Raw genomic sequence first — 57671 nt, 5'->3', positions numbered from 1 at the left:
CGCTTACCGGCCTCTTTTCGAACTTAATACCCTATCCGGTAAGTATCCGAGACTAAAAAACCCGTCTGCCCACCAGAAACATCTGACGGGAAGACGGGTTTTGAAGAGCTAAATCATGAGCCGATCAGCTGTAGAAGATCTTAGCCTTCGAAGACCTGCTTGAGCAGAGCCTCAGCCTCAGCTGCGTGCAGCTTACCGGTACCGGCAGCCGGGGAAGCAGCTGCGGAGCGGGAAGCCAGGCGCATACGGCGGTCGATCAGCGGCTGCAGGTTGAGAGCCATGAACGGCCACTGACCCTGGTTAGCAGGCTCGTCCTGAGCCCACACAACGTCGGTAGCGTTCGAGTACAGAGCCAGCTGCTCCTTGATCTCCTGCTCGGGCAGCGGGTACAGCTGCTCCACCGAGACAATAGCGGTCTTGGTGTCGCCGCGGCGCTCGCGCTCAGCTTCCAGATCGTAGTAGAGACGACCGGATACGAAGACCACACGCTCAACCTGAGCCGGGTTAATACCCGAACGGTCACCAATCACCGGCTGGAACGAACCCTCGGTGAAGTCCTCGATGGAGGACGCAGCAGCCTTCAGACGCAGCAGCTGCTTGGGGCTGATCACCACGAGCGGCTTGTACGGACGGTGCTGAGAGTGGCGACGCAGCAGGTGGAAGTGCGAAGCCGGAGTCGAGGGGCAAGCAACAGTCATGTTGTTCTCAGCGCACAGCTGCAGGTAACGCTCAACACGAGCCGAGGAGTGGTCAGGACCCTGACCCTCGTAGCCGTGAGGAAGCAGCATAACCAGCGAGGAACGCTGGCCCCACTTCTGCTCGGAGGAAGACACGAACTCATCAATGATGGTCTGAGCGCCGTTTGCGAAGTCACCGAACTGAGCCTCCCACACCACGAGCGAGTCGGGGCGCTCCACCGAGTAGCCGTACTCGAAGCCGAGAACGCCGTACTCAGAGAGGAAGGAGTTGTAGATACGGAACTTGCCCTGGTCCTCAGAGAGGTGCTCCAGCGGCGACCACTCTTCATCAGTGATGTGGTCGTGCAGAACAGCGTGACGCTGAACGAAGGTACCGCGCTGAACATCCTGACCGCTCATACGAACGTCGGTGCCCTCCATCAGCAGCGAACCGAAGGCGAGCAGTTCACCCATACCCCAGTTCACGTTGCCGGTGCGGCCCATCTCAACGCGCTGCTCCATGAGCTTCTTCAGCTTCTTGTGGACGGTGAAGCCCTCGGGAGCCTTACCGAACGCGTCAGCGATGTGCTGCAGAGTCTCACGGGAGATTGCAGTCTTACCGCCGTGAACGACCTCGGTGTTCTGCTGAGCAGCAGGCAGTTCCAGACCGGAAACGTGCGCGCCAGCAGGAGCCGGTGCCGAAGACTGAGTCTCGACGAAGATAGCGTCCAGCTTCGAGTGGTAGGAGTCCAGAACTTCGTCTGCCTCTTCCTGAGAGACATCGCCGCGACCGACCAGGTCCTGTGCGTACAGGGTGCGGGTCGAGGGCAGGACGTCAATATCCTGGTACATCTTCGGCTGGGTCATCGACGGATCATCAGCCTCGTTGTGACCGCGACGGCGGTAGCAAATCAGGTCAATGACAACGTCGCGACCGAAGCGCTCACGGTACTCGAATGCCAGGCGTGCGGCGCGAACCACTGCATCCGGGTCATCAGCGTTGACGTGGAAGACCGGAGCCTTGGTCATACGCGCAATGTCGGAGGCGTGGGTTGCGGTGCGGCCGTCGTTCGGCAGGGTGGTGAAGCCAATCTGGTTGTTCACCACAACGTGCACGGTGCCGCCGGTGGTGTACGCCTTCAGGTCAGCCATCTGCAGGGTCTCCATGACGATACCCTGGCCAGCGAACGCTGCGTCACCGTGAATCAGGATCGGCAGGACCGGGTGGCCCTCAACGCCCTGCTCGCGGTAGACGTCCTGCTTAGCGCGGACGATACCCTCGAGCACGGTGTTTGCAGCCTCAAGGTGCGAGGGGTTAGCAGCCACGTACACCTGGGTCTGCTTACCGGAATCGGAGGTGAAGACGCCCTCGGTGCCGAGGTGGTACTTCACGTCACCGGAGCCACCCTCGTAAGGTGCTGCGGTGCCGGAGAACTCACGGAAAATCTGAGCGTAGGACTTACCAGCAATGTTGGTCAGCACGTTCAGGCGACCGCGGTGTGCCATACCAATGGCAACGCCCTTCAGGTCCTTGTTAGCGGCCTTGTCCAGAACAGCGTCCAGCAGCGGAATCAGGGACTCGCCGCCCTCCAGGGAGAAGCGCTTCTGACCCAGGTACTTGGTCTGCAGGAAGTTCTCGAATGCCTCAGCCTCAACCAGCTTGGAGAGAACACGCAGCTGCTCCTCGCGGGTCGGCTTAGCAACGCCGCGCTCCAGGCGCTCCTGGAACCATGCGCGAACCTCGGGGTCCTCAGAGTACATGTACTCAACGGACAGAGAGCCGGAGTATGCCTCGTGCAGACGCTCCAGGATGGTGCGCAGCGGCAGACGCTCGGAACCGCCGAAGCCACCGGTCGGGTAGACGCGGTCCAAATCCCACAGGGTCAGGCCGTAGTTCTCCAGCTTCAGGTCCGGGTGCGAACGCATCTTGTAACCAACGGGGTTGGTTGCTGCGGTCAGGTGGCCGTGCACGCGGTACGCGTGAATCAGCTGCTGGATACGTGCAACCTTGGAAATCTCGTGAGCGTCATCGACGTGGTTGTCGCGTGCCCAACGAACCGGCTCGAAAGGAACCTTCAGGTCGCGGAAGATTGCGTCGTAGAAGTCGTCGCCGCCGAGCAGGTAGTGCTCAACCAGCTTCAGGAACTCACCGGAACCTGCACCCTGAATGACGCGGTGGTCGTAGGTGCTGGTCAGGGTGATGATCTTGGACAGACCCTGCTGAGTGATGAGCTTCTCGGACAGGCCGCGGAACTCAGCCGGGTACTCCAGCGCACCCACACCGATGATGGCTGCCTGGCCCTTGGAGAGGCGGGGCACCGAGTGGACGGTACCAATACCACCGGGGTTGGTCAGCGAAACAGTGGTGCCGCGGAAGTCCTCAATGGTCAGCGCGCCGTTACGGCCACGCTTAACGATGTCGTTGTATGCATCCCAGAACTCGCGGAAGCTCAGCTGCTCAGCACCCTTGAGGTTCGGAACGACCAGGTTACGGGAACCATCGGGGCGGGGCAGGTCAATAGCCAGACCAAAGTTCACGTGTGCGTTGTGGATTGCAACGGGCTTGCCCTTCTCGTCCACACCGTAGGTTACGTTCATCGAAGGCATCGCTGCCACTGCGCGAATCACAGCGTAACCAATGATGTGGGTGAAGGAGACCTTGCCGCCGCGGGTGCTTGCCAGGTACTTGTTGATGGCAGCACGGTTCTCAATGAGCAGCTTTGCGGGGACCGCACGAACGGTGGTTGCGGTGGGGACAGTCAGCGACTCTTCCATGGTCGTGACAACTGCCTTAGCAGGGCCGCGGAGGGGGACAATCTTGTCTTCAACAGGTTCCACAGGTTCAGCCTTCTTGGTAGCAGCGGGAGGGGTGGGGTTAGCAGGCGCAGCCGCAGGCTTCGGTGCCGCGGGGGCGGGAGTTGCTACAGGTGCGGCAGGTGCAGCCGGTGCGGCGGGTGCCGCAGCAGGAGCTGCACTAGCGGTACCGGCGCCTCCCAGCGCCTTGTCGATGGTCTCAAAAATGGGCCACCATGAAGGGTCCACGAGGTTCTTGTCCTTCTGGTAACGCTCGTACTGTTCTTCAACGAACCATTCGTTACCGGCAAATTCCTCAGGCACCAGATGTTCTGGCAGATTGGGCACGTTAAACGCCTCTTCCAATTAGTGTGAATTTATCCGTCGCGTCCGGGACTCACCCCGGCATAGACGACCCGCGTCTTCGAGGGGCGAATCATCACGCTGAGCATGTGCGCATCGCCTAAGATGGTGGCCGTATGTGCGGGGTGTGCACCGTACAAACCTGCCTAGCGTGCCGTGAACGTCGGGGTTCATCCGCTTGCATGGCGGCACACTCATGCTCCTATGTATAAGTGTAAAGAGAAGCACGGTGAACTTTCCAGCTCATCGCGCTATATCCGCAATGCAATTTTTCACTCTTAGGGATTAGCAATGAGCCGCGTGCGCAACAAGTGCTGTCTTGCGCTTGTGAGCAGGCACTCTACAGCACCGGGAAGAGACGAAACCTTCGCTAAAATATGGGGTATGGATGACCCTTTGAGTAAGACTCTGACTACTAGCCAGCGCAGAATACTGCCCGCGTACTCTGCGCAACACGGCACTGTAACACCCAAAAACACCACCTCCGATGCTCAGCATCTGGACAGCCTGGTTGCGGGGCTACCCCGCCACGCCCAAGGCACCGCACACCAGTCGATGGAGGCGGTGGCTGAGTGGATCTGATTCTCCTACTCATCGGCCTGCTCCTCATCCTGGGTACCGGCTTCTTCGTCGCCGTAGAGTTCTCCCTCGTAGCACTCGAAACCGCGACCGTACAGCAGGCAAAGGACTCCGGCGATAAAGCCGCCGACGCCGTCCTGCGCTGCCTCAAGACGCTCTCTACTCAGCTCTCCAGCTGCCAGATCGGCATCACCATCACCACGCTGCTGACCGGTTACACCCTCGACGCCGCCATCAAGGCGCTCACCACCGGCGCCATCAGCAGCTTGGGTCTGCCCACCAGCGTGACCGACGTATTCACCCTGGTGTTGGCGATGCTCATCGCAACCCTGCTCTCCATGGTCGTCGGCGAACTGCTGCCCAAGGGCCTCGCCATCGCCGAACCCTACGATGTGGCGCGTCGAGTCGCCCCCGCGCAGCTCGCCTTCACCCGCGTCATGTCCCCGCTCGTGCGCATCATGAACGGCTCCGCCAACTGGATTCTCGGACGCTTCGGCATGGAAGCCAAGGAAGAACTCTCCGCGGCACGCACCCCCGAAGAGCTCTCCTCCATGGTGCGTCGTTCCGCAGAAGAAGGCACCCTCGACTCCGACGCGGCACGCTTCGTGGACCGCACCCTGCGCTTCTCCGAGCTGACCGCCTCCGAAGTCATGACCCCGCGCGGCCAGGTCGCCATGCTCGAAGACACCGCCCCCGTTGCCGAAGTCATCAAGCTGGCACGCTCCACCGGCCACTCCCGATTCCCCCTCTACAAGGGTGACCACGACAACATCGTGGGTGTCGTACACGTGAAGAAGGCGGTCGGCGTGCCCCCGGAGGTGCGCGAAACCCTCGAAGCCGGTGCCCTCGCAGAAGACGTGCTGCAGGTCCCCGAAACCCTGCACCTGGACGCGCTACTCACCCAGCTACGCCAGGGTGCCCTGCAGCTCGCCGTGGTCCTCGACGAATACGGCGGCACCGCGGGCATTGCAACCCTCGAAGACCTCGTCGAAGAAATCGTCGGCGAAGTCTCCGACGAACACGACCGCGGCCGCACCGAACGCCCCCTACGCTACGGCAACGGCGACTGGGTGTTCTCCGGCCTGCGCCGCCCCGATGAAATCAACACCCTCATCCCCGGACTCGAGGTTGAGGAAAGCCCCGAATACGAAACCGTCGGCGGCTTCATGATGGAACGCCTCGGCCGCATCCCCGAAGTGGGCGACAGCGTCCCCGTACCCGGCGGCACCCTGCGCGTCGACACCCTCGAAGGCCGCCGCGTGGACCGCATCCGATTCACCCCCGCACCTAGCGCACAGGAACAGACCGAGAAGGGAGGCAACGCATGAACGACTGGGTAGCCATCGCACTGCTCGTCATCCTGCTCGCCGGAAACGCCTTCTTCGTCGCCGGTGAATTCGCCATCATGTCCACCCGACGAGCACAAATCGAACCGCTCGCCGAAGAAGGCAATAAGCGAGCGCAGACCGTCATCTACGCGCTAGAGAACGTCTCGCTCATGCTCGCCACCTGCCAGCTGGGCATCACCATCTGCTCGCTGCTGATCCTGAACGTTTCAGAACCGGCGCTGCACCACATGCTGGAGGTGCCCCTGCACCTGGTCGGCCTGCCCCACGCGATCGTGGACGTAATCGCTTTCGGTATCACCCTGATCCTGGTCACCTACTTGCACGTGATCTTCGGCGAGATGGTTCCCAAGAACGCCGCCGTGACCCTCGCCGCCCGCGGTGTGGCTCTCTGGATTGTGCCGACCCTGGTGACCTTCTCCAAGATTTTCGCCCCCGTGGTCGCCCTGCTGAACAACCTGTCCAACAAGCTGCTGGCGCTCATGAAGGTCGACGCGAAGGACGAGGTCGCCTCCACCTTCACCCTGGGCGAGCTGCAGACCATCGTGGCAACCTCAACCGCAGAAGGCACCGTGGAAGACGATGCCGGCGTGATTGAAAGCGCCCTCGAATTCACCGAGAAGGACGTCTACGAAATCATGGTGCCCGGCGATAAGCTCGTCACCCTGCCCTTCGGTAGCACCCCCGCCGAACTGGAACGCGCCGTGGCACGCAGCGGCTACTCCCGCTTCGTCATTACCGATAACGACGGAACCTACATGGGCTACCTGCACGTGAAGGACGCCCTCGCTATCGCCCCCGAGCGGCTCGAGGAGCCCTTCCCCTGGTACAAGCTGCGTTCCCTGGACACGCTCACCCCGACCACCGATATTGACGATGCGCTCGCCTCCATGCAGCGCAGCCGAACCCATATCGCACAGGTTATGGATGAACAGGGCGTAACCCTCGGCGTGGTCTTCCTCGAAGACGTGCTGGAGGAGCTCGTCGGCGAAATCAACGACACCACCCAGGACGTGGTGCGTGAGCGTGTACGCCGACAGCAGGCACGCGAAGCCCAGTAATAAGCCCAGTAGCCGCATCGTGAGATACCCCGAATAAAACAGGGAAATCTTGAACACACAGCCCGCCCCGTACTCTCGTGAAGGAGAGCGCGGGGCGGGCTGTTTTGCGGTCAAAAACGGCTTATGGATGCACCCAAGGGGCACTCTCAGACGGCGGGATGAAGCGGCAGTATAAAGTAGCGGTGGGGGAGTGCAGTAGGCTGAGCTAACTATCCCTATTGCATAAGCTACTGACAGGGAAAAGGGTTGCCTAACAGCACCCAAATGACAACAATAAAGAGTTGTTTATACGGGTGTGCGCATGATGTAGTTAAGGAACCTACAGACTAGAACGAACCGAAAGAGAGCCCTCATGTCGCACCCGAAGATCACCCGCAAGCACTTCCTCACCGCAATGGGCTCACTCGCCGCGTCCTCCCTGCTGCTGGCAGGCTGCGCAACCGAGAACAGCACCTCCTCCGGTTCGTCCTCCTCGGCTGGCTCCAACAACGGCAAGGTGAAGGTCGTCGCCTCCACCGACGTCTACGCAGACATCGCCAAGCAGGTTGGCGGCGACTACATTGAGGTCACCGCACTCATTGCCTCCACCAGCACGGACCCCCACTCCTACGAAGCCACCAGCGCCGACCGCCTCAAGGCAAAGGACGCATCCCTGATCGTCATCAACGGCGCAGGCTACGACCTGTTCCTCGAAGACCTCGCCGGCAAGGACAACACCTCCCAGAAGATCGTGAACGCGGTCAAGGTCAGCGGCAAGCTCACCGACGCCGAATACACCCACCTGGTCGAGGACCACCGCGGCGGCGAACACCACGAAGACGGCGGCGACCACGCCCACGCACACGAGTTCAACGAGCACCTCTGGTACGACTTCGAAACCATGAAGAAGGTCGCCCAGAAGATCGCTGAAGAGCTCGCAGGCCTCGACTCTGCACACGCTGAGGCGTTCCGCACCAACGCATCCACCTTCTCCAAGGAACTGGACGCACTGGACACCACCGCCAAGGCAATCGCCGGTGAAGGTAAGAAGTACCTGTCCACCGAGCCCGTGCCGGACTACCTGATTTCCTCCACCGGCGCAGAGAACGCAACCCCCAGCGAATTCGCTGAGGCGGCAGAAGCCGGCAACGACGTCCCCGCCCTCGTCCTGAAGGAAACCAAGGACATGGTCACCGAGAAGAAGGTCCAGCTGCTCGCCTACAACGAGCAGACCTCCACCTCCCAGACCAACGAGGTGCTGCAGGCAGCTAAGGACGCCTCAGTGAACTACATATCCTTCACCGAAACCCTGCCGGAAAACACCAACTACCTGGCATGGATGAAGACCAACGTCAGCAACCTCGAAAAGGCGCTCTCCTAAGTGACTGACAACAATAACGGTGCCGCCCCCGCGATTTCCATTCGCGGGGGTAGCCTCGCTTTCGGGGCCCGCACCCTCTGGAAAGATTTAACCCTCGACATCGGCGCAGGCGAATACTTCGCCGTGCTCGGACCCAACGGCTCCGGCAAATCCACCTTCCTCAAAGTCGTTCTCGGCCTGACCGGACTCAACGCCGGCGAAATCTCTGTGCTCGGCAAACCCGCACGCCTGGGCAACGCCGGCGTCGGCTACGTACCGCAGCAGAAGTCCATCCCCACCTCCACCCCGATGCGCGCCCGCGACCTCGTGGGACTTGGCGTGGACGGGCACCGCTGGGGCATCCGCCTGCACAGCCGCAAATACCGCGCCAAGGTTGACGAGCTCCTCGAAGCCGTCGGTGCGACCGAGTACGCGAACGTGCCGGTGGGTCTGCTCTCCGGTGGTGAGCAGCAGCGTCTGCGTATCGCTCAGGCGCTCGCGAACGACCCGAAGATTCTGCTGGCTGACGAGGCGCTACTCTCCCTGGACCTCAACCACCAATACGCGGTGGCTGAGCTGATTCACCGGTTCAACCGTGAACGCGGCGTGGCGGTGGTGTTCGTGACCCACGAAATCAACCCCATCATTGAGCATGTGGATCGCGTTCTCTACCTGGCGAACGGCCGTTTCACGGTCGGCTCGGTGGAAGAGGTCATGACCAGCGAGACTCTCACCTCCCTATACGGAACCCCGGTGAGCGTGCTCAAATCTAATGGCCGTTACGTGGTGGTGGGTGAGACTCACGCCAGCGACCACTGCCATATTGAGGGCACCGACCAGAACATTCACGGTTCCCACCTGAAGTCTGGTCTCTCCGAACCGCAGCGCACTCTACACCTTCCGGGAGGAACCACACGATGACCATTCTTGCTTCCCTCCCCGTTCTGGCTCCGGTTGCCGCCGCGCAGAATGATTTGCTCTCCCGTATCTTCGTTTTTGACCGCTACGGCGAGCTGCTGCAGATGCTGCAGAACTCCATTTTTGCTGGCGCTGTTCTGGGCCTTATCGGTGGTTTCGTCGGTATTTTTGTGATGATGCGCGACCATGCCTTTGCGGTGCACGGCGTCTCTGAAATGTCTTTCGCGGGTGCCGCCCTTGCCCTGTTGCTCGGCTATGACGTGGTGACCGGCTCCATGGTCGGTTCGATTGCCTCGGCTCTGCTGATTGCCTTTCTGGGCTCTAAGGCGAGCAATTCGAACTCGGTCATTGGTGCGCTCATGCCGTTCGGCTTGGGCTTGGGTATTCTCTTCCTCTCCCTGTACCAGGGCCGTAGCGCGAATAAGTTTGGTCTGCTGACCGGTCAGATTGTGTCCGTGGATGCCGACCAGCTGCACACCATGATTATTGGTGCGGTGGTTATTATCTCCCTGCTGGTGATGGTGTGGCGTCCGCTGAGCTTTGCTTCTCTGGACCCGGAGGTCGCGCGCGCTAAGGGCGTGCCGATGCGCTTCCTGTCCCTGGTGTTCATGGTGATTCTGGGTATTGCTGTGGCGCTGTCGGTGCAGGTGGTTGGTTCACTGCTGGTGCTGGCGCTGCTGATTACTCCGGCGGCTGCGGCGATGCAGGTAACGGCATCTCCGATACGCACCCTGATCCTGTCGGTGCTGTTTGCGGAGGCGTCCATTGTGGGCGGTATTCTGCTGGCTCTTGCCGGTTCGCTGCCGATTAGCCCCTACGTGACCAGCATTTCCTTCCTGATTTACGTGGTGTGCCGTGTGATTGGTGGCGTGAAGCGCCGCCATAGCGCGTCGGGCCGCCAACTGGCTGAGAAGGCATAAGACCTATAGAAAGAGCCCCACCTCGGGAATGAGGTGGGGCTCTTTCGTTGTCGTGCTGTGTTAGCGCTACGGGTCATGTACCCGGTGCGCAATGCGGGCTCAACCTGTGTGGCGTTGTGGTGCCTTGTCCAGATTGCTCTGTCCAGATGCCCTGTGTGTCGTGCTGTAGCGGCGTCGAAGATTTTTGAAGGCGCCGTATCCTTCGTTGAGAAGGTTTTCCCCGGTGGGGGGAGAGCTCCTCAGATTGAGGGGCTTAGAGGTTGCGGCTTAGCCTGCAACGTTAGCGTGCAGCGCCGCCCTGCGATTCTTCCTCGCGACGTGCCAAAGTGCAGTCCGGGCAGTAACCGGTCACTTCAACCACGTGCTCCAGCTCCGAGAAGCCGTGCTGCTTACCCATCGCCAGTGCCCAGTCCTCAAGGGCGGGTGCTTCCAGCTCAATGGCGGTGCCGCATCGGCGGCAGAGCAGGTGGTGGTGGTGATCTTTCACCCGGCAGTGGCGGTACAGGGTCTCACCCTCAACGCCCTTGACCGAGTCGAGCTCACCGGCGTTAGCCAGCGACTGCAGCACGCGGTAGGTGGTTGCGAGAGAGACCTGTTCCTTGCGGTTCGCGAGGGTCAGGTGCAGATCCTGTGCTGAGATGAAATCGCCGAGCTCTTCCATGGTCGCCTTGATGATGCGACGCTGGCGGGTATTTCGGGCTTCGGCGGGCTTCGTAATTCTCCGTACGGGAATATGAGTGTCCATTGCTGAACCTTTCGGGGCGGAAATCCGTCCCATTGTGTGGTCGATCTTGTCTTACGACTTTACACTAGAGGCGTTCAAAAGGTGGTTGATTTGCGCTTTATCTCAAAAATTGAAGTCATCAACAGGCACGAATGAGGGTTAACGGTAGACTAAAACTATGAAAATGACGAAGTACACCCACTCATGTATCCGCCTTGAGAATGAGGGGCGCACCCTCGTTCTTGACCCCGGCAACTTTGCTGCAGAAGGCGAACACGCCACCGCGCTGGAAGGCGCCGATTACCTGTTCGTGACCCACGCGCATCCGGACCATTTTGACGGCCCGTCGGTGCTGCCGCTGATTGCTCAGCGTGCCGAGTCGCAGACCCCGTTGAAGATTTGGGCTCCCGAGGCTGTTGCCCAGGTCATTAAGGAGGCTGTGCCCGCTGCCGAGGTTACCGTTGTTTCCTCTGATTCTGAGTTCAGCATCCCCGGTTTTGAGGTGAAGACCTACGGCGGTCAGCACGCCCTGATTCACCCGCTGATTCAGACCATCGCCAATGTCGGTTACCTGATTAACGGTGCCTTGTACCACCCGGGTGACTCGCTGGTGGTTCCTCACCGCGTGCGTGCGAATACCGTTCTGGTGCCGATTCACGCGCCCTGGTCGAAGGTTCAGGAAGTCATTGATTTTGTGATTGCGACCGGCGCTCAGCGTGTGGTTCCGATTCACAATGGCATGATTAACCAGAACGGCACCGGCATTATTGAGGGTCTGGTGACGAACTTCGGCGCGAAGTACGGCACTGAGCTGAAGCACCTGAACCCCGGTGAGAGCATTGAGGTTGAGGCGTAAGCCTGACCACTGAGCTTCAAACGCGCCGATGACGGCGCATGAAGGAGAGCATTGTGAGCACGATTTTTACTAAGATTATTGAGGGCGAGATTCCCGGCCGCTTCGTCTGGAAGGACGAGCATTGCGTCGCCTTCCTGGACATCATGCCCCTGTCGGAAGGTCACCTGTTGCTTGTGCCCCGCGCGGAGATTGACCGTTGGCCCGACCTGCCGGCTGAGCTGGCTGCGCACCTGTTCGCTGTGGCGCACAAGATTTCTGGTGCCCTGGATCAGGCGTTTGATAAGGACCGTGTGGCTCTGATGATTGCGGGCTTCGACGTTCCGCACACCCACATCCACCTGTTCCCGGCTGACGGCATGGCTGACTACGATCCCGCCAACGCGAAGAAGGATGCTACCGCCGAAGAGCTGGATGCGACCGCTGAGAAGGTGCGTGCCGCCCTGCGCGAGCGCGGCCACGGCGAGTTCGTGCCGGAGGCGTAAAGCGCCCTTTCCAGCGCGTATAAACACGACAGCGCGTATAAACACGAAGGAGCCGCCCTCTACAGAACTGTAGAGGGCGGCTCCTTCGTTAATATATCCCGTTGCTATATCCCGGTGGGAAAGAAGCTTAGTGCTTTTCAGCCTTGGAGATCTGGTCAGCTAGGTCCTCAGGGGAGAGGTTAGCGGAGGAGAACTCGGGGGTTAGCGGCAGGTGCAGCTGCAGGCCGGTACCGGGGCAAATCTCGACCTTTGCGGAGCGCAGCTTGAAGTCGACCACGTGGCCGCCCTGAACGCGCTCATCATCGATAAAGTGAGCGTGGCAGCCGGGGACCGAGATGCCCTGCTCGTAGATCGGGGTGCGGAAGCCAACAATCGTGCCGGTTACGTTATCGAACTGGACAATGTCCTCGTTCTCGGTGGCCGCAACCATCTTCGGGTAGGGCTTCTCCTGCTTGATGACGGTGCGGGTGCGGACCCATTCGAACTCGCCGTAAATTTTGATGGCGTACATGTAGTTCTTGGAGACGGTGAAGTCATCCAGAATCTGTGAGGCAGACTTACGTAGCAGGTTCTGCGGTAGTTCGCGCTTAATCATGGGCACGAAGTTGGTGACCACGGCGTAGGGGGTCTGCTGACGCAGGTCGGGCAGAGATACGGAGCCGTCGTGGCGTACCTGGTAGCAGACGCCGTCGAGGACGACCATTTCGCCGTCGAGGCCGTTGAAGGTACCCACACCGAAGTTGCCGTGGCTCAGGAGCTCACCGATGGTCATCTCGCCATCGTAGATGCCGTCCAGCAGCTGGGACATGAGGCCGGTCTGAAAAACTTCGTTACGGAAAACAGTTTCACCGTTTAGGATGGTCGGCTGATATGCCATGAGATTTCTCCTCGTTACAGTGGATGCGGCGTCAGACGGGTCGGTCGGTCATCGGCGATACTCGCCCCAGCAGATGCTGAAAGTATGAAGGGCGGTGGGGAGAACACGGCGTTGTGGAGTCGTTTCTCGCGGAATTCGTAGGTGCCGCCGGCCGGGCGCACGCACTTTCATTGTACGCCTGTGCAGGAAGAACCCCGGGACTAGCGGGTACGACATCTTATGATGTGACCCTTGAACGGATCACCCTGGCGTGAATTACCCAAGTGCGGCTGACTTAGCGCGGCTGATATACCGCAAGCAACGCGAGGGCATAAAAATAGACTGGCGTTCCCTCCGGTTGCACGACAAAAAGGGAGGGAACGCCAGCACCAACAGCTTAGCCCTTAGAGCCGCTCTAAGCGCAACTAAGACGCACGAGGCTCATCGAGGCAGAAAAAATATTAGACACGAACCGTCACCAAAATAGTCCGGTGACCCTGCGCCCCGCAGAAACCCAGCAGAAAACACAACAACGGCCTATACGCTCCCAAGGAACGTATAGGCCGTTGCCTGTTATCTAGAACTTACCCCAGAACCCATCCCGCAACTTACCTCAGTGCGGGTGCGGGGCAAAGCTCAGAAGGAAAGATGAGACGCCAGCGAATTAGACGCCGTAGTACAGCTGGTACTCAAGCGGGTGCGGAACCAGCGAGAGCGGCTCCAGCTCGTTCTTACGCTTGTAGTCAATCCACGCCTGAATCAGGTCCTCGGTGAAGACGCCGCCCTCGAGCAGGAAGTCGTGGTCAGCCTCCAGAGCCGCCAGAGCCTCCTCCAGGTTAGCCGGAGCCTTCTTGATGTCCTTAGCCTCTTCAGCGGGCAGCTCGTACAGATCCTTGTCGATCGGTGCCGGCGGCTCAATGCGGTTACGGATACCGTCCAGACCAGCCATCAGCTGAGCAGCAAACGCGAAATAGGGGTTAGCGGAGGGGTCCGGTGCACGGAACTCCAGACGCTTAGCCTTCGGGTTGGTGCCGGTAATCGGGATGCGGATACCGGCGGAACGGTTACCCTGCGAGTACACCATGTTGATGGGAGCCTCGTAGCCGGGAACCAGACGCTTGTAAGAGTTCACGGTCGGGTTGGTGAACGCCAGAACAGCGGAGGAGTGCTCAATCAGACCGCCAATGTACCAACGTGCGGTGTCAGAGAGGTTAGCGTAGCCGCGCTCATCGTAGAAGAGGGGCTCGCCGTCCTGCCACAGCGACTGGTGGCAGTGCATACCGGAGCCGTTGTCACCGAACACGGGCTTAGGCATGAAGGTTACGGACTTGCCCCATGCGTCTGCGGTGCCCTTGATGACGTACTTAAACTTCAGCAGGTCGTCAGCAGCCTTGGTGAGGGTGTCGAACTTGTAGTTGATTTCTGCCTGGCCGGCTGCGCCCACCTCGTGGTGGCTACGCTCAACCTCAAGGCCAACCTTGTCCATTGCTACGCACATTGCGTCACGCAGGTCAGCCTGCTTGTCGACGGGGGAGACGGGGAAGTAGCCGCCCTTGATGGGGGTCTTGTTGCCCAGGTTGCCGCCCTCTTCCTTGCGGCCGGTGTTCCAGGGAGCCTCATCGGAGTCGATCTTGAAGAATACGGAGTTCGGCTCGACCTGGTAGCGGACATCCTCGAAGACGAAGAATTCAGCCTCGGATGCGAAGAACGCGGTGTCTGCAATGCCGGTGGACTGCAGGTACGCCTCGGCACGCTCAGCGACGCCGCGGGGGTCACGGTGGTAGGGCTCGCCGGTGCGGGGGTTCACGATGGAGCAGATGATGACCAGGGTCTTCTCAATGCGGAAGGGGTCAACGTACGCAGACTGAACGTCGGGAATCAGCTGCATGTCGGACTCTGCAATGCCCTGGAAGCCGCGAATGGAGGAGCCATCAAAAAGCTGGCCGTTGACGAAGAAATCGTCATCAATCGCCTTAGCGGGCAGGTTGAAGTGCTGCTGCACGCCGGGCATGTCGGTGAATCGGATATCAACGAAGACTACTTCTTCGTTCTTGATAAAGTCGAGAACTTCCTGGGGGCTGGTAAACATGAGGACTGCTCCTTGTTCGACTGACGGTGCAGGAGGGTATCTTCCCTCATCACATTCAGTCTTTGGTTTAGTTTTTGGCCGCGGGCAAAACCCTGTGACATATCAAGCATAGTGGTTATTTTTTGCGCGTGCGTGACTATCGTGTTTCGGTAATGTTACAAATCCTGGAAAGGAGTTACATCTACGTTGCCTCACGAAACACAGTGCAGATGCTAACGCCCTCAGCAGAGCCAGTAGCAAAGCCAATATCAATGCCAGCAGCAGCGCAATAACTGGGCGTAACAAAAGGCCCCGACCCTTCCCACACGGGAAGAGCCGGAGCCTTCAAAACCTTATATCGGCGTCTCGCTTAGCGGCCGCGCATCGCACGACGGTCGGGGCGAGCACGCATCGGGTCAACACCCTTCGGCAGACCATTCATCGGGTTACGCATCGTGTTCAAGGTGCTCAGACGACCCGAAACAACCTGCATCTCCTGCTGAGTCAGAGCCTTCGGCAGCTTATTCATGGTCTTCACAACGTCCTTGAGCTCAACCTGACCCTCATCGTGACCGGTCTCAATCACGTGAACCGGCACACCGGGAGCCACACGAGCCAGGTGCTTCTTCTCAGTGTTCACCAGCGAGTTCACGCGGCTGTGAGGGCCCTCGGTCACCAGCACAATACCGGGACGGCCCAGCGCACGGAACACCAGATCCTGGTTGCGGTTCGCAGCAACAGGCTGCTCCTCAACAATCCAACCGCGGCGCACCGAGTTCATCGCCGCACCACTACGACCGGGCTGGTTCTCAATCTGAGCAAAAGCCGCAGTCTGCGCGCGGCGACCCAGCAGAAGCATCGCCACAATAGCGGCAACGCCCAGACCCAGAATCAGGAAAGTAATCCAGTTACCCAGGGCAATACCGATGAGGAGGAAAACCAAAAGGGTACCCAGAGCCGACAGACTCAGAATCCAACCGATATTCGGGTCGGACTTCTTGGTCATCTGGTAGACCTGCTTCATCTGGGCGAAAGTGCCCGGAGTGCGTTCCTTCTTCTTTTTCTTCTCTTCGCGCTTATCTGCCACGATTCTTCCTCGGCTGGTTCTTCCGCGGCCCCGAGAAGCGCCTCAAACGCTCACGGAACCATAGTGACGTAACGATGCAGTGTATGCCTGCAATTTTTCTAGTTTACCCTACCCGCACAAGGGGCGGGGCATAAGGGGAGGCTCCCCGAACACCGGACGAACACCGGGTTCGAGGAGCCTCAACGCTCTCAGAAAGATTCTGAAAAGGCTTAGTAGCCCGCAGCCACCAGGGAGGAGGCTTCCTGCAGGGCTGCACCCTCACCCTCAATGTGGGCAAGGTTCTCAGGGATCGGGTAGCCGTTCTTACGCATTGCACGAGCCCACAGGCGACCTGCACGGTACGAAGAACGAACCATCGGGCCCGCCATAACGCCAGCGAAACCAATCTCCTCAGCCATGTTCGCGAAATCCACGAACTGCTGCGGCTTCACCCAACGCTCAATCGGGTGGAAGAGCGGGCCGGGGCGCAGGTACTGGGTGAGGGTAATGATGTCACAACCAGCATCGTGCAAATCGCACAGCGCCTCGTAAATCTCGTCGTCCGTCTCGCCCATACCCAGAATCAGGTTGGACTTGGTGACCATGCCGCCTTCCTTAGCCTGGGTAATAACATCCAGGGAACGCTCGTAACGGAACGCCGGGCGAATCTGACGGAAGATACGGGGGACGGTCTCCAGGTTGTGCGCGAACACCTCAGGCTTAGCGTCAATCACCTTCTGAACATGCTCGGGAACACCCTTGAAGTCGGGGACGAGCATCTCAACGCCGGTGTTCGGGCACATCTTGTGAATCTGACGGGTGGTCTCTGCGTACAGCCACGCACCGCCGTCTTCCAGATCGTCACGAGCAACACCGGTCACGGTTGCGTAACGCAGACCCATGACCTTCACGTTCTTAGCAACCTTGAACGGCTCAGCGTAGTCAACAGCGACGGGCTTGCCGGTCGCAATATTGCAGAAGTCGCAACGACGGGTGCACTCGGAGCCACCAATCAGGTAGGTTGCCTCACGGTCTTCCCAGCACTCGTAGATATTGGGGCAGCCAGCTTCTTCACACACGGTGTGCAGGCCCTGACCGCGAGCCAGCTCACGCATCTCGTTGTATTCGGGGCCGACAATAGCCTTGGTCTTAATCCAGTGAGGCTTCTTCTCAATGGGAACCTCAGCGTTGCGGGCCTCCACACGCAGTAGCTTGCGTCCTTCAGGTGCGGTGCTCAAAAGTCTTCTCCTTGGTCTAGATGTGCCCTCTGTGCAGGTGGGCCATCTTCTATTTTACGCCCGCTCAGGCGTAGGTGAAACTGGTTTTCGTATATGACGAACAAAGCCGGACGCGTTACGTGTACGGCCTGCTCGATGCTTCTTGACTGCGTCTAACCCTGCGTTTAGTCCTGCGCCGCAATGGGCTCGAAAGACTCCGCCAGGCGGTCCTGGTACTTCAGAAGCTCCGCCTCCAGCGGCTCCAAAATATCGGCGGGGGTGACGGTGCGGCCCAGCTGCTCCGAAATAGTGGTAACACCCGCATCGCTAATACCGCAGGGAATGAACTGCTGGAAAGGCGCGGTGTCGTTGCAGCAGTTAATCGCAAAGCCGTGCATGGTGGTGTTACGGGAAACGCGCATGCCCAGTGCCGCGATCTTCTTGTCCTGGGTGATTCCGTCGCCCAGAATCCACACGCCGCTACGGCCCTCAACGCGCTCACCCTTAATGCCCAGGCCGGCCAGGACGTTAATGATGATTTCCTCAACGATGCGAACATACGCCACCACGTCGATGGGCTCGGGCAGACGCAGAATCGGGTAAGCAGTCAGCTGGCCGGGGCCGTGCCAGGTCAGCTTGCCGCCGCGGTCAATCTTGACGACGGGGGTGGACTTGTCTGCGGGGTACTCGTGGTCTTCGGTGCGTTTACCGGCGGTAATCACTGCCTCGTGCTCAAGTAGAAGAATCGTATTCTGGCGGGTGCGGTTAGCCACCTCATCGTGGATGCGGTACTGCTTGTCCAGGCACTCAACATAGTTCACATAGTTCGGGGCGAAGCCCACGCGTTCAATCGTCACAGACATACTTTCTACCTTAGTACTGCTGGTGGAGGGAAGAAAATTAGGGCGCCCTGAATCACGTGATGAGCGAACATGTAGGAATGTTACGGGCGGATGTGGTGGCATGCCGGGGTGAATATTCCGAGTGTTGATTTTAGGGTTGTATGGTTTATTTATGGTGTTTTATCAAGTCTAAACATATTATTTGGTGTTATTTGATAACATAATGGTATGAGAAGCAAAGAAGCACACGTTCTGGAAAGCATCGCCAACCCGGCTCTGCCCACCCTGCAGATTGTCGAGTACCGGGGTGGAACCACCGAGAGCGCACCCACCGCACGTTCCCTACCCTCCGTGCACCCCGGACGCTACACCCTGCGCACCATTTCTCAGCCCACCCCGCTAGACCCCTCCGCCCCGGCAGCTCCCTCCACCCAGCTGGCTCCTGTCGCGCCCACTCTGCGCGCGGCAGCCAACGGGTACGGATTCGAGGAAAACACGGATGCATCCGCTCAGAGGCACGCCCAGACCCCGCAGGTAGCCGCGGCCCTACGTAATGCGCCCGGACTCGCCAGGCTCCACGCCGTTACTGGTGAGAGCGCCGATAGCGCCGATCAGCTGTGCCTCTGGTACGAGCCTCTCGACGCGGGCACCCTCGACAAGCTTCTGCGCGCTCGCACCCTGGCACCCGCCGAGCTCATGACCCTGGCACGAACCCTGCACCGGGCGCTCGACAGCCTCAAAAAGGTAGGGGAGGGGCGCGCCGAACTAAGCGCCGAATACATTGCGCTGAGCGCCGCCGGAGTGCCCAAACTCCTGCTACCTGACGCTGTCTACCGTGAAGCGGCCCCTCAAGACGGAGAACAGCTCACCGCCGCTCAGGGCAACTACGCACGCTCCGCAGCAGCCCTGCTCTGGCAAGCTGCCTGCGGGCACGCGCCGGAACCCTCAGCCGCCCGCGTACCTCTCTCACTGCGCATGGATTCACAGCGCATGGGAGCCGCCGACACCGCAACCGATGGGGCACCCAGTAGCGAGTGGATTGAGCGCCTCGGCAGAGCCCTCGAATACCTGCTGAACGCACCCGCCCAGGAGGCGGCGCTCGCAGGGCTCAGCTCCGTGGTCGCCCTGGCGGAGGAGGTGCCGCCTCGCCCGCTCAATGTCTACCTGAGCTGTTCAGAACGAGCCCGCGCCCTCATTCCCGCAGCTGTGGAGCCCGCGCCGGTACAGAAGCTCTCAAAGATGCAGAAGGCGCAACGCTACCTGGCGGAACGTTTGCCTCGCATGAAGAAACCGGGCGTGAAGAAGCCGGCAGCTGCCGCAGGCTCTATGCCGTTGAGCCCTGTGGCGAGCTCCGCATTGAGCCCTGCAAAGAGTGCACCCGCTCCGAAGAATGCAGATGCCGGAAAGAACGCAGAAGCGACAGGCTCATCCCGCCTTGCGGCGCTACGCGGTGCTTTCGCCCGCCCCTCCGCGCGCCTGGGGCTCGCCGCGCTCGCGCTGGGGGTTATTGCGCTGCCTCTCGGGTTCACCCTCTACGGGCAGAACGCCCCGGCAACGGCACAGCCCGTATCCGCTCAATCTGTGAACGTAGCGGGGGAGCAGGCGCCCGGCGGCACGGAAGAACAGAATCAGACTGTGCAGGGCGATCAGATCCTACGCGCACTCATCGACCAGCGAAACCAAGAACGCCGTGCCCGAGGCGGCGCAGAGCTCACTGTCGACACCGCCGAAGAACTCAGCCGCGACAGCGAGAACATCCGCGTGATGGCGGTAGTCTCCGCACCCGGCTACCGCGCCGATAAAACCGAGCAGGAAGCCCGTAAACTCAGCGAAGAAAACGGCGTCACCCGCCAGAAAGTCATCTTCGACCTGCACCGCGGTGAGAAAGGCTGGGAGATAGCCCGCGCTGAACCCGTACCGGCTAGCTGACGCCGCGTAGCTGACACCGTAGAAACGCGGACACAACAAAAGGCGGCGGCCCCACCCACCGAAGTGGATGGAACCGCCGCCTTTTTGCTCGCTGTTCGGGAAAACCCGGAGAGCTACACTCGGTTACCCATCAGGGCACCGCCACAAGGAAACTTCCTTGAATCTATGCAGGTCTTAGAGGCCCAGCTCAGACTCGAAGTTTGCCTCCTCCAGGCGGGTCTTGAGGGTGTGCAGGAAGCGACCAGCGTCCGCACCGTCGACCACGCGGTGATCGTAGGTGAGGGACAGGTAGCACATGGAGCGGATAGCGATAACGTCGTTACCGTCAACATCCTTAACAACCATGGGGCGCTTCACGATGGAACCGGTACCGAGGATTGCAACGTTCGGCTGGTTGATGATCGGGGTGTCGAACAGTGCACCGAAGGAACCAATGTTGGTGATGGTGAAGGTCGAACCCGACAGCTCCTCGGGGGAGATGTCGCCGGTACGTGCACGGCCACCCAGGTCGCCAATAGCCTTTGCCAGGCCAGCAATGCCCAGGTCAGAAGCGTTCTTGATGACGGGAACCAGCAGACCCTTGGGGGTGTCCACAGCAATAGCGATGTTCTCGGAGCCGTGGTAAGTGATCTGCTTGTAGTCTTCGGTCATGGAAGCGTTCAGAGCGGGGTGCTGCTGCAGAGCCTCAGCGGATGCCTGGACGAAGAAGGGCAGGAAGGTCAGCTTAGCGCCCTCACGAGCAGCGAAGCCGTCCTTAGCCTTTGCACGCAGCTGAACGATGCGGGTCACGTCAACCTCGGTGACCTGGGTCAGCTGGGTGGAGATGTCCAGGGACTCACGCATACGCTTTGCAATAACCTGGCGGATACGTGCGGTCTTCTCGACGGTGCCACGCTTGGGGGAAACCTCGAAGGTGTGCGGTGCCTTTGCGGAACCAGCAGCCGGAGCAGCAGCTGCAGCGGGTGCAGCAGCGGCGGGAGCAGCGGAACCCTTAGCAGCGATAGCAGCCTGAACATCCTGCTTGCGGATGCGGCCACCAACACCGGTGCCCTTGACGGTGGACAGGTCGATGCCGTTGTCCTTAGCGAGCTTACGGACCAGCGGGGTCACGTATGCTTCGCCCTCAGCAGCTACCGGAGCTGCAGGTGCAGCGGGAGCTGCAGGAGCAGCCGGAGCAGCAGCGGGTGCTGCAGGAGCTGCGGGAGCCTCAGCAACCGGAGCGGGAGCAGCCGGTGCAGCAGCAGCGGAAGCGTCGCCGATGATAGCCAGAACCTGGCCAACCTCTGCGTCCTCATCCTCGGGGATGCGGATCTCGAGCAGGGTACCTGCTACGGGGGAGGGAACCTCGGTGTCAACCTTGTCGGTGGAAACCTCAACCAGGGGCTCGTCAACCTCAACCTGCTCGCCAACTTCCTTCAGCCAGCGGGTAACGGTGCCCTCGGTGACGGACTCGCCCAGAGCGGGCAGCAGAACCTCGGTGCCGGAAGCGGAGCCAGCGGCGGGAGCAGCAGGAGCAGCAGCGGGTGCAGCGGGAGCCTCAGCAACCGGAGCGGGAGCTGCAGGTGCAGCAGCAGCTGCGGGAGCAGCCGGTGCAGCAGCGCCGGAACCGTCGCCAATGATAGCCAGAGCAGCGCCAACCTCGACGTCCTCGTCCTCGGGGACGAGAATCTGCTCAACAACGCCGGCTACGGGGGAGGGGACCTCGGTGTCAACCTTGTCGGTGGAAACCTCAACCAGGGGTGCGTCAACCTCAATGGTGTCGCCGACCTCAACGAGCCAGCGGGTAACGGTACCCTCGGTCACGGACTCGCCCAGTGCGGGCAGTACTACGGTGTGGGACATAATCTTTCCCGTTCTCCTTGTGAATGCTTGAACTAGAAAAATGTGAGCGGCGACCCGGATGCGCGCCGTATGCGTCAAAGCACGTCGACGCGCATCCGGATAGGGGCGTTGTTCAGCGGATACGCCCGGCAACCGCTAACGACCAACGGTCGTCAATACTAAGCTGACGCGCTAACGCCAGTCAGCAAAATTTATGCGCTGTGCAGCGGGGTGCCGTTCAGGACCATTGCAGCCTCACCCAGGGACTCGTTCTGAGTCGGGTGTGCGTGGATGAACTTAGCGACGTCCTCGGGGAATGCTTCCCAAGCAACCCACATCTGAGCCTCACCAATCTGCTCACCCATGCGCTTACCAATAGCGTGAACACCAACGATGGGGCCGTCCTTCTGGCGGACAACCTTCACAATACCGGTAGCACCGAGGATAGCGGACTTACCGTTACCAGCCAGGTTGTACTCAGCGGTCTCAACGTTCTCAGCGCCGAACTTCTCCTTAGCCTTGGGCTCGGAGTAACCAACGGAAGCGATCTCCGGGTCACAGAAGGTGACCTTGGGGATGTTCACGTCTTCAACGATGGAGGGGTTCAGGCCAGCGATTTCCTCAGCAACGAAGATACCCTGCTGGTAACCGCGGTGAGCCAGCTGAACACCGGGGACGATGTCGCCAACAGCGTAGATGTTGCCAACGCCGGTGTGCAGGCGCTCGTTAGCCAGGACGAAGCCGCGATCCATGGGGATGCCCTGCTCCTCGTAGCCCATGTTTGCGGTGTTCGGGCCACGACCAACAGCAACCAGAACGATCTCTGCCTCGAAGACCTTGCCGTCAGCCAGGGTGACCTTAGCACCGTTAGCGTCCTGCTCAACCTTCTCGAAGAGGGTGCCGGTGTTGAACTTGATGCCGCGCTTCTTGAACGCACGCTCCAGAACCTTGATGATTGCCGGGTCCTCGTTGGGAACCAGGTTCGGCAGGCCCTCGATGATGGTGACGTCAACGCCCATAGCGTTCCACATGGATGCGAACTCGCAACCAATCACGCCGCCGCCGAGCACGATAGCGCTCTTGGGCAGGTAGTCCATCTCCAGTGCCTCAGTGGAGGTCAGAACGCGACCCTCAATGGGCAGACCGAAGGTCTTGGAGACCGAGCCGGATGCCAGGATAATGTTCTTACCCTTGTACTCAACACCACCGACGGTGATGGTGTCCTGAGCGGTCAGCTTACCCTCGCCGGGGATAACCTCTACGCCCTTCATCTTCAGCAGGCCTGCAAGACCCTTGAACTTACCGGAGACGATGCCGTCCTTGTAATCGCGAACCTTGCCCATTTCGATGGACTGCAGCACAGCGTTAACGCCAACCTTGGACGCCTCGCGTGCCTCTTCAGCCAGCTCAGCAGCGTGCAGGTACGCCTTGGTGGGGATACAGCCGGTGTGCAGGCAGGTGCCGCCGACCTTTTCCTTCTCGATCAGGCCGACGGTGAAGCCTAGCTGGCGTGCGCGAATAGCTGCAGAGTAGCCAGCGGAACCGCCGCCGAGGATGAGGATGTCGAATTCTTGAGCCACGATATTGCTCCCTTGCATAGTTGTTGGGGCTAAAGACCCCTGCAATGAGTTCTTTACCAATTTATTGGTAGGTTTCCCAGCATGCGCGAAAGGCCCGCGAGCTCGAAAAATCGCGCGCCCCTCCGCGTACGCAGAAAAACACTTAATACAACAATACCCCCGTTGACGGTCGTTTAAGTTCACTCAGGGCGGTTTTAGCCGATTAATCACCCAAACACCCCAAATTTTTCACAACTCAAGAAAAGCGGCGCGTCATAGAACAGTCAGATGGCAGGGAACAGTCAGATGGCAGGATCACCACAGCGGTCGCACAGAACCGGTCAAGAACAGAACCAATCAAGAACAGACGCAGAGGAGGGCTCCCCGGTAGAAATACCGGAAAGCCCTCCTCAAATCAGCTCTATGCTGTGCGGCCGCGCACCAGATAAGGGGCGCCAGTTAGGATGCGCCAGTTAGGGTGCGCGCCCAGCGAAGCAGACTACTTAGCGTACGACTGGATGAAGTTCACCAGGGTAGCGGTACCGAAGCCGGTACCTTCCTTCGGGGTGAAGCCGTAGGGTGCCTCCTCGTTGAACGCGGGGCCCGCAATATCCAGGTGAGCCCAGGGGATGCCCTCGCCCACGAACTCCTTCAGGAACAGGCCAGCGGTCAGCGCGCCACCGTAGCGGGAACCAATGTTCTTGATGTCAGCAACGGGGGACTCCAGGCTCTTACGCAGGTAGGACTCCAGCGGCATCGGCCAGTACGCCTCACCCGCAGCAGCACCGGCTGCAATCACGCGGTCACGAATCTCCTCGTCACCGAGCAGAGCCGCGGTGCGCAGACCCAGAGCAGCCATAGCGGCACCGGTCAGGGTAGCGATATCCAAGATGACATCCGGGTTCGACTCAGAAGCCAGAGCGATACCATCAGCCATAACCAGGCGGCCCTCAGCGTCAGTGTTCAGCACCTCAACGGTACGGCCATCACGCATGGTGATAATGTCCTCCGGGCGCAGTGCGTGACCGCCGGGCATGTTCTCAGCCAGGCACAGGTAACCGGTCACAGCAACCGGCACATCCAGCTCAGCGGAAGCAACCACAGCGTTCAGCACGGATGCGGCACCCGCCATATCGCACTTCATGGTCATCATCGAAGCGGCAGGCTTCAGCGAGTTACCACCGGTATCGAAGGTGATGCCCTTACCGACCAGAGCCACGTGAGCCTTCGGGTTCTCCGGGGTGTACTTCACAACGGCAAGAACCGGCTTGCGGGGCGAACCCTGACCAACACCGGAAATGCCGCCGAAGCCCTCCTCAGCCAGGCGGTCGTGGTGGAACAGCTCAATCTCAATGTTTGCGTAATCCTCAGCGACCTCAGCAGCGAACTCAGCGAAAGTCTCCGGGTACAGGTGCGACGGAGGCAGGTTCACCAGGCGGCGAGCATCCTTAGCGGTCTCACCCAGAACCAGGGCGTGAACCAGAGCCTCCTCAGCCTCTTCCTGGTCAATCGAGGAAACGATCAGGATCGAATCGATCTCTTCCTTAATCGAGTCCTGAGTCTTGCTGCGCAGGCCCTCCTCAACGAAGTTACCCAGCACAGCGCCGTGAGCAATAGCCTCAATTTCCTCTACCGAAGAAACGCCGAAATCGAAAGCAATCTCCTCAGCGGAACCAACCAGCTGACGAGCCGCAGAACCAGCCGCGTAACGCAGAGCGTCCAGACGCTCCTGACCCTCAGCAGTATCAGAACCCAGACCCGCCAGCGCCACAATACCGGCACCGGTGTCCTCAAGGCCGGGCAGACGCAGCAGCTGATCGGGGGCACCCGAAGCGCCCAGCGCCTCCAACAGCTCGTTAATACCCTCAACAGAGTCCTCAGACAGGGAGCTCGGCGCCAGGTACGCACCGTCCGAACCCTTCAAAACGCCCAGAACCAGAACGTCAGCTTCGAGCGCTTCAAGGTCGGTGCTGTGAATAGACAGAGACAGAGACATCGTTACTCCTTTGCGTATGTCTTCTCAAAATAGTCGGGACACATCCTCGCGCCCGAAAAACTCAACTGTAGGCCCTCGAAGAGTGAGGATGAATACCGCCGCGCAAAGCCGCGCGGACTACTGCTTCTACTCTACACGGATATGTAGGAGGGCGTGAGGTTCAGCTCTCACCCCGAACAGCTGGCAGAACAGAAAAGACACAAGAAGCCGAGCTACAGCGTCTTAAGAACGTCGATGAGACACCAAACAAGTTCACCTACTGCGAGAAAAGCCCGCACACTGTCGAGACAGGGCAGTAGTGGCATAAAATGAAAGACTACGGAAAGCGTCAGATAACAGAAGACGCCCCTTTGCCCCAACACCTCGGGTGCCGGCAGAAAATGCTAAGCCCACCCGAACGCGGCGCGAACCAGACAGAAGTGAGGAGGCGCAATGCTCAACCCCGAAGATCTCTACTTAGCCAACACCAAAATATTGGACGACCCCAGGATGCACGGGCTAACCCTCGTCATCGCCCTCTCTAGCCCGCAAGACGCAGGCTCCACCGCAGGTCAGCTCGGGCAGGTGCTGCTCAGCGAACTCAAAAACATTGAAATCGTCGAGTTCGACAGCGACCAGCTGCACGACTACCGTGCCCGCCGCCCCTACATCCGCTACGAAAAAGACCACTTCGAAAAGCCGCAGTACCCGCAGCTGAAGCTCTACGCCGTAGAAGACAGCCTCGACAAGCCGTTCCTGCTGCTCACCGGTGCCGAACCGGACCTGCAGTGGCAGCGCTTCGAAAAGGCGGTGCTGACCATCGCCCAGCGGGTCAAGCCCTCCCTGGTTGTGCTGGTCTCCGCATTCCCCATGCCGGTGCCGCACACCCGCCCCTTCCCGATTACCGCGCACGGCTCCCGCAAGGACCTGATTCGCGGCATCTCCCCGTGGAAGCCCAGCGCGGACGTGCACGCGACCGTCACCAACCTGCTGGAAGTGCTCTTCACCGAAAACGGAATCGACACCGTCGGCTTTGGCGTGAACATTCCCCAGTACATTTCGGAGGCGGACCTGCCTCAGGGCACCCTCACCGCCCTCGAACACGTGGGCATGGCGGCACACCTCTCGCTACCCACCGAGAACCTGCGCGAAGCCGCACGCCACGTGCACAGCCAGATCAACGATCAGGTCAAGCAGAACCCCGAAATCGGTCGCATGATCACGACCATGGAGGAGAACTACGACGAGAACTTCCGCACCTCCGACATTGCGGTTCCCCTCTCGCGACGCGACGCGCACAACGTGCCCAGCCGCGACGAGATTGGTGCGCTCTTCGAGCGGTTTCTCGACGAACAATAGGTGCGCGCAGCAGGGGATACCGCCCGCCAGATAGTGCGTGACAAATTATGACGCGGTACCCCGCGCCGCTGTGGACAAACCCCGGTAAACAAACGAACAATACGAATAAATCTGTGGATACTTCGGATTCATGAACCGAAGTATCCACAGATTTATTTGTATAACCTGAGCACCCGCGCAAACCATGCCACCGTGAAGGCATGAACGCAAATAATATCCCCAATGGCAACATCCCCAACGGCAATACCCCCAACAGCGACCACAACCACGGTGGCTACGACACGCCCCCGCCTATCCGCAACGAATACGACGTGCTCAGCTGCGCCCTCCACCAGCACGGCTACTGGCCCGACCACTCACTCATCATCCTCACCGCAACCGACAACACCCTCGGCCCCAGCCTGCGCGTCAACCTACCCGACGAACCCTGCACCCACACCGAACGCGCCGACTTCCTTCACGAAACCTTCACCAAACTCCCCACCTGCCACAACGGCGAAACCCTCACCCGCTTCTACGCTATCATCATCGACGGCGACAACACCGTACGCCAACGCCAACTCCACCCCAACACAGCACAACTCGCCGCCATCGAAGAAATCCAACAGGACGTCGACACCCAAATCCCCATCAACACATGGCTCCACCTGCTCCACGACCCGCGCATCGTCAGCGAACTACGCTGCGAAGACGTCATCTACGCAGGCGGCGTCAGCATCTGGGCACTCAACCCCGAACAGCAGACGCTCACCCTCCTCGCACCCATCGAAGAAATCCACCACAGCGGCTACTACACCTGGCTCACCCGCCACGGCGACACCATCGCCGATACCGCCCAACACAACTACGCCCACAGCCCCTGGGACACTGACCCCACCAGCAACCCCGAAACCCGCCACGACTGGGAAAACGCCGTAGAACTCTGGGCCCACACCCGCACCAACACCGTCCGGAACGACGACGCCCGCCGCCAGGACATTCGCACCATCTACCGCCAAGCCCAAATCGACCTCTGCTACTGGGACGCCGCCATCAACGCCGCCGCCCACCTGCTCACCACCCACCCGGTCGATAACGCAGACACTGACCCTGACTGCCCCACCATCGGTGATGCACTCCGCGAACTCATTCCCGCCGAAGTCGCCGGGCACCTACGCGCCTCCATCGCACCGTTAACCCTCAACCCCATCACCGCCGAAATGCTCACCTACCTCGCCGGCTACGGGCTCAACCACGCTCAACAAGCGCTCGCCCACCTGCACTACTCCGCCCAATACACCTACCACGCCTTCGGCGGCGAATACCCCAGCACCAGCCCCAACTTCGTGCCGCTCGAACCACCTCACTACGGCACCCGCATCACCCGCAAAACCTACATACCCGCCAGCTTCACCCACGCACTCAACGCCGCACCCGGCACCGAACAGGCACACGTACGCGCTGTGCCCGAAAAATGCGTGCAATGGCAAGACTGGATCCGCCGCACCCACCGCACTATCCAACAGAGCCGCACCATTCAGCAGAGCCGCAACAACCAACATGCCAACCTCAACGGCTGGGCACTCGAAAACCTCACCCCCGCCGACCACGCCAGCGCAGCCGAACTCAACACCATCAGTCGCGACGTACTCCCACGCCTCGACGAACACCCCAACGACCACAACGCCCAAAACGAACTCGAAAACCTCAAACAACGAATCGACGAAAGCTGCACCACCAGCGAATACATCACCAAACACCACCCCGTCTATACCCACTACCTCAACGCCCTCAAAGGAAAACTAGACAGCCCCCACTGGGCACGCCTCAACGCACTCGAACTACTCACCAGCCTGCTCACACCCCACAGCACCGACGGAGAATACGCCGCACTACGCAACACCCAAGCCTGGACCAACTGGTACAAGGGCTACAGCACCTACGCCCGCATGCTCCGCCAAGAAGCCCGCCGCCACACATTCGGAAAGGACCTCAACATCCTCGACGTACACCTCAACGCAGGCAACCTACCCGCCTGGATCAAACACACCATCTGCGGCGAACCCGGAACACACCGCGAACCCATCAGCACCCTCAAACCCCGAAAACTCTAAAACCGGCACCTAAAAGCGAAGCACAAACAGGGGAGGGGCGCGCCACCGGGCACGCCCCTCTCTCGCACACAGTTACACCCACCCAAAACCAGGCCCACAAGCTACCAAACAGCGCGTCAAGTTGAAAGCAACCAAAAATATGCAATACTTATATATTGACCCCGTATAGTCAATGCGCTACAACGCGCCCTCAAACAGCTCAACACAACGAGCAACGGAACCCTGCAAACGACCAACGCACGCGGAATAAAACCCGCCCCCATAGCGTTAACACGGACAAACGCAGCAAACACCCCGACCGAGGACGCCAGCACAGACTTGACAGGGTCTTAGGTGTTTTGCAAACAAAACACCCCACCACAAGCCAGAAAGGGTTCTAGTGGCACCTGCAACCAGCAAGAAGACCGCGACCGGCGACGCAACCGAAGAAACCGTCGCAAAAACCACCACCAAGACCACCCGCACCAAGAAGGCAACCACCAAAGCCGCAGCAGCAACCGAAGACACCACCGGCGCAACCGCCGAAACCGGTGCCGAAACTACTGCCGAAACCGAGGCAGACAAGCCCAAGCGCACCCGTAAAACCACCACCAAAACCGCAACCAAGCGCAAGACCGGCGGCCGCCGCAAAAAGAACGATGACGACGAATTCGACCTCGGACTCGACGAAGAACTCGAAACCACCGACGCCGAAGACGAAACCGACGAAGAAGACGAAGAAACCGTAGCCAAAAAAGAAGAAAAGAAGGCCGCGGAAGAAGTAGCAGCCAAGGGTTCCGGCTTCGTCCTCACCGCAAACGACGACGACGACGCACCCGCACAGCGAGTCGTCACCCCCGGCGCCACCGCCGACCCCGTCAAGGACTACCTCAAGCAGATCGGCAAGGTCTCCCTGCTCAACGCACAGCAGGAAGTCGACCTCGCCATGCGCATCGAAGCAGGCCTCTACGCCGAACACAAGCTCGCCGAAAACCCCGACATGGACAAGGACCTCAAGAAGGCCATGCGCTGGGTCGTCCACGACGGCAAGCGAGCCAAGAACCACCTGCTCGAAGCCAACCTGCGACTCGTCGTCTCCCTCGCCAAGCGCTACACCGGCCGCGGCATGCTCTTCCTCGACCTCATCCAGGAAGGTAACCTCGGCCTCATCCGCGCCGTCGAGAAGTTCGACTACTCGAAGGGCTTCAAGTTCTCCACCTACGCAACCTGGTGGATCCGCCAGGCCATCACCCGCGCAATGGCAGACCAGGCTCGCACCATCCGCATCCCCGTGCACATGGTAGAAGTCATCAACAAGCTCGCCCGCGTGCAGCGCCAGATGCTCCAGGACCTCGGCCGCGAACCCACCCCCGAAGAACTCGGCAAGGAACTCGACATGACCCCCGAAAAGGTCATCGAAGTCCAGAAGTACGGCCGCGAACCCATCTCCCTGCACACCCCCCTCGGTGAAGACGGCGACTCCGAATTCGGCGACCTCATCGAGGACTCCGAGGCAGTCGTCCCCGCAGACGCAGTGTCCTTCACCCTTCTGCAGGAACAGCTCCACTCCGTGCTCGACACCCTCTCCGAGCGTGAAGCCGGCGTGGTCGCAATGCGCTTCGGCATGACCGACGGCCAGCCCAAGACCCTCGACGAAATCGGCAAGGTCTACGGCGTGACCCGCGAACGAATCCGCCAGATCGAGTCCAAGACCATGTCTAAGCTCCGTCACCCGTCGCGTTCGCAGGTACTGCGCGACTACCTGGACTAGTACTCCGACTACCAATAACGGCGCACCGGTTCCCGTTCGCGGTACCGCTCCGTACAGCCGGCACGCGGACGACGCTCGCGGGGGAGTGCGGGGCCGGACTCCGTGCGCTTGTCCTTACAGACGGCGCACCGGTTCCCGCTCGCGGGGGGAGTGCCCCCTCTGCGGCGCTGAGCGCCTTGAGGACGGAGCCCCCGCTCCGCGTGACCGGCTACTCCGTAAAGGCTTAGTTTTGCTAGTTCTAGCGCATACAGAAAAGGCTCTCCGAGATACCGGAGAGCCTTTTCTATGCCTATATAGGTCGCGAAGAGTATTCGCACAGGTAGAGTTCATTAGACGGCTTGCGGACGATGCTCGCGGGGGAGTGCCCCCTCTTCAGCGCCTGGGGGCGCTTCGAGGACGGAGCCCCCGCTACGCATGTCCGCTATGCCGTTAAGGTTCAGCGCCGCTACAGACCCAGCTGACGCAGATAACGGTCCGCCACCGCCTCCACCTGATCCAAACCACGCACACGACCCAGCGCCTGCGACCACGCATCAGCCTCACCGCCAGCCACCGGCAAACCAGCCACCGCCCACAACGCCGCCGTCATCGCACCCACCGAATCCGAATCCGAATCCACCGACACCGCACGGCACAAACCCTCAAACAGGGCCGCCCGCACCGTCGCCTCATCGGCATCAGCAGGCAGACTCTTCACAGCATCCGCCGCACACCAGAACGCCACACCCAGTAGCTCCGGCGCCGTCCAACCCGTACCAAAATGCTCCGCCACAGCCCCCGGAACCGGCACCACGCCCTGCTCCAGCAGCTCAAGGGCACGGCTCAGCGCCGCCGCCGTACGCGCAGCATCACCCGGAATCGAATCATCCGCCGCCACCGTGCCGCACCAGTCAAGCACACGGCGGGCAGAATCCAACAACGCACCACACGAGCCAGCTGGGGACGCCAACAAATCACGAACCAACAACGCATAGGCCGCCGCCGAAGCCAACGCCTCCGGATGCCCATGCGTCAACGCCGCCGCACGCACCGCCAACAAAACCACCGTACGCTCCTGCGCCACTGGCAACACACCCAACGCCGCCGAACGCACCAACGCGCCACTACCCAAAGCATCAGGATTCAACGACTTCGACACCAACTGCATCTCACCCGAACCCAACGCCCGCAACGTCGCCGCACCCGGACCACGACGAGCCGTCAACTCCGAAGACCCATCAATCTCACGATCCAACGAAAACGGCGCAGAGTCCGGCAGAACCTCACCAATACCGCGGAACCACCGCAAATACGCCAACCACAGACACGCCAACTCATCCGCCGCCGCGCCCTCATTGTTCCACTCCAAAACCTCCGTCAGACCGTCCAGAGTGAAGCAGGTCAGCTGCGTATCATCACTGATTAGTAGCTCACCAAACGCCGAATCCCACGGCTTCGGGTCGCACGCCGCAATCTGATTCGCCGACAGTAGCTCAAGGGGATAGCCCAGCGCATCACCCAACGCAGACGCACACAACAAGCCGCGCACCCTGCCCGCAAACTCAGCCGAAACCTCAGGTGCACGCGTGAACTCAACAGAAGAAAAACTCATAGGGCGATTATCCCACGGGTGGTTAGGATGCGCGGGGGATGTGCCGGGCAGCTTCGTGCTCATACTCGGGGGCAAGTGGCTTCGTGCTCATGCTCGCGGGGGAGTGCCCCCTCTTCAGCGCCTGGGGGCGCTTCGAGGACGGAGCCCCCGCTCCGCATGAGCACTTTCGCCGCTGTGAGGTGCCTACTCTACGGGTGGGGAGACACCGGGGACGGAGCCCCCGCTCCGCGCGAGTGCCTGCGCTGCGGAAGGTTCCGAACCGCGAATGACGAACTGTGAGGCGCAAAACAAGACGCAATGCCATACTGAAACCATGAAGATCCTGCACACCTCCGACTGGCACCTCGGCCGCACCTTCCACCGCAGCCCCCTCACCCGCGAACATCAGCAGTTCATCGACGAACTGCTCAACTACGTGAACGCCGAAGGCATCAACACCCTCCTCATCAGCGGCGATGTCTACGACAGCACCATCCCCACCGCCGAAAGCACCACCCTGCTCGACCAGGCACTCACCCGCCTCATGCGCGCCGGCGTGCAAGTCATCCTCAGCTCCGGCAACCACGACTCCTTCCGCCGCCTCAGCTACGGCGCTGCCTTCTTCGAAGCCTCCGGCGTGCACCTGCGCACCACCATCGAAGACGCCACCCGCCCCGTCGAACTCACCGACGGTACCCAGCGCGTACACGTCTACGCCATCCCCTACCTCGCCCCGCGCCTTCACGCCACCGCCCTCGGCGTAGAACCCACCCACCAGGCGGTCCTCGGCGCCGTCACCGACGCCATCCGCGCTGACGCCGCAGAACGACGCGCCCGTGGCGAAGGCGCCGACCGCATCATCGTCATGAGCCACGCAACCGTCAGCGACACCACCGGCAGTGACATTACCGGCAGCACAGACACCACACCCCGCAGCGACTCCGAACGCGACATCAGCGTCGGCGGCATCGACTGGGTACCCGCCTCCCTCTTCGACGGCTTCGACTACGTAGCCCTCGGCCACATCCACAAGCGGTACCCCGTCACCCCCACCATCCGGTACAGCGGCTCGCCCCTCGGCTTCTCATTCAGTGAAGAACACAACCGCAACGGCGCCTACCTCATCGAACTCAACCCCGGCGAGGAACCCACCATCAGCAGCCACGAATGGGCAACCCGCGTGCACATGAAAACCCTGCGCGGCACCATGGACGATCTGCTCAACAACCCCGAATACACCCCCTACGAGCGCGGCTACTACTGCCGCATCGAGCTCACCGACGAAACCCTACCCGTCGGCGCCGTCGACCGCCTGCGCAGCCGCTACGAAACCATCTCCCACTTCAGCTACCGCAGCACCCAACCCGCCGCCGAAAAACCCGTCGCCGCGCCCCTCACTCGCGACGCCGACCCCGTCGACACCTTCGACCAATTCCACCAATACGTACGCAACCGCCCCCTCACCAGCGAAGAACGCGACGTCATCACCACCCTCAGCGACCACATCAAAAGCCACAAGGACAACGCATGATCCTGCACAACCTCGAATTCGAAGCCTTCATGGCATACCCCAAACGCCAAGAAATCAACTTCGACACCCTTAACAACGCCGGCGTATTCCTGCTCAACGGCCCCACCGGTGCCGGTAAAACCACCATCCTTGACGCCATCTGCTACGCCCTCTACGGCGAAACCAGCAGCGACCGCGAATCCGCCAAACTGCACTCCACCTACGCGGCACACAGCGGCACCAAACCGCGCGTGTTACTCGACGTCACCCTCCACGGCAAGCGCCTGCGCATCGACCGCACCCCCGCCTACAACAAACCCATCACCCGCGGCGCCCGCAAAGGCCAGATGCGCGAAGAAAGCGCCAAAGCCGCCCTCGCCGAACTTGCACCCGGCGCCGACCCCGCCGACGAAAAAGCCTGGACCCCCATCTCCAGCAGCGTCGCCGAAGTCAACCGCACCATCGCCGAACGCACCCACCTGACCAAAGAACAATTCCTCAAAGTCGTGCTCCTGCCGCAGGGCCAGTTCGCGCAATTCCTCAAGTCCAAGCCCAAAGAACGCAAAGAACTGCTCAAAAAGATGTTCCCCGTCGAACACTACGAACAGCTCTTCGCTGCACTCACCGAGGAAGCGAAAACCGCCCAGCAGGAAGTCGCCCAGGACGAAAACACCCAGCGCGGCTACCTCGAACGTGCCCGCGCAGAAATGCTCGCCCTACAGGCACTACTGGATGCTGTAGATACGGATGCTGAGGGCACCGATACCGAGGGCTCTGCTGTTGAAGGGTCTGTGGAGGCGGGGGAGGAGCCGGAAAACCTCACCGCTGAGAACGTCACTGCCGAAACCCTCGACGCATGGGTCGCCGGCGGAGCAGAACGCGCCCGCGAAACCTCCGCACGCGAAAAGCAGGAACAGCAGCGCCTCACCAACGAAGCCGACCAGAACACCCGCCTGCTCGCCGAACGCGCCCAGCTGCAGGCCGACTGGCGCGAATACGAGCAGCTCTGCGAACGCCGCACCCGCCTGACCGAACGCGCCGACGAGCACAAGGCGCAGCGTGAAGAGCTGGCGCAGGCGCGTGCCGCCGCGCCTCTGCACGCACAGTACACGCAGGTCCACGCCGAATCGCAGGCGCTCGCCGCACGGGAACAGGACCAGGCGGCGTGTGCTTCCGCGCTGGAGGAGAACGGCAATGCCCTGCTTACGGCACTGCGCGATGAGGAAACCGCGGAAGACGTCACCTTCCCCGAGGAGACAACCTTCGCCGCGCTCCCTTCCCTTGAACCCGCCGAGCAGGAAGCCCAGCTCGAAGCGCTCCTCGACACCCTGCGCGTCCTGCAGAAGAAGGACGCACAGCTTACCGAGGAGGAAGCCGCCGCAGCCGCCCTGCTGAAGCAGGCTAACGCCCTCGAACAGGACAAGTCGCGTGCCGAAAAGACCCTGAGCGACCTGACCGCCCAGGCCGAGCAGCTCGCTGAAGAACTCTCCGGCTACAGCACCGCCGACGAGGAGCGTACCCTCGCCGCGCATCTGGTCACCGAGGTGCAGCAGAAGCACGATGCCGCTCAGCAGATGCAGCAGAAGCTCGATGCCGCCTCCGCCGCGGTCGCCGCTGCCCAGAAGCAGAGCAAGCGCACCGCCACCACCGAGCAGAAGGCGCAGGAAAAGTGGCAGGCTTCGGCTCAGCAGGCGCTCGCCGCGACGGAGGAGTTCAAGAACCTGCAGGTGCTGCGCCTCGCCCAGGCGTCCTCTCTGCTGGCGCGCGAACTCAAGGACGGCGAACCCTGCGCGGTTTGCGGTTCGGTGGAGCACCCCGCCCCGGCGCAGATTGCCGAGGGTGAGCAGCTGGTTGAGCGTGCCGACCTGGACGCCGCCAAGGAGCGTGAAGACAAGGCGCACAAGCAGGCGCGCACCCACGAACTCGCTAAGGACCGGGCTACCAAGGCGCATCAGGAAGCCTCCGAGGCGCTTGCCGCCGCCCGCACCCAGTACGAGACTCTGGCTGCCCAGGGCGAGTGCGATGTTGAGCAGACTGCCGCGCAGCTGCAGCAGGCGCAGACCCGCCTCGCGCAGGCTCAGTCACGCGTGACGGCGCGTGACGGCGTGCTGGTGAAGGTTGAGCGGGTGCGGGTTGAGCTGCAGAAGGCTCAGGAGGCGCTACGCACCATCGAGGGCGCGGCGGTTGAGGCTCAGACTCGTCACCGTGACGCTGCGGCGCGCTGTGAGGCTACCGCGGCTGATTTGGCGCCTGCTCGTGCGACGGTGGGCTTTGCGCAGCGTGTTGAGTCTGTGGAGGGCTACCGTGCGGCGCATCAGCGTCTTGCTCGTGCGGTGTTGCTGTTGGGGCAGGCGCGTGAGCGTCATGCTCTGGCGGCGGCTGCGGCTGAGCGTCTGCTGGCTGAATCTTCGTTTGAGAGCGCCGAGCTGGTTCATGCGGCGGTCCGCACCCCTGAGCGCGTCGACGCCCTGGAGCAGGCTGTTGCCGCGTACGAGCTGGAGCATGCCCGCCTCCTTGAGGGCTTTGGCCGTGAGGCAATTGTTGCGGTGGCGGCCCGTGTTGCCGCTGGTGAGCAGGCACCGGATGACCTGCAGGGCGTGCGTGAGCGGGTTGAGCAGTTGCGCGCGGCGGTTCACCGTTTGACTCTTCGTGAGGGTGAGCGGGAGAGCCTGCTGCGTTCTTTGCAAGCGCTGCGTGGCGAGTATGCGGCGTTCCGTGCAAAGACGGCGCAGCGTTATGACCGTGGGCAGATGCTGGCGAACCTGGCGGCGGCTGCCCGCGGTGATACGCTGGGCGGTTATGAGCATCAGGTTGACCTGGTCAGCTATGTGCTGGGTGCCGAGTTCGAGCGGATTCTGCACTCGGCGTCACTGCACCTGGACCGTATGAGTGAGGGTCGCTACGGCATGGTGTTCAGCGATCACCGTGCGAGGGGTAGCCGTTCCGGTGGCGGCCTGAACCTGGAGATTACTGACACCTGGACGGGCGAGCCGCGTGAGGCGTCGTCGCTGTCCGGTGGTGAGTCGTTCTTGGCGTCTCTGTCGTTGGCGTTAGGTCTGGCGGAGGTCGTACAGGCGAATAACGGCGGCATCGAGCTGGACACCCTGTTCATTGATGAGGGCTTCGGCACGTTGGACGCTGAAACTCTGGACATGGTGATGGGCACGATCGAATCTCTGCGTGATAGTGGCCGCACTATTGGCCTGATTTCGCATGTGGAGGAGATGAAGAACCGTATTCCCGCCCAGATTGTGGTTGAAAAGGGGCAGAACGGCTCCTCGGTGAGGGTAAACTCCTAGTAGGCATAAATTCGCTTCCGGGCCGCTGTTGTGGCATGTCCGGTGGCTTATTCGTGAAAGAGATGATGACCTCGACACCTCAGGACAGGGCACCGAATTCAACGTATCGTGTGGAACCTTCGGCTGATGCACACACTAACGCATCCGCGCCGAAGGTTCCTCCGCGCACCATGAAGGTGGCACCCGCCCCCGATACCTCGGATAGGTTGAGTGCTTCGGGCACGGGCATTCCGACGGTTCCGGGCACCTCCCTGACGGATGTGGTGCGCAACAACGAGCACGTGTTGCAGGAGTTGCCGCCTCGCCCGATTCCGGCTGCGGATGAGATTAATACGAACGCGTCGGTGCCGGACATTTTGCGTCAGCATTGGGCGCTGTTCCTGCGCAACGGTAAGGAGCAGCGTCGTCACCTGTATGCGGTGCTTCGTGCTGAGGGTTTTGCCCGTAATGTGTTGACGATTCTGTTCCACATTCCGGCCGCTTCTTCGGCGTTTGCGCTGTATATTCTGTTGGCGAGCCACCTGGGTAGCGTGCATGATGGCGGCTATGCGGTGGCGGCATTTACTGGCGCGTATTCGGTGCAGATTATGCTCGGCCCGATGCTGGTGCGTGCCCTGGGTTTGCGGGCGTTGCTGGCGATTACGTCGATACTGAATATTGCTGCGGTGTTGAACATGCTGGTCATTGGGTGGCGTTTGACGGTTGACCCGAATAACGTGAGTACGACCTACCATGCGCTCTCGTGTGTGGCGATGGGTTTCACGACTCCGCCGTGGACTCCGTTTGCTCTTGAGTCGCTGTACCGCCGTAACTATCAGTACAGCGATATTCGCTTGTCGACTGCGGTGTCGTGGGGTACTACGGCGAACATGTCGATGCATCCGCTGGCTGCTCTGCTGGTGTGGCTGGGCGATGCGTACATCACCCCGAAACATGAGTATGGGGGCTTCTGGATCACGATTATTCTGGACGCTTTGCTGTTCGTTGTGGTGCTGGTGGCACCGAGGGTTCTGCCGGATATTTCGCGTATTCGTATGGCTCCGCCGCAGAATCTGGTGCGTCCGAGCCGTCAGACGGTGGTGCTGATTCTTGGCCTGGTGCTGCTGGGCGCGTGCATGGGTGCGGTTGGTTCTGGTCTGCTGGGCTTCTCGCTGATTCACGGTTCAATGAACCTGTTTATGGCGATGGTTGCGACCGGTACCGGCGCGCTCGTGGTGGTGGCTTTCCCCGTGGTTCTGGGTGGCCGTTCGGTGAACCCGTGGCACGGCTGGCTGGTGAGCGGTATTCTGCTGATTATGGCGGCGCTGTATTTGCCGGCGAGCGATGATACGTCCACGATTTTCTATGCGCTGGTTCTCTGCGGGGCGGTGCTGGGCGTGGCGTTTGGCGGCCATGAGCTGTGGCTAAATCGTTCGCTGAAGCATATTCCTGATGCGCAGGCAAGCTTCTTTACCCGTTCGATGCTGGGTATTGGTCTAGCGCTGGGCAGCATGTGGGGCGGCTATATGGGCGATGCCCCGTATTACCGTAATGCGTTTATGGTTCCGGTGATTATTGCGACTCTGTATTTTGCGTTGGGTCATTTGTACGGCTACCTGTGGCGTGAGGAGCATGAGGAGCAGCTGGCTCCTTTGGCGGAGACGGAACGCGTCTAGTTTGGGTCGCTGCTAGTTCCTTGCCGATAGCTTGAGCGTGATGAGCGTGTGATAAAAGGCGGATGCCCCGCCACCTTCTGCAGGTGGTGGGGCATCCGCCTTTTGTGTATCGGCTTTTTCGCCTCGGTGCGAGGCTGCCGGTTTAGTGACCGCGCTTGATCCATGCCGGAAGTTCGGGTGCTTCCAGGCCGATGCCGGTGCTGTCGCCGTGGCCGGTGAGGACCGCGGTGGACTCGGGCAGGGTCAGCAGGCGGGTCGAGATCGACTCGATGATGGTGTCGAAGTCGCTGTAGGAGCGTCCGGTTGCGCCGGGGCCGCCGTTGAAGAGGGTGTCGCCGGAGAAGACGACGCCTTCGCTGTTCTCCCAGCTGAGGGTGGGTGCGTAGAAGCACACGGAGCCGGGGGAGTGGCCGGGGGTGGCGAGGACCTTCAGTTCGGTGTCGCCGATGCGCAGTACGTCGCCGTCAGCGAGTTCGTGGTCGAAATCCCAGGAGGGGTACACCATTTCCCAGAGCACACGGTCGGCGGGGTTCAGGTAGACGGGTGCGCCGAAGCGTTCTGCTGCTTCCTTGGCGCTGCGGATGTGGTCGTCGTGGGCGTGGGTCAGCAGAATCTTCTCCACGGTGCGGCCTGCGACGGTGCGGGAGATCTTGTCGACGTCGTGGGCGGGATCAATGATGATTACGGAGGAGTCATTGCCGATAATCCAGACGTTGTTGTCGACGTCCCAGCAGCCGCCGTCCAGCGAGAAGGTGCCGGAGGTGACGACTCGTTCAATACGTTCGCTCACGCTACGCTCCTAGAGTTCCACGACCGAGCGCAGCACGCGGCCGGTCTTCATGGTTTCGAATGCTTCGTTGACGTCTTCGAGGCGGATGCGCTCGGAGACGAAGCCGTCCAGATCGAGGCGGCCGAGCAGGTACTGGTCCACGAATTCGGGGAAGTCGCGGGAGGGCAGGGTGTCGCCGTACCATGCGCTCTTGATGGAGCCGCCGCGGCCGAACACCTCGTCCAGCGGGATGTCCCAGGTGGTGCCGGGCGCGGGCACGCCGACGAGGACGACGCGGCCAGCCAGGTCGCGTGCTTCGAATGCCTGCTTGAAGGTGGGGGCGATGCCGACAGCGTCGATGACGAGGTCTGCACCGAAGCCGCCGGTGAGTTCCTTGATGGCCTCGACGGGGTCGACCTTGGAAGAGTTCACGGTGTGGGTTGCGCCGTGCTCGCGTGCGCGTGCCAGCTTCTCTTCGTCGATGTCGACGGCGATGATGGTGGTTGCGCCACCGAGCTGTGCGCCCGCAATTGCTGCGGTGCCGACGCCGCCGCAGCCGATGACTGCGACGGACTCGCCGCGCTTGAGCTCACCGGTGTTCAGAACAGCCCCCAGACCTGCGGTAACGCCGCAACCGAGCAGACCGATGGCTGCGTACTGTTCGGGGCTGATGTCAGCGGTGATCTTGGTGCACTGACCGGCTGCGACGAGGGTCTTCTCAGCGAAGGAGCCGATACCCAGTGCGGGGGTGAGTTCGGTGCCGTCCTCGAGGGTCATCTTCTGGGTTGCGTTGTGGGTTGCGAAGCAGTACTGCGGCTGGCCCTTGCGGCATGCGCGGCATTCGCCGCAGACTGCACGCCAGTTGAGGATGACCAGGTCGCCGGGGGCGATGTCGGTGACGTCATCGCCGACAGCCTCGACGATACCTGCGGACTCGTGGCCGAGCAGGTAGGGGAAGTCCTGGCCGACGCCGCCGGTGACGTAGTGGTGGTCGGTCTGGCAGACACCGCAGGTGAGGACCTTGACGAGTGCTTCGCCCTTGCCGGGGTCGGGTACGTTGATGGTGGTGACGGTGACGGGCGCGTCCTGGGCGAGGGCTACGACAGCCTTAACCTTGTGCATGGTGCTCCTTTGCTGAGGCACGGTTGAGGTTCAACCGCAGATAAAGGTTTTTTGATACGTTCCCATTCTAAGAGCTAAGGCATACCTGATGCACCCCGGGGCTGAGCGTGAAGCCCCCAGGTGAATGTGACGTTTTATGACGTTGTCTCTTACTCCTCCCGGAACCCGCGTAGCCTGCGGCTACTTACTCTGCCGCCTCCACCTCTGCTGCAAAGGCGAGCGCACCGCGTCGGAATGCGCCCGAGGTCAGTGCATTCACGTGGTCGCGGCCGGGCAGGGAGATGAAGCGGTTGAGCGGGTTGTTGCCGCGCACCATGTCGTAGAGTTCCGCACCGTCTGCGGCGATGGTGTCCGCGTCACCGAGCACGACAGCAACGGGTGCGTGCGGATGGGCGCCCGGGCGGCCCGCAGGCAGGTCGGGGGATCCGGCACGCAGTGCGGGCACGTCGAAGAAGGGACCGAAGGGAATCCGCACGAACTTCAGCAGCGCATCGGGCTGAATGGGGGAGTTGTCAATAATCGAGGTGAAGGAGGCAATCGCCTCGTCGGTGGAGTCCGCCGCCGGGGTTTCTGCGCTCGCGGAGGCGCTGGTACCCTCGTGCGCTTCGAGCATGGCGCGCAGGGTAATGAGGTGGTCGTGTAGGGGCAGGCCGCCCAGGGTGAGGGATGCGACCGCCTCCGGGTGGGTGAGGGCGAGTTCCCAGCCGACGCGGGCGCCGAAGGAGAAGCCAATAACGTGCGCGCGCGGCTGCAGTTCAACGTCGAGGTCGTTCTCGGTGGCGACGGTGCGCAGCAATTGGGCGAGCATAGTGGTGAACAGGTGCATGGGGGTCAGCGGCTGAGCTGCCACATCGATAGGGGGCACCGCATCGACAGAGGGCGCCGCATCGACAGAGGGCGCCGCATCGAACGGAATCGTGCCACTACGCACACCCGTGTTGTTGGGGAGCTTGCAGTCGATAGCGCGCATGGACTCGGGGTCTTTGAGATATTCGTCCGAGTGGTAGGGCAGGGTAACAATCAGCACGGGGTATCCGGCGCGCAGGTATTGGCGGATCCAGCCGGTGCCGCCGTAGAGCTGTTCGCCGCGGGTGGCGAAGCCGTGAATCATGAGGGCGGGAATCCGGCTTTTGAGCTGTTGCGGCTGGTAGAGGGTGTACTCGAGGTCGGGGAGAACGACGGCGGGTGCTGCGGCATCGGGCGCATCAACATTGGGTGTAGCGGCGTTGGGTACAGCAAAGGGCGCGGGAGAGAAATCTGCACTGGTCATATGTCTATCTTAGTGACCAGCGCAGGGTTTCTGTCCTGCGCCCTTTTCTATCTCGCGCCCTTGATGCGTTGAGGCGGTACGCGCTCAGCTGAGCTGCCGCTTAGTTCTTCTGTGCCGCACCGGTTGAGTTATCGGTGCCCAGGTCGAAGAGCGCCTCCTGCTGAGGTTCAGCCTTTGCGCTCGCTTCTGCCTTCGCCGCGGTTGCCTCAGAAGCCTGAGTTTCGGCGGCATCGGCCTTCGCCTGCTTCTGCTGCAGCTGCTCCTTACCGTTTTCGATGCGTTCCTTACCGTCGGCGATGAGGGTGCGAATCATGGTCGTGTTGGTGTCCACCGCCTTCTGCACGCGAGCGGCAATGGAGGGGCCCTTCGGCTTGGGGAGCATGCCCTGGCCTGCCGCCTGCTGCTGCAGTTCGCGTCCGGCGGACATGAGGCGTTCGCGCTGTTCTTTCATCGCACGGGATGCGGTGGTGCTGCGCGGCTGAACCTTCAGGTGTCCGTGGTCGTCTTCGCCGGCGAGTACCTGGCGCATGAGCATGATTTCTGCGTCCAGGTGTGCGCCGAAGAGGAGCATATTGTTCATAATCCAGATGAACAGCAGCATCACGATCACACCACCAATGAGGCCGTAGGTGGCGTTGTACTTGCTGAAGTTGTTGGCGTAGAGGGTGAAGCCAAAACCGCCCAGGCTCATGCCGAAGAGCGCCAGCGCCGCACCGGGGGAGAGCTTCCACTGTTTGAAGCGGCGCACGTTCGGGGTTGCGGCGTAGAGCAGAGTGATCAGGGCGATTGCCATGAACAGGATGAGGACCCAGCGGCCGTTAAGCCAGATGAGCTTGATGAGCTCCATATCCACGGTTTCGGGTACATACCGACCGACCATGTCCAGGACGGTTACACCCAGCAGCATCATGAGCATCATGAGTACCACGAGGATGATAATCACGGTGGTGACGAAGACGTTCAGCGGCTTGAGAATCCAGCCGGGGCGGCCTTCACGCACGTTGTAGACCGTGTTGAGAGCTCGGCCGAAGGATCCGGTGTACCCGGAGGCGGACCAGAGCGCACTGAGGATACCGGTCAACAGCACCAGGCCTGCGCCATGGTCGCCGGTAATCTGCTTGATGGGGTCTTCCATAATGGCGTACATCTGGGCGGGCGCGTTGTCCTTGAGGAAGGCGAGGATGACGGCGGCGCTTTCCTCACCGTGACCGAATACGCCCAGTAGGGAGACGATCGCCAGCAGGGCGGGGAAGATGGACAGCACGGTGAAGTAGGTGAGTGCTGCCGCCATATCGGTGCCGCCGTTTGCGCCGAATTTGTAGATGGCACGGCGCAGAATGTAGAGGATGCTGCCCTTGGGGAAGTCGCGCAGTTTCACGCTTGCGTACTTGGGGGCTGCGGGCTTCTTCTTACGGGAGAAGAGTCCGCGTCGAGCTCCGGCGGGTACCTGGGTTGAGGAGGTGTCCGTGGAAGAGCCGGTGTGTGCAGCCAATGGGGCTCCTTGAATGAGTGGGGTGTACACAGTGGTGCGCCTATGAGCTTCAGCGTGTGGGCGCACAGAAGGGGCGAGGAGAACAATGAGCTGTCCTTCCCGCCCCTGCGGTGACATTATAGGGTCTTCTAACCCTCCCGCATTTTTCTGCGAGTGCAGATAGCTGACCTATCGGTCAGTTAGAGAGGGTAACCGCCCCGAAAAGCCTCAAAAAAGGCTTGTCAGCTAGGGTATAAAGCTACCTGCTGAGCCTAACTGAAAACTAGTTGTGAATACCCAGAACCTTAGCGGTGTGAGCCATCAGCTCATCAGCCAGATCCGGGTTGTCGTTGAGCTTCACACCGTAACCGGGGATAAGCTCCTTCAAACGGGGCTCCCAACCGGCAATCTTGGAGGGGAAGCACTTAGCCAGCAGGTTCAGCATAATCGGAGCCGCGGTGGAAGCACCGGGGGATGCACCCAGCAAAGCCGCGATGGAGCCGTCCGCTGCGGAGACAACCTCGGTACCGAACTGCAGGATGCCGCCCTTCTTTGCGTCCTTCTTCATGATCTGAACGCGCTGACCAGCTTCGATGAGCTCCCACTCGCCGCCGTCAGCCTCGGGGTAGTACTGGTGCAGGGTCTCCAGGCGAGCGTTCTTGTCCTTGACCAGCTCGGAGAGCAGGTACTTGACCAGGGAGAAGTTATCCAGACCTGCACGGGTCATGGGGTATAGGTTGTGCAGGCGCAGGGACTTCGGCAAATCCAGTACGGAACCCTGCTTCAAGAAGTTTGTCTTGAAACCGGCGTAGGGTCCGAAGAGCAGAGCACGCTTGCCGTCCACGTAGCGGGTGTCCAGGTGGGGAACAGACATGGGAGGTGCACCCACCGAAGCCTGACCGTACACCTTAGCGTTGTGCTGGTTTGCGGTTGCCTCGTGGGTGTTGCGCAGGAACAGACCGGAGACGGGGAAGCCGCCGTAGCCCTTACCCTCTTCAATGCCGGACTTCTGTAGCAGATGCAGGGCGCCACCGCCGGCGCCGAGGAACACGAACTTCGCGTTGATGCTCAGAGGCTCATCCTTGTTGATGCGGTTAATCGCCTCAACCTGCCAGGAACCGTTCGATTCGCGGTTCAGGTTGGTGACCTGGTAGCCGTAGCGAACCTCAACACCCTTGGTCTGCAGGTAATCGACCAGCTGCTCGGTGAGGGAGCCGAAGTTCACATCGGTACCTTCGGGGGACCAGGTTGCAGCCATCGGCTCGTTACCCTTGCGGCCCTTGACGGTCAGCGGTGCCCATTCGCCAATCTTCTCGCGGTCATTGGAGAACTGCATACGCTCGAAGAGCTTCTCCTTGCGGAAAGAATCGTAGCGCGCAGCCAGGTACTTGGAGTGGTCTTCGCCGAAGACCAGGGACATGTGGGGGACCGGGTTGATGAAGCTGGTGTCAGTCAGAATATTCTTCTCAGTCAGGGAAGCCCAGAATTGGCGGGAAACCTGGAACTGCTCGTTAATGTTCAGCGCCTTAGCTGCCGAGACGGTGCCGTCGGGGCCAGCGGGTGCGTAGTTGAGTTCGCATAGCGCCGAGTGGCCGGTACCTGCGTTATTCCAGGGGTTGGAGGATTCCTGAGCAACCTTGTCGAGGCGTTCGAGCAGGATAATATTCCAGGTCGGTTCGAGCTCCTTGAGGAACACGCCGAGGGTGGCGCTCATGATGCCGCCGCCGACCAGGACGACGTCGGTTCGTTCAGTACGTGCTACCACTGAATTCTCCCTTAGGGGTGCGGGTGCCCGGCCTGGGCACAATGACTGTGGGGTACATCATCTAGCCTACTCCTTTTAGCGGGGTTGGCATAGCTAGAATCAGCAAATAACAGGAGAGTGTTGCAGTTCACATGTTAGCTTCCCTGGAGGGTAAAAACCCTCCAGAGCACGCCAAACATGCGCACAATGCAACACTCAAACCTGAACTGCCTACAACTTACGCAGTTTTCCAAACAGCTCAATCGCATTCTGCTCCGTCTGATAGCCCTGAACCTCACGGCTCACCGCCACCTTAGACGTCACATTCAGCAACGGAACCGCCGGCATGAACTGACCCAACTGAGACACAACCTTCGCATACAACTCGCGCTGCGAATCCACCGAATCGGCAGAGTCCGCGGTACGAATCGCCTCCAAAATCTCAGTAAAACGAGGCGACGGTGCCACCGCCACAGCAGTAGGCGACGGCGAAGGTGACGCCGACGGGCTCGGCGAAGCCGAAGCCGAAGCCTCCTCCTCAGGCGTCAACGGGTCCGGCGAATAACTCGGCTGCGGGCTCGGAGTCGCAGAAATCCGCACATTCGAATTCGCACCACCCGACGACGGCACATCAGAACTCTTCTTCATCAAACCAGTCGTCATATCCGACGGCGCATTCGTAATCAACGAACGCACCTGATGCTCAGCAATCAGCGGCGCCAACACCGGACCAAAGAACGCATACGGGTCACGGTACATGCTGTAGAAACCCGCCAACGTAATACCGCGCTCAGAAGAAACCTCACGGCTCTTCGACAGATACTCAGCCCACGGCAGAGGCACAGGCTTAATATTTAGGCCCACCTCAATCAGCGAAGCCACCATCTCCGAATACACCTTCTGCGGAGTATCCATCCACGGCAGAGACACATCGGCAGGGTAGTAACACTCAATCACCTGATTGTCGTACCCAGCAGTCGCCAACAGCGAGCGCGCCATATCCTGATTACGGTCCGTGTAATCCTTCGCGTCATCAGCCTTAATGCGGAACGACGGCGAAATCAGCGTCTGCGCATCCGAGGTGCCCTGCGGATAATACTGACGTAGTGCACCGCGATCCACAGCATGCGAAATAGCGCGACGCACCGAAATATTCTTCAACACCGGATGCGCCGTATTCAAACCCAAATACACCAGCGAGAACGGGTCACGGCCCGGCGTCTGATAGCCATCACGCGCCAACTGACCCAGATCAGACGAATTCACCTGATCACACGCATCAATGTGACCCTCCATCAGCGCAAAATAACGCTTATCCGACGAAGTGAGGGTCGAAATCTGAATCTCATCCAGCTCAGGTGCCTGACCATCAAAATGGGTATTCTTCAGCAAGCGAACCGTGCCGGCCTCGAACGACTCCACACGGAACGCACCCGTACCCACCGGGTTACCCGTCAGCTTCTGATCCGCACCAAAAAGCGAAGGATCAATAATGCCAAACGCCTGCTGCGTCAAAATACGCGGGAACGCCAGAGAAGGACGCGACAGCGTCACCACCACAGAGTTACCCTTCGCCACCACGGACGAAACCAGCGGCAAGAACGACTGCACCACAGAGGACTGAGCGGAATCCGACTTCTGCGCACCCTTCTTCTCACCCGGATGCGCAGCATCAGAAGCCGATGCAGAAGCCGACGCGCTCGGAGTAGCAGTAGCGGAAGCAGACGGGGAAGCACTTGCAGAAGCAGACGCACTCACTGAAGCAGACGGGGTAGCCGCACCTGACGGAGACGCCTGAACAGGCGCAGGCTCCACCGCCGAAGGATCAATAGAACCCGGCTTCGGCACACCAAAACCCCACGCAAACAACGGCTGAGCAGGCACCGCCAAAGCAACAGTACCCTCACCCGTAGCCAACGCCTGCCACCTCTGGAAATTCTGCACCACAGCATCCGCAGACAACGCAGAACCGTTACTAAAATGCGCCTCACGCAACACAAACGTATGCACCAAACGGTCATCAGAAACCGTCCACTCACTACACAACGAATCCTGAACCTCAGGATCACCCGTGTAATGATTCGCCACCAACAACGTCTGCAAAACCTGCGCCGTCACCTGATACGTACTCGCCACAGGAAACAACGCCGGATCCAAACCCAACGGCGCCGCACCCTGCGCAAAACGAAACACACGACGCGCATCAGCAGACGACGCGCTCGCACTCGCCGAAGAACCTACAGACGAACCAGCAGAAGACTGACCAGAACACGCAGAAAGCGCCAAACCAGCACTAAAAAGCGCGCCAAAACGCAAAACGGCACGTCGACTCAAGCCACTCGAGCCGGCAGTGGCTCGCAGCAGCGCATCAGAACTGCCAACAGCTGACGATGCATAAGGCTGATGCTGCACGGGAGGGTCCTCTCTTCCGTCGCGGATGCTTATCTCTCAGGATAACGGTTCAACACCCAACCGGGCGAGACACACCCACCACGGCAAGGCACATGCAAGAGAACCCGCCGCCACGAAAACCGTGACGGCGGGCCCAATGTGAATGTGTGTGCGCGAGGGGGGACTTGAACCCCCACGCCATAAGGCACAGGAACCTAAATCCTGCGTGTCTGCCAATTTCACCACTCGCGCGTAGCGTCACCCCACATCCGAAGATGCATGCGTCTGAGGCAACAAAAAATTAGTGTACACCAGGAACCAAGGTTCTCCAAGCCTTAAAAGAAGCCCCCATAGGGCAAAAAGTCCGCAAACACGCCGAACAACAGCCCCCTCAAGAAGCAGTAGAACAGCGATACGCAAACCCCAAAAAACGTGACCCTACTTCGGGTCAATACCCAAATCACGACGCAACTTCGCCACGTGACCCGTCGCACGCACATTGTACTGAGCCACAGAAATAACACCCTGCTCATCAATCACAAACGTCGAACGAATCAGGCCCTCATACACCTTGCCGTAATTCTTCTTCTCACCCCACGCACCATACGCCTCAGCCACCGCATGATCAGCATCAGACAGCAGCGGGAACGTCAACGACTCCTTCTCCACAAAACGAGCAATAGCCGCCGGCGAATCCGGAGAAACACCCAACACCACGTAACCCAACGACTTCAACGACGCCAAATTATCGCGGAAATCGCACGCCTCCTTCGTGCAACCCGGAGTCGAAGCCTTCGGATAAAAATACAAAATCACCTTGCTACCCGCATAATCACTCAGGCTATGTTTCTTACCCGACGCATCAGCAAGGGTAAAAGCAGGCGCCGGGGTGCCCGGCTCAAGACGAACGCTCATCAATAACTCCTCAAAACATCAATAGAGATCAGCAGGGGAGCGGCGGATGCGCCCCACACAGTACCAAGGGCGGACGCGCCCCATGCAATACACACAGTCTAGTGTCCCACACACCCCACCCAAACAATGTGTCCAGGCTCACTCCAAATCAACTTGCGCACACCACAAAAACTCGCGTATAGTATTTTTCTGTTGCAAGGGAAACCTTGAAACAAGCAAGCGCCTCTAGCTCAATTGGCAGAGCAATTGACTCTTAATCAATGGGTTCTGGGTTCGAGTCCCAGGGGGCGCACTTCAAAGAAAATCCCGCTGATTCTTCGGAATCGGCGGGATTTTTGCGTTCCCCGAATAAATACAGTTTTTGAGCTTGAGGAGCTTGTGTCCGGCTTTGTTTCTGATGATGCGCGTCGCATGTTTCCTCCGCGCCTACGCAGGGGCACCCGTCACCCGGACGCTCCACACCTCCTTGCTTCGCTGCGGAGAGCGTCCGTGTGACACCCTGAGGGCGCATCCGGAAAACGCGGCGCGCTACCGATGTGCCGCCCCGCTCCTCTTTACGTCCTGTGGTTCAGTGGTTCGCGAAATCTCGCCGGTCCGTTGGGTTAGGCGGTGGTTCAGTATGTGCGCCCCGTGCCTAGCGAACTGGCGCGGGGGAGGCTGTCGCGGTTTAGTGTGTTGCGTGGTGGTTGGGTGTTTTGCGTGTGGGGCGGGGAGGGCTGTCGCCTTTTAGCGTTTTGTCTGTTGGCAAATCTGGTGCGCGCCGAGGCGCCGGTGCCGTCCGTAGCGACATCAGGGTGCCCGAAGCGAAGCGAGGGCGGGTGCCCCTGTAGGAGCGAGGACGTGCACCGCCCCTCAAGCCAGCAACGTGGCAGACTTAAGGCACACGAAAGCCCGCCACCGTCACACAACAGCAGCGGGCAATCATTTCGAAAAGTCTCTGTTACAGGACCGGCCAAATCCGCGTCACAAACTCACGGAAATCCTCCACATCCTTACCCTGCTCCAACAGGCCAGTACCAAGGTGAGTCGCAACCTCAGCATTATCCTCAAACGACAAATAAAACGAGCTGCCATTCACCGACTCAAGCGTCACCGCATCATCACCCACACGATACGCATGCAGAGCATTCGTATTATCAATCGTCGTTGCCGTACCCGCAGGCGTCAACGCCGGCAAATTCACCGGAGCAATAATCACCTCATCAGGCGCATCCTGATACCCAACAATAAAATGCTGCTGATCAGGATACTGATGCAACGCCAAATCAGGATTACGGTAAACCGCACGGCCCGTCGCATACACCAAATTGTATGCACCGTAATTAATAATCTGCTCGTCAAAAACCGGGTGCAGAACTCGGATAAGTTCCTCACCCGTCAAAAACACGTCACTCTCAACAGAGTTACGGGGGTCAACAACCTCTGCGTACTTACTTGCTTCGGTCAGCTCATCAGCGACCGGGATGATCGGTTCGGTCATAGCTTCAGTCTACCGGGGCAACCAACGAAGGTCACGAGTATTCGCACATATTACGCGCCATGACGTCCAAAAATGCGAGTTTTTCTCACCTGTTCAAATGAACACGTGGGAATGTGTCAACAAGCGCAATGTGTCCACATCATGAAAGAAAGTATCTGACCTGCGCCTTTATAAACAAAAACGGGCGTGTTGCTCGATAGAGATTTGACTCACCCCTTCTTGGGGCGCACCATAGAAGGGTGAAGACAGCAATGTTCCAGCGAATTCTACGCCTTGTCGACGTCGCCTAGGGCGCGTGGCAGGGTCTATTCACTGCGACTGAGCGCCCCTACCGCTACCACCAACAGCGAGGGGCATTTTTTATAGCTTGGTACCCCCGGGCATAGGATGCGTGAGGATCACACAAACCCCACGCAGAACATTGAGTACAACGAAGAACCATTAAGACACGAGGCATTTCCATGACTATGGGATTTTCCACTTCTGATGACGCGGCAAACGCTCCCGCAGAACGCATGACCGGTTCTCAGGCAATCGTCCGCACCCTCGAAGACCTGGGTGTGACTGACGTATTCGGCCTGCCTGGTGGAGCCATTCTGCCGACCTATGACCCCCTGTACGACTCCAAGAAGGTCCGCCACATCCTGGTCCGCCACGAGCAGGGCGCAGGCCACGCCGCTCAGGGCTACGCAGTGTCCAGCGGCAAGACCGGCGTGTGCATCGCAACCTCCGGCCCCGGCGCAACCAACCTGCTGACCGCAATCGCTGACGCAAACATGGACTCCATCCCCCTGGTCGCAATCACCGGCCAGGTGTCCACTAAGCTGCTGGGCTCTGACGCATTCCAGGAAGCTGACATCGTCGGCATGGCAATGCCCATCTCCAAGCACTCCTTCATGATCACCGACCCGCAGGACATCCCCCGCGCGCTCGCAGCAGCATTCCACATTGCATCCACCGGCCGCCCCGGCCCCGTGCTCGTGGACGTCACCAAGGACGCACAGGTCGGCATGATGGAATACCGCGGCATTCCTGAGGACCTGGAGCTACGCGGCTACACCCCCGTCACCCGCGGCCACTCCAAGCAGATTCACGAAGCTGCAAAGTTCATCACCGAATCCAAGCGCCCCGTCTTCTACGTCGGCGGTGGCCTGGTCCGCGCAGGTGCTTCCGAAGAGTTCCACAAGCTGGCTAAGCTCATCGGCGCACCCGTCGTCACCACCCTGAACGCTATCGGTGCATTCCCCGACTCTGACCCCCAGAACCTCGGCATGCCCGGCATGCACGGCACCGTTCCCGCCGTCGCCGCAATGCAGAAGTCTGACCTGCTGATCACCCTCGGCGCACGCTTCGACGACCGCGTCACCGGTAAGCTCGACTCCTTCGCACCCGAAGCTAAGGTCATCCACATTGACGTTGACCCGGCAGAAATCTCGAAGATCCGCTTCGCGGATGTTCCGATCGTCGGCGACCTCAAGTACGTACTGCCCGAGCTGACCGACCTGCTCTCCACCGAGTTCGCAGACCAGCTGCCGAACCTCACCGAATGGTGGAACGAGCTGAACGTCATCCGCAAGGATTACCCGCTCGGCTACGAAAAGCCCAACGACGGCCTCGGCTCGCCCGAATACGTCCTCGAGCGCATCAGCGCCCTCACCGGCCCCGACGCATACTACGTCACCGGCGTTGGCCAGCACCAGATGTGGGGTGCACACTACATTCAGCAGGAGAGCCCCCGCCACTTCGTCAGCTCCGCTGGTCTGGGTACCATGGGCTACGGCGTGCCCGCAGGTATGGGCGCAAAGGTCGCACACCCCGAATCCACCGTGTGGGTTATCGACGGCGACGGCTGCTTCCAGATGACCAATCAGGAACTGGTCACCTGTGCACAGAACAACATCCCCATCAAGGTTGCTATCATCAACAACTCCTCCCTCGGCATGGTGCGCCAGTGGCAGACCCTGTTCTACAACGAGCGCTACTCCAACACCGACCTGAAGGACGGCCACGGCACCGTACGCATCCCCGACTTCGTCAAGCTCGGCGAAGCATACGGCTGCGCAACCTTCCGTTGCGAACGCGACGAAGACGTGGACGCAACCATCAAGGCTGCCCTCGAAATCAACGACCGCCCCGTCGTCATTGACTTCACCGTCAGCCCCCACGCCCTCGTCTGGCCCATGGTCCCGGCAGGCGTTTCTAATGACAAGATTTGGATTGCGAAGAACACTTCGCCCGAGTTCGATCGTGAGGGAGAGAACTAATGTCTCAGCACACTCTGTCCGTTCTGGTAGAAGATAAGCCGGGCGTTCTCACCCGCGTCTCCGGCCTGTTCTCCCGCCGACTGTTCAACATCCTCTCCCTGGCTGTGGGCCCCACCGAAAACCCCGGTGTCTCCCGCATCACCGTCGTAACCGAAGGTGACGCTCACACCATCGAGCAGATTACTAAGCAGCTGAACAAGCTTGTTCACGTGCTGAAGGTCGTCGAGCTTCCCGCAGACTCCTCCACCCAGCGTGGTCACATCCTGATTAAGGTCAAGGCAGACGCAGTAGCACGCCTGCAGATTGTTCAGGCAGCTGACCTGTTCCGTGCATCCGTGATTGACGTTTCCCCCGAGTCTGTTGTCATCGAGGCAACCGGTTCTGAGGAGAAGCTCAATGCACTTCTGGATGTTCTGGAGCCTTACGGTGTTCGCGAAATCGTTCGCGCAGGCACCATCGGCCTGGCACGTGGCCCCCGCGCCATGAGCGAGCGCATCTAACACCCACCAGGGTGTCATACCAACCCCGCATTAGCGGGGGATAGCTTCGGGTATCGCACCGCTTCGACCGGGAAACCGGCGGCGATGCGATACCCGCCCCTATGGGCTCACAGACCTTCCGGATACTTCAGATGCTGAGAAGTACTCTCGACAGCCCGCAACTAAACAGCTTTCAAGTAGAATAGTCAATGTTGAGCCCAGCCTGGGCCGCATACCAAACTTACTGAGGAGAAGAAATGGCAGCAACCATTTTCTACAACGACGACGCAGACCTCTCCCTGATTCAGGGCCGCACCGTAGCAGTTATCGGCTACGGCTCCCAGGGCCACGCACACGCACTGAACCTGCGTGACTCCGGCGTGAAGGTCATCGTCGGTCTGTCCGAGGGCTCCAAGTCCCGTGCCAAGGCTGAGGCAGAAGGCCTGCGCGTCGCAACCGTTGCAGAAGCAGCAGCAGAAGCAGACGTCATTATGATCCTGACCCCGGACCAGGTCCAGGCAAAGGTCTACGCAGAGAGCATCGAACCCCACCTGAAGCCCGGCAACGCACTGTTCTTCGCACACGGCTTCAACATCCGCTTCGGCTACATCACCGCACCCGAGGGTGTCGACGTGGCAATGGTCGCCCCCAAGGGCCCCGGCCACACCGTCCGCCGCGAATTCGAAGCAGGCCGCGGCGTTCCCGCCCTGGTTGCAGTTGAGAAGGACGCATCCGGCGAAGCACTCGCACTGGCACTGTCCTACGCAAAGGGCCTCGGCGCAACCCGCGCAGGCGTCATCAAGACCACCTTCACCGAAGAGACCGAGTCCGACCTGTTCGGTGAGCAGGCAGTCCTCTGCGGCTCCACCTCCCAGCTGGTTCAGTACGGCTTCGAGGTTCTGACCGAAGCAGGCTACCAGCCCGAGATTGCTTACTTCGAGGTCCTGCACGAGCTCAAGCTCATCGTTGACCTGATGATCGAGGGTGGCATCGCTAAGCAGCGTTGGTCCATCTCCGACACCGCAGAGTACGGCGACTACGTCTCCGGCCCCCGCGTGATCTCCCCCGAGGTCAAGGAAAACATGAAGGCTGTCCTGGCAGACATCCAGAACGGCAACTTTGCAAAGCGCTTCATGGAAGACCAGGCTGCAGGCGCACCCGAGTTCAAGGAACTGCGCGCAAAGGGTGAGGCACACCCCATCGAGGCAACCGGCCGCAAGCTGCGCGAGCTGTTCTCCTGGAACTCCGTTGACGACGACTACACCGAAGGTTCCGTCGCTCGCTAAACGGTAGCTCAGCAATAGCTTTCTAAGAATCCGGCGTTCCGCCCACACCCCGCTATAGGGGAGGGGCGGGGCGCCGGATTCTTACTGTTTCAAGCTGAACAGCAGCACCCATTAGATATGTGATGCAGTTCATGCTCAATCGAGTTGTGAACACTCACAAAATGCCGTATAGTATTTACTTGTTGCAGGGGAAACCCTGAAAAACAAATAAGCGCCTCTAGCTCAATTGGCAGAGCAATTGACTCTTAATCAATGGGTTCTGGGTTCGAGTCCCAGGGGGCGCACTTCAAAGAAAATCCCGCTGATTCTTCGGAATCGGCGGGATTTTTGCGTTCCCCGAATTTTATAGATTTTGGCTTGAGATATAGATATCCCCTTGCTCTGGTGTTCGATGCTTGGAAGACGGTATTCGCCCTCGTTCCTACAGGGGTGGGGTGGGTGGGTACCTCGCGTCTCCCAAGACTACGGGGTGCACTACATGTTTCCTCCGCGCCTACGCAGGGGCACCCGTCCCCCGGACGCTCCGCTCTTTCCTTGCTTCGCTGCGGAGAGCGTCCGTGTGACACCCTGAGGGCGCTTCCGGAAAACGTAGCTTCCCGGTGGGCACGCCTATACGCAATCTGGCGGGTGCATGGAGGTTTCGGTGGCCTCCGTAGCGACATCAGGGTGCCCGAAGCGAAGCGAGGGCGGGTGCCCCTGTAGGAGCGAGGAGGGTGCCGAACCTCGAGCTAATCCCGCCGCGGGTGGTTCGTGGTTTGGGTGTGCGCCCCGTGCCTAGCGAACTGGGGCGGGGAGGCTGTCGCGGTTTAGCCTGTTGCGTGGCAGCCTCCACCCCGCAAACAATGAGCCACCGCGTATCAGAGTGTAACCCCGGTGAGAGTCGCACCTAAGACTGCGGTAAACTGAAAGTTATGACTGCAACTCCGTTCTACATCACCACCGCCATCTCCTACCCCAATGGCAACCCGCACATCGGCCACGCCTACGAAACCATCGCAGCCGACGTGCTAGCCCGCTTCAAGCGCCTCGACGGCTTCGACGTGCGCTTCATGACCGGCACCGACGAGCACGGCCAGAAGATGCAGACCACCGCCGAGAAGCTCGGTAAGACCGCTAAGGAACTCGCCGACGAGAACTCCGCACGCTTCAAAGCAATGAACGACGCGCTGAACATCAGCTACGACCGCTTCATCCGCACCACCGACCCCGACCACTACGTCGCATCCCAGGCCATCTGGAAGCGCATGGAAGAAAACGGCGACATCTACCTCGATAAGTACGCCGGCTGGTACTCCGTCCGCGACGAAGCCTACTACGCAGAAGACGAAACCGAAGTCCGCGACGGCCAGCGCTACGCCATCACCACCGGCACCGAAGTCGAATGGACCGAAGAAGAATCCTACTTCTTCCGCCTCTCCAAGTACGGCGACAAGCTCCTCGAACTCTACGCCAACGAAGGCTACGTCTACCCCGAATCCCGCCGCAACGAACTCATCTCCTTCGTCAAGGGTGGCCTCAACGACCTGTCCATCTCCCGCACCACCTTCGACTGGGGCGTACCCGTACCCGGCAACGACAAGCACGTCATGTACGTGTGGGTCGACGCCCTCACCAACTACCTGACCGGCCTCGGCTACCCCGACACCGACAACGAACTGTTCACCAAGTACTGGCCCGCCGACCTGCACCTCATCGGCAAGGACATCACCCGATTCCACTCCATCTACTGGCCCGCATTCCTGTGGTCTGCCGGAGTCGAACTGCCCAAGCGCGTCTTCGGCCACGGCTTCCTGCTCGTCAATGGCGAGAAGATGTCCAAGTCCGTCGGTAACGTCGTCGACCCCGCAAACCTTGTCAACGCGTTCGGCCTGGACGCGGTCCGCTTCTTCCTCATGCGTGAGGTGTCCTTCGGTCAGGACGGCTCCTACTCAGAAGAGTCCATCATCAACCGCATCAACTCCGACCTGGCAAACAACCTCGGCAACCTTGCCCAGCGTTCCCTGTCCATGGTCGCCAAGAACTGCGGCGGCGCTGTGCCCGAGCACGGCGAATTCACCGAGGCCGACCGCCAGATCCTCGACGAGGCGGCTGCCCTCTACGAGCCGGTTCGCGCCGACTTCGACGAGCAGGCCTTCCACCGCGCCCTCGAGCGCATCTGGACCGTGCTCGCAGACACCAACGCCTACTTCGCAGAGCAGGAACCCTGGACCCTGCGCAAGAATGGCGAACTCGACCGCATGAACACCGTGCTGTACGTAACCCTCGAGGTCGTACGCCAGGTCGCTCTGCTGCTGCAGCCCGTCATGCCCGACGCAACCGCCAAGCTGCTGACCCTGCTCGGCGTACCCGAAGGCGACGCACGCCAGTTCGCAGCCCTCGGCACCGCGCTCGTGCCCGGCACCGAACTGCCCGCACCCGCACCGGTGTTCCCCCGCTACGAAGCGCCCAAGGCATAACAGCTGCCTGAGCATCAGCGGACAGCGCCGTAACGGATAGCGTGAGAAAGCCCTCGGCATCCTTACCCCAGTGGGGAGGAGCCGGGGGCTTTTCGTGTACACGCGTATGGAGAGGTACGGGCGCAGGGTAGAGACGGGACGCTGGTTTGGTCGCCACTCATCCTTAAGGATGAGGTCTGTACCCCGTTCCGGCAGCCTCGCGTTCAGCTCATACCGCGGAAGCACCGGGAAACCCTGCGCCCGTAGGTCAAGACCCGGTGAACACCCGCCAAAATCAACCTGGAGGATGAGAAAAACCCTGTAGTCAGCGCCATGCTGCGTGAAATAATTGAACTATGACTACGACAACTCCTCACGCACAGACGGCACAGCCCGCCGTCTCCGCACGAAACCTTTCCAAAACCTACGGCATGGGTGAAGCAACCGTCCACGCCCTCAACAACGTCTCCGTTGACTTTGAACAGGGCAAGTTCACCGCCATTATGGGTCCCTCCGGCTCGGGTAAGTCCACGCTGATGCAGACCATCGCAACCCTGGACACCCCCGACCCGAACCCGGCAACCTCGATTCGTATTGGCGGTACCGAGCTCTTCGGTCTGAAGGACAACGCCCTCACCGAATTCCGCCGCGAACACATCGGCTTCATCTTCCAGGCGTTCAACCTGGTGCCCACCCTCACCGCGGGCCAGAACATTGACCTGCCGCTGGGCCTCGCCGGTAAGAAGCCGGACCCGCAGTGGCGCGACTACCTGGTTAAGACCCTCGGCCTGGAAACCCGCCTCGATCACCGCCCCGAACAGCTCTCCGGCGGTCAGCAGCAGCGCGTCGCCATCGTGCGCGCCCTGCTCGCACGCCCCGAAGTGGTCTTCGCCGACGAACCTACCGGTAACCTCGACTCCAACTCCGGCGCCGAGGTGCTGCGCCTGCTGCGTGCCGCCGCAACCGATCACGCACAGACCATCCTCATGGTCACCCACGACGCAAACGCTGCCTCCTACGCAGACCGCGTGGTTTTCATCAAGGACGGCATGGTCGCCGGCGAAATGATCGAACCCACCTACGACGCCGTCCTCGGCGCAATGGCACAGCTGGAAGGTCGATAAGCCGTGGCAACCACACTGAACACGGTGGCGCGCTCCAATCTGCGCGCCTCCAAAGGAAAATACATTCTCACGGGCATAGGCATCGCGATCTCATCCTTCTTCATCGCCGCCATTATGATGCTCACCAACTCGTTGCAAGCGACCGTCAATTCCTCCGTTGGTGACGTGCTCTCCCGCGCCGAGGCGGTCGTCGCATCCGCCGCTACAACCAGTGACGGTAAAGACAGCACCTCTATCTACCTGACTCGTGACCAGATTCAGAAAGTAGAAAAGAGCGACCTGCTCTCCGGCTAC

Annotated in this window: 40 protein-coding genes and 3 tRNA genes (1 of these 43 cut by a window edge); 23 read left to right on the top strand and 20 right to left on the bottom strand. The window is 60.4% G+C overall.

What is annotated here, in order from left to right; translation table 11 throughout:
• Nucleotides 1-140 precede the first annotated feature (140 nt).
• Nucleotides 141-3818, bottom strand: coding sequence for a multifunctional oxoglutarate decarboxylase/oxoglutarate dehydrogenase thiamine pyrophosphate-binding subunit/dihydrolipoyllysine-residue succinyltransferase subunit (locus O3675_RS02555; RefSeq protein WP_371570766.1), 3678 nt, complete (start codon nucleotides 3816-3818; stop codon nucleotides 141-143).
• A 411-nt stretch (nucleotides 3819-4229) separates the two neighbouring features.
• On the opposite strand from O3675_RS02555, the gene O3675_RS02550 reads away from it, so the two are divergent.
• The 6 genes from O3675_RS02550 to O3675_RS02525 all read left to right on the top strand — a co-directional run bounded on the left by O3675_RS02550 (nucleotide 4230) and on the right by O3675_RS02525 (nucleotide 9996).
• On the top strand, nucleotides 4230-4415 hold the full coding sequence (locus O3675_RS02550) for a hypothetical protein (protein WP_152691241.1): 186 nt from the start codon (nucleotides 4230-4232) through the stop codon (nucleotides 4413-4415).
• Nucleotides 4406-5740, top strand: a complete 1335-nt coding sequence (locus O3675_RS02545; RefSeq protein WP_315354534.1) for a hemolysin family protein — start codon at nucleotides 4406-4408, stop codon at nucleotides 5738-5740. The genes O3675_RS02550 and O3675_RS02545 overlap by 10 nt, the downstream gene beginning before the upstream one ends.
• A complete protein-coding gene (locus O3675_RS02540; protein WP_371570763.1) occupies nucleotides 5737-6819 on the top strand; it encodes a hemolysin family protein in 1083 nt (360 codons plus the stop codon). The genes O3675_RS02545 and O3675_RS02540 overlap by 4 nt, the downstream gene beginning before the upstream one ends.
• Nucleotides 6820-7171: 352 nt before the next feature.
• Nucleotides 7172-8179 carry a metal ABC transporter solute-binding protein, Zn/Mn family gene (locus O3675_RS02535; protein ID WP_371570760.1) on the top strand — a complete coding sequence of 336 codons (1008 nt, stop codon included), beginning with the start codon at nucleotides 7172-7174 and terminating at the stop codon, nucleotides 8177-8179.
• Entirely contained in the window at nucleotides 8180-9079 is a 900-nt protein-coding gene (locus O3675_RS02530; RefSeq protein WP_371570759.1) for a metal ABC transporter ATP-binding protein, read from the top strand.
• Nucleotides 9076-9996: a metal ABC transporter permease gene (locus tag O3675_RS02525; RefSeq protein ID WP_371570756.1), complete on the top strand. Its 921-nt coding sequence runs from the start codon at nucleotides 9076-9078 to the stop codon at nucleotides 9994-9996. Before O3675_RS02530 ends, O3675_RS02525 begins: the two co-directional genes overlap by 4 nt.
• Nucleotides 9997-10276: 280 nt before the next feature.
• Here the strand turns inward: O3675_RS02525 and O3675_RS02520 are convergent, their stop codons facing one another.
• A complete protein-coding gene (locus O3675_RS02520; RefSeq protein ID WP_005505454.1) occupies nucleotides 10277-10741 on the bottom strand; it encodes a Fur family transcriptional regulator in 465 nt (154 codons plus the stop codon).
• 157 nt (nucleotides 10742-10898) lie between these two features.
• Here O3675_RS02520 and O3675_RS02515 point away from each other — a divergent pair, with 157 nt between their 5' ends.
• Nucleotides 10899-11576, top strand: coding sequence for an MBL fold metallo-hydrolase (locus O3675_RS02515; protein WP_005505455.1), 678 nt, complete (start codon nucleotides 10899-10901; stop codon nucleotides 11574-11576).
• A gap of 53 nt (nucleotides 11577-11629) precedes the next feature.
• Nucleotides 11630-12058 (top strand): HIT family protein, encoded by a 429-nt coding sequence (locus tag O3675_RS02510; protein ID WP_371570753.1) that lies wholly within the window; start codon nucleotides 11630-11632, stop codon nucleotides 12056-12058.
• Between the two features lie 127 nt (nucleotides 12059-12185).
• On the opposite strand, the gene budA is transcribed toward O3675_RS02510, so the two are convergent.
• The 5 genes from budA to lipB all read right to left on the bottom strand — a co-directional run bounded on the left by budA (nucleotide 12186) and on the right by lipB (nucleotide 18230).
• Nucleotides 12186-12935 carry an acetolactate decarboxylase gene (gene budA, locus O3675_RS02505; protein ID WP_049352570.1) on the bottom strand — a complete coding sequence of 250 codons (750 nt, stop codon included), beginning with the start codon at nucleotides 12933-12935 and terminating at the stop codon, nucleotides 12186-12188.
• 643 nt (nucleotides 12936-13578) lie between these two features.
• Nucleotides 13579-15003, bottom strand: coding sequence for a type I glutamate--ammonia ligase (glnA, locus tag O3675_RS02500; RefSeq protein WP_371570751.1), 1425 nt, complete (start codon nucleotides 15001-15003; stop codon nucleotides 13579-13581).
• Nucleotides 15004-15352: 349 nt separating this feature from the next.
• On the bottom strand, nucleotides 15353-16069 hold the full coding sequence (locus O3675_RS02495) for a DUF4191 domain-containing protein (RefSeq protein ID WP_005505470.1): 717 nt from the start codon (nucleotides 16067-16069) through the stop codon (nucleotides 15353-15355).
• A gap of 209 nt (nucleotides 16070-16278) precedes the next feature.
• Nucleotides 16279-17286, bottom strand: a complete 1008-nt coding sequence (gene lipA / locus O3675_RS02490; protein ID WP_005505472.1) for a lipoyl synthase — start codon at nucleotides 17284-17286, stop codon at nucleotides 16279-16281.
• A gap of 164 nt (nucleotides 17287-17450) precedes the next feature.
• The gene (gene lipB / locus O3675_RS02485; RefSeq protein WP_371570748.1) at nucleotides 17451-18230 is read right to left on the bottom strand and encodes a lipoyl(octanoyl) transferase LipB; all 780 of its coding nucleotides are present in this window, start codon (nucleotides 18228-18230) and stop codon (nucleotides 17451-17453) included.
• A 105-nt stretch (nucleotides 18231-18335) separates the two neighbouring features.
• Here lipB and O3675_RS02480 point away from each other — a divergent pair, with 105 nt between their 5' ends.
• Nucleotides 18336-20036: a peptidase gene (locus O3675_RS02480; protein ID WP_371570746.1), complete on the top strand. Its 1701-nt coding sequence runs from the start codon at nucleotides 18336-18338 to the stop codon at nucleotides 20034-20036.
• A 174-nt stretch (nucleotides 20037-20210) separates the two neighbouring features.
• On the opposite strand, the gene sucB is transcribed toward O3675_RS02480, so the two are convergent.
• The 3 genes from sucB to O3675_RS02465 form a co-directional block, all read right to left on the bottom strand.
• Entirely contained in the window at nucleotides 20211-21878 is a 1668-nt protein-coding gene (sucB, locus tag O3675_RS02475; RefSeq protein ID WP_371570744.1) for a 2-oxoglutarate dehydrogenase, E2 component, dihydrolipoamide succinyltransferase, read from the bottom strand.
• A 191-nt stretch (nucleotides 21879-22069) separates the two neighbouring features.
• Complete coding sequence (lpdA, locus tag O3675_RS02470; protein WP_044145795.1) at nucleotides 22070-23455, bottom strand: dihydrolipoyl dehydrogenase; 1386 nt, start codon at nucleotides 23453-23455, stop codon at nucleotides 22070-22072.
• Between the two features lie 460 nt (nucleotides 23456-23915).
• Nucleotides 23916-25412, bottom strand: coding sequence for a leucyl aminopeptidase (locus tag O3675_RS02465; protein ID WP_303971885.1), 1497 nt, complete (start codon nucleotides 25410-25412; stop codon nucleotides 23916-23918).
• Nucleotides 25413-25844: 432 nt separating this feature from the next.
• On the opposite strand from O3675_RS02465, the gene O3675_RS02460 reads away from it, so the two are divergent.
• From O3675_RS02460 to O3675_RS02450, 3 genes are all read left to right on the top strand, one after another.
• Nucleotides 25845-26750 (top strand): PAC2 family protein, encoded by a 906-nt coding sequence (locus O3675_RS02460; RefSeq protein ID WP_005505492.1) that lies wholly within the window; start codon nucleotides 25845-25847, stop codon nucleotides 26748-26750.
• A gap of 200 nt (nucleotides 26751-26950) precedes the next feature.
• A complete protein-coding gene (locus O3675_RS02455; RefSeq protein ID WP_371570741.1) occupies nucleotides 26951-28843 on the top strand; it encodes a metal-dependent hydrolase in 1893 nt (630 codons plus the stop codon).
• A gap of 379 nt (nucleotides 28844-29222) precedes the next feature.
• A complete protein-coding gene (locus O3675_RS02450; protein WP_005505495.1) occupies nucleotides 29223-30593 on the top strand; it encodes an RNA polymerase sigma factor in 1371 nt (456 codons plus the stop codon).
• Nucleotides 30594-31038: 445 nt separating this feature from the next.
• Here O3675_RS02450 and O3675_RS02445 read toward each other — a convergent pair whose 3' ends face one another.
• Complete coding sequence (locus tag O3675_RS02445; protein WP_371570739.1) at nucleotides 31039-32184, bottom strand: ADP-ribosylglycohydrolase family protein; 1146 nt, start codon at nucleotides 32182-32184, stop codon at nucleotides 31039-31041.
• A gap of 313 nt (nucleotides 32185-32497) precedes the next feature.
• Here O3675_RS02445 and O3675_RS02440 point away from each other — a divergent pair, with 313 nt between their 5' ends.
• The 3 genes from O3675_RS02440 (at nucleotide 32498) to O3675_RS02430 (ending at nucleotide 38627) form a co-directional block, all read left to right on the top strand.
• A complete protein-coding gene (locus tag O3675_RS02440; protein WP_371570737.1) occupies nucleotides 32498-33694 on the top strand; it encodes an exonuclease SbcCD subunit D in 1197 nt (398 codons plus the stop codon).
• Nucleotides 33691-36972 carry an AAA family ATPase gene (locus O3675_RS02435; RefSeq protein WP_005505501.1) on the top strand — a complete coding sequence of 1094 codons (3282 nt, stop codon included), beginning with the start codon at nucleotides 33691-33693 and terminating at the stop codon, nucleotides 36970-36972. Before O3675_RS02440 ends, O3675_RS02435 begins: the two co-directional genes overlap by 4 nt.
• A 65-nt stretch (nucleotides 36973-37037) precedes the next feature.
• Entirely contained in the window at nucleotides 37038-38627 is a 1590-nt protein-coding gene (locus tag O3675_RS02430) for an MFS transporter (RefSeq protein WP_371570736.1), read from the top strand.
• 142 nt (nucleotides 38628-38769) lie between these two features.
• Here O3675_RS02430 and O3675_RS02425 read toward each other — a convergent pair whose 3' ends face one another.
• The 8 genes from O3675_RS02425 to bcp all read right to left on the bottom strand — a co-directional run bounded on the left by O3675_RS02425 (nucleotide 38770) and on the right by bcp (nucleotide 48309).
• Entirely contained in the window at nucleotides 38770-39417 is a 648-nt protein-coding gene (locus O3675_RS02425) for an MBL fold metallo-hydrolase (RefSeq protein ID WP_005508635.1), read from the bottom strand.
• A gap of 9 nt (nucleotides 39418-39426) precedes the next feature.
• The gene (locus O3675_RS02420) at nucleotides 39427-40518 is read right to left on the bottom strand and encodes an S-(hydroxymethyl)mycothiol dehydrogenase (protein ID WP_049337814.1); all 1092 of its coding nucleotides are present in this window, start codon (nucleotides 40516-40518) and stop codon (nucleotides 39427-39429) included.
• Between the two features lie 184 nt (nucleotides 40519-40702).
• Nucleotides 40703-41788 (bottom strand): alpha/beta fold hydrolase, encoded by a 1086-nt coding sequence (locus tag O3675_RS02415; protein WP_371570733.1) that lies wholly within the window; start codon nucleotides 41786-41788, stop codon nucleotides 40703-40705.
• Nucleotides 41789-41888: 100 nt separating this feature from the next.
• Nucleotides 41889-43280, bottom strand: coding sequence for a YihY/virulence factor BrkB family protein (locus tag O3675_RS02410; protein WP_371570730.1), 1392 nt, complete (start codon nucleotides 43278-43280; stop codon nucleotides 41889-41891).
• A 262-nt stretch (nucleotides 43281-43542) separates the two neighbouring features.
• Nucleotides 43543-45024, bottom strand: coding sequence for a malate:quinone oxidoreductase (locus O3675_RS02405; RefSeq protein ID WP_102033328.1), 1482 nt, complete (start codon nucleotides 45022-45024; stop codon nucleotides 43543-43545).
• Nucleotides 45025-45234: 210 nt separating this feature from the next.
• Nucleotides 45235-47415 (bottom strand): ABC transporter substrate-binding protein, encoded by a 2181-nt coding sequence (locus O3675_RS02400; protein ID WP_371570728.1) that lies wholly within the window; start codon nucleotides 47413-47415, stop codon nucleotides 45235-45237.
• A gap of 149 nt (nucleotides 47416-47564) precedes the next feature.
• Nucleotides 47565-47646 (bottom strand) — tRNA-Leu (locus O3675_RS02395).
• 186 nt (nucleotides 47647-47832) lie between these two features.
• Nucleotides 47833-48309, bottom strand: a complete 477-nt coding sequence (gene bcp, locus O3675_RS02390) for a thioredoxin-dependent thiol peroxidase (protein ID WP_314681718.1) — start codon at nucleotides 48307-48309, stop codon at nucleotides 47833-47835.
• A gap of 219 nt (nucleotides 48310-48528) precedes the next feature.
• Between bcp and O3675_RS02385 the strand changes: the two genes are divergently transcribed.
• Nucleotides 48529-48601: transfer RNA gene (locus O3675_RS02385), tRNA-Lys, on the top strand.
• Nucleotides 48602-49249: 648 nt separating this feature from the next.
• On the opposite strand, the gene O3675_RS02380 is transcribed toward O3675_RS02385, so the two are convergent.
• Nucleotides 49250-49789 (bottom strand): hypothetical protein, encoded by a 540-nt coding sequence (locus tag O3675_RS02380; RefSeq protein ID WP_005508644.1) that lies wholly within the window; start codon nucleotides 49787-49789, stop codon nucleotides 49250-49252.
• Nucleotides 49790-50250: 461 nt separating this feature from the next.
• On the opposite strand from O3675_RS02380, the gene O3675_RS02375 reads away from it, so the two are divergent.
• The 7 genes from O3675_RS02375 to O3675_RS02345 all read left to right on the top strand — a co-directional run.
• Nucleotides 50251-52053, top strand: coding sequence for an acetolactate synthase large subunit (locus O3675_RS02375; protein WP_371570724.1), 1803 nt, complete (start codon nucleotides 50251-50253; stop codon nucleotides 52051-52053).
• On the top strand, nucleotides 52053-52553 hold the full coding sequence (gene ilvN, locus O3675_RS02370; protein WP_005505523.1) for an acetolactate synthase small subunit: 501 nt from the start codon (nucleotides 52053-52055) through the stop codon (nucleotides 52551-52553). Before O3675_RS02375 ends, ilvN begins: the two co-directional genes overlap by 1 nt.
• 236 nt (nucleotides 52554-52789) lie before the next feature.
• Nucleotides 52790-53818, top strand: coding sequence for a ketol-acid reductoisomerase (gene ilvC, locus O3675_RS02365; RefSeq protein WP_005508646.1), 1029 nt, complete (start codon nucleotides 52790-52792; stop codon nucleotides 53816-53818).
• Between the two features lie 211 nt (nucleotides 53819-54029).
• Nucleotides 54030-54102: transfer RNA gene (locus O3675_RS02360), tRNA-Lys, on the top strand.
• 627 nt (nucleotides 54103-54729) lie between these two features.
• The gene (gene metG / locus O3675_RS02355; RefSeq protein ID WP_371570722.1) at nucleotides 54730-56274 is read left to right on the top strand and encodes a methionine--tRNA ligase; all 1545 of its coding nucleotides are present in this window, start codon (nucleotides 54730-54732) and stop codon (nucleotides 56272-56274) included.
• A 335-nt stretch (nucleotides 56275-56609) separates the two neighbouring features.
• Nucleotides 56610-57377 carry an ABC transporter ATP-binding protein gene (locus tag O3675_RS02350; protein WP_012903286.1) on the top strand — a complete coding sequence of 256 codons (768 nt, stop codon included), beginning with the start codon at nucleotides 56610-56612 and terminating at the stop codon, nucleotides 57375-57377.
• Nucleotides 57378-57380: 3 nt separating this feature from the next.
• On the top strand, nucleotides 57381-57671 hold the beginning of the coding sequence (locus tag O3675_RS02345) for an FtsX-like permease family protein (RefSeq protein ID WP_371570720.1). 2463 nt of this gene lie beyond the right edge of the window; the window shows 291 of its 2754 coding nt (coding positions 1-291); the start codon lies at nucleotides 57381-57383; the stop codon falls past the right edge of the window.

The organism is Rothia sp. 27098_8_27, assembly GCF_041432805.1.
GTDB classification, from domain to species: Bacteria; Actinomycetota; Actinomycetes; order Actinomycetales; family Micrococcaceae; genus Rothia; species Rothia mucilaginosa.
The sequence above is the reverse complement of the archived record's forward strand: the minus strand, read 5'-3'. Positions and strand labels throughout refer to the sequence as shown.

Bases quoted from the DNA above. Each gene is read 5' to 3' on its own strand.
- O3675_RS02430 (WP_371570736.1), top strand. From the start codon at position 37,038: ATGACCTCGACACCTCAGGACAGGGCACCGAATTCAACGTATCGTGTG.
- O3675_RS02435 (WP_005505501.1), top strand. From the start codon at position 33,691: ATGATCCTGCACAACCTCGAATTCGAAGCCTTCATGGCATACCCCAAA.
- O3675_RS02455 (WP_371570741.1), top strand. From the start codon at position 26,951: ATGAACGCAAATAATATCCCCAATGGCAACATCCCCAACGGCAATACC.
- lpdA (WP_044145795.1), bottom strand. From the start codon at position 23,455: ATGCAAGGGAGCAATATCGTGGCTCAAGAATTCGACATCCTCATCCTC.
- ilvC (WP_005508646.1), top strand. From the start codon at position 52,790: ATGGCAGCAACCATTTTCTACAACGACGACGCAGACCTCTCCCTGATT.
- O3675_RS02350 (WP_012903286.1), top strand. From the start codon at position 56,610: ATGACTACGACAACTCCTCACGCACAGACGGCACAGCCCGCCGTCTCC.
- glnA (WP_371570751.1), bottom strand. From the start codon at position 15,003: ATGTTTACCAGCCCCCAGGAAGTTCTCGACTTTATCAAGAACGAAGAA.
- O3675_RS02440 (WP_371570737.1), top strand. From the start codon at position 32,498: ATGAAGATCCTGCACACCTCCGACTGGCACCTCGGCCGCACCTTCCAC.
- O3675_RS02460 (WP_005505492.1), top strand. From the start codon at position 25,845: ATGCTCAACCCCGAAGATCTCTACTTAGCCAACACCAAAATATTGGAC.
- O3675_RS02525 (WP_371570756.1), top strand. From the start codon at position 9,076: ATGACCATTCTTGCTTCCCTCCCCGTTCTGGCTCCGGTTGCCGCCGCG.
- O3675_RS02535 (WP_371570760.1), top strand. From the start codon at position 7,172: ATGTCGCACCCGAAGATCACCCGCAAGCACTTCCTCACCGCAATGGGC.
- bcp (WP_314681718.1), bottom strand. From the start codon at position 48,309: ATGAGCGTTCGTCTTGAGCCGGGCACCCCGGCGCCTGCTTTTACCCTT.
- O3675_RS02415 (WP_371570733.1), bottom strand. From the start codon at position 41,788: ATGACCAGTGCAGATTTCTCTCCCGCGCCCTTTGCTGTACCCAACGCC.
- budA (WP_049352570.1), bottom strand. From the start codon at position 12,935: ATGGCATATCAGCCGACCATCCTAAACGGTGAAACTGTTTTCCGTAAC.
- O3675_RS02520 (WP_005505454.1), bottom strand. From the start codon at position 10,741: ATGGACACTCATATTCCCGTACGGAGAATTACGAAGCCCGCCGAAGCC.
- metG (WP_371570722.1), top strand. From the start codon at position 54,730: ATGACTGCAACTCCGTTCTACATCACCACCGCCATCTCCTACCCCAAT.
- O3675_RS02445 (WP_371570739.1), bottom strand. From the start codon at position 32,184: ATGAGTTTTTCTTCTGTTGAGTTCACGCGTGCACCTGAGGTTTCGGCT.
- O3675_RS02515 (WP_005505455.1), top strand. From the start codon at position 10,899: ATGAAAATGACGAAGTACACCCACTCATGTATCCGCCTTGAGAATGAG.
- O3675_RS02465 (WP_303971885.1), bottom strand. From the start codon at position 25,412: ATGTCTCTGTCTCTGTCTATTCACAGCACCGACCTTGAAGCGCTCGAA.
- O3675_RS02375 (WP_371570724.1), top strand. From the start codon at position 50,251: ATGACTATGGGATTTTCCACTTCTGATGACGCGGCAAACGCTCCCGCA.
- lipB (WP_371570748.1), bottom strand. From the start codon at position 18,230: ATGCCACCACATCCGCCCGTAACATTCCTACATGTTCGCTCATCACGT.
- ilvN (WP_005505523.1), top strand. From the start codon at position 52,053: ATGTCTCAGCACACTCTGTCCGTTCTGGTAGAAGATAAGCCGGGCGTT.
- O3675_RS02380 (WP_005508644.1), bottom strand. From the start codon at position 49,789: ATGACCGAACCGATCATCCCGGTCGCTGATGAGCTGACCGAAGCAAGT.
- O3675_RS02480 (WP_371570746.1), top strand. From the start codon at position 18,336: ATGAGAAGCAAAGAAGCACACGTTCTGGAAAGCATCGCCAACCCGGCT.
- O3675_RS02420 (WP_049337814.1), bottom strand. From the start codon at position 40,518: ATGCACAAGGTTAAGGCTGTCGTAGCCCTCGCCCAGGACGCGCCCGTC.
- sucB (WP_371570744.1), bottom strand. From the start codon at position 21,878: ATGTCCCACACCGTAGTACTGCCCGCACTGGGCGAGTCCGTGACCGAG.
- O3675_RS02540 (WP_371570763.1), top strand. From the start codon at position 5,737: ATGAACGACTGGGTAGCCATCGCACTGCTCGTCATCCTGCTCGCCGGA.